Genomic DNA, 57671 nt, shown 5'->3' on the forward strand with positions numbered 1-57671 from the left:
GAGGGAGCCGAACAGGCCCTGCAGAACCGCCGATTGACCCTGGCCTTGCAAGCCGGCAAGGCCGACGATCTCGCCCTTGCGCGCCTCAAAGGAGATGCCGCGCACGCGTGCATTGGAAACCTCCAACAAGCGAAGGGCAACATCCCCCTCGACTTCCCCGGTGCGCGACGGCGGGGCATCATGGGCCAGTTGCCCGATCATGTGCCCGACCACTATATCGCGCGTCGTCTCTGCGGCATTGAGCGCTGCCACCGTGGCGCCGTTGCGCATGACGGTGATGCGGTCACATACGGCGAAGACCTCGTCGAGACGGTGTGAAATCATGATGGTGGAGACGCCCTGGGCGCGTTTCTCGCGCAGGATCCCGAACAGGCGCTCTGACTGGCGGCCATCAAGAGCTGCGGTCGCCTCGTCCATGATCATGATGCGCGGGTCCTGGGCAAAGACTTTAAGAATTTCGACGAGCTGTCGCTGATCCGGCGACAACGTTCCGACAATTGCCCGTGGGGTCAGTTCCTTGCCGCAGACGCCAGAAAAGAGTGAAATCAGTTCCTCCGCCTTCTGGTTCAGCGCCTGGCGATCAATGAAGATGCCGCGCTTCGGCTCGCGGCCGAGAAAGATGTTGGCGGCAACGGAGAGCTGGGGCACGAGGCTCAGCTCCTGATAGAAAAGCGCAATGCCCGCCCGTTCCGCATCTCGAGGCGAACGAAAGGCGCCCTGTGCGCCGGAAATCGTCAGCTTTCCCGAGGTGGGTGCGACGGCGCCGGCAATGATCTTGCACAGCGTGCTCTTGCCGCAACCATTCGCACCGAGCAGCGCGTGAATTTCGCCCGCCTCCAGTGTGAGATTGCCATCCGTCAGCGCTCGAACCGCGCCGAAATTCTTGGCGATTGCGCTTGCGTGAAGAGCCGGGGCCATAGGGTTTGTTCCACTCAACGCGACAATGCCGGACGCAAGACGGTCACTGGCATTGTTCAAAGATCAGGCGATTTGGCCTGCAAAGCGAAAGGACCTGCGCGACGAGCTTTCGCGCGCAGGTCGGGGCGAAGTTTACTTGAAGAACTCTTCAGCCTGTTCGGGCGTGACCGTTGCCGTCACCGACCAGTAGCCTGGCTTGTCCTTTGCCGCGTCGAGGTTCTGCGCCAGATTGTCATTATCGACGAAGGGGATCGGAATGTAGATGGCGTTGCCGTTCGGACCGCCGAACACATCATCCTTGAATTCCTTGCCCTGCAGCTTGAGAACCGCGACATTAAGCGCTGAGGCCATGACGCCGGGAGGATTGACCGATGCGCCGGAGTTCAGCTTCTTTTCCGCCCAGCGGGTCATGAAATCCTTGCGGATCTCGCCGGTAGCGGCGATCGAATCGGTCTTGCCTGCGGATTCGATGGCGCGCCAAGCACCGTCGGCCATGCCGTCCTGAACCCACACGCCATTGATATCGGGATAGGTGGCAAGAAGGTTCTGCATGGTCTGCTGGCCCTTGGCCTGGTCCCAATCGGCATTGGCTTCGTTGAGGATCTTGATATCCGGGTAATTTGCAAAGGCCGCCTTGTAGCCTTCGACGCGGGCCGTATTGGCGGGGTTGCCGGCAATGCCGTTAATGGTCACGACATTGCCCTTGCCCTCAAGGGCCTTGGCAAGCCATTCCGCCGATTGTTGTGCCCAGGCCTTCTGGTCGATGCCGACATAGATGGCATCCTTGGACTGAACTTCGGCATCGGTCGCGATGACGAGAATATTCTGCCGCGCGGCCTGCTGGAAAGCGGGCGAAAGCGCCGTCGGGCTGTTCGGGTTGATGATAATGGCATCAACGCCCTGATTGACGAAATTGCGAACGTGGGCGGCTTGGCCCTGCGCATCGACGTTAGCACTCTGGACAACGACTTCGACCTCGACGCCCTTCTCCTTCCAGGCTGCCGCCGCCGCCTGTGCCTCATCGATCATTTGCGTGCGCCATTCGGAGCCAACGAAGCCGTTTGACAAACCGATGGTGAATTTATTGTCCTGCGCATACGCGGCAGACGACAAGAAAACGGCCGCAGTGGCAGCCAAGATGAACTTTGACATGAATTCCTCCCTCGGGCCTCCTCAAGGCCCATGGACGTGAAATGTAACCGGTTACAAATCGGAGTCAACAGGCTTTTCTCGCCGCATATTTCAAGCTTTTGTGTCTGAGCATGACGCTTTCAGCAAAATGGTCTGGACTTTTGTTCGCGCGCCAAGCATCGAGGGCGCGCCGTACGATAAATTTTGGTTGAAGAAGCATGAGCAAAATCGTTCTCACCGTCGCCTGTCCCTCGCGCCGTGGCATTGTTGCCGCAATATCCGGTTACCTGGCGTCGAAGGGCTGCAACATTGTGGACAGTGCGCAGTTCGATGATTTCGACACGCATAATTTCTTCATGCGTGTGACCTTCGTCTCGGAGACCGGCGCAACCCTGCCGGAGCTGGAACAGGGTTTCTCACCGATTGCGCAGGAATTTGCGATGGAAGCGCAGTTTCATAGCCCTGACGTGCGCATGAAGGTGATCCTTATGGTCTCGCGCTTTGGCCATTGCCTCAACGATCTGCTCTACCGCTGGAAAATCGGCGCGCTGCCGATTGATATTGTGGGCGTCGTTTCCAATCATCTGGATTATCAGAAGCTCGTCGTGAACCACGATATCCCGTTCTTCTACGTGCCGGTCACCAAGACCAGCAAGGCACAGGCCGAAGCACAGCTCCTGAGCATCGTGGAGGAGACGAATGCGGAACTGATCGTGCTGGCGCGCTACATGCAAATCCTGTCGGAGACGCTGTGCGAAAAGATGTCTGGCCGCATCATCAATATTCATCACTCCTTCTTGCCGAGCTTCAAGGGAGCGAACCCCTACAAGCAGGCCTATGAGCGGGGCGTGAAGCTGATAGGCGCGACCGCGCATTACGTGACTGCCGATCTCGACGAGGGGCCAATCATCGAACAGGACATTGCCCGCATCACTCATGCGCAGAACGCGGAGGATTATATCTCGATCGGCCGCGATGTCGAAGCGCAGGTTCTTGCCCGCGCCATCCACGCGCATATCCACCACCGCGTGTTTCTCAACGGCCACCGGACGATCATATTTCCCGCAAGTGCTGGGGGGTATGCCTCGGAAAGGATGGGATAATTCTTCCAATATGGGAGCAGTTTACATGGCGACGCATGGTTAACGAAGCGTAGGAAGTTTCTGTAGATTAACGGGATTTCCGACGTGAACAGTTTCATCGAAAACTTTTTAGGTATTCAGGTTGCATTCGCACGGAGTGGGGGTTCACGCGGCGGTGGGTCTAAAGGTGGTGGGTCCAAAGGGGGAAACTCAAGGGGCGAGAGAGGACAAGAAGCACCAATAGAGCTTGATAGAATTACTATCGAGTCTTCGCCGCGAGGAGGCTATCACGATAGCTATTCGCAAGGTGACGGCAGATCATCTGGTGGATATGGGGGGAATGGCGCCGACCGCGGTGCTGTGAGAATAATCGGGCGGCCAAAGCCGGATGACTTTTATGAGAAGGAAACGAGAATAGGACGCCCCAGCCGGGACGACGGTCTTCCGTTTAAAGCTGATAAAACAAAGCCACTGTTGAAGGCTGCACCGGTTTCCCCAAGCTTGAAGCTTGCGAAGAAATCACCTGTTTCTATGCCTACCGTCAGCAATCCCCCGAAAGGCAGTTTGGTTGATCTGGCGACAAAAGCGCCTCAGAAAACGACCCCATCGAAGCCACCAGCCACAACGGTTACGAAAACTGCTCTTGAAAAAGCTGCCAGCGTTCCTGCAGCGAAAGGGGACAAGCCAGCTTCAGCTAAAACTACACCTACTTTCGAAAAGGTTGGTTCAGCAGTTGGCGTGGAGCTTGCGAAGACATCGCAGTGTCGGTGCCGAAAGTCGATAATCCGCCGAAGGGTAGCTTGGTCGATTTGGTTCAGCAGCGTGAAAAGGCACCTACTTCCGTTTCATTCACGCCGAATGCTGCAGGTCCGCAGAATAAGATTGCGGTTGAAGACGTCCAGACAAAAGTAAATTCGATGGTGAGTCATTCAACCACTGTGGGGGTTGCGATCGGCAATGCTGTGGATCAAAAGGTGGCGCTTGATATCCGTCAGCAATATGCGGATACGGTGACGAAAGGAAACGCAAAGAACTTTCCTGCAAATCAGGCAAAAGCCGATGCCATGATAGGGAAACAGACAGGTAGCCTTGCGAAGACGGCTGCAAGCCAGATTAAAGCTGCGCATGATTATGGCGATCTTGTAAAACTTGAGAAGGCAGCGAAAAAACGGTGATCTACCGACTGAACCCAAGAGCAAAGGTGCCATCGGCTTGGCTGATGCTCTAGAGGCTAACAAAACCGCTATAGGGATTGCGGAAACGGCCAAGGTGGTTGGGAATCTTGCGGGGCCTGCAGTTGGAGCCGTTGAAGGATATCAGGCTGTATTGGAAGATGCGTCGGCTGCGGCAAAGATGGCGGGAGCTGTGAACGGTGCATTGAAACAGATAGATAATACAATGATCAGTAGCGTAGTGTTTGGAGTGACAACACTAGGCGCTTCTCCCGCTGCAGGGCCGTCGTTAGGTGTTGTCCCTGTTGCCGTTGGGGTACTGGCGGCGAGTGCTGCTAATGCCACTTACTCAGCATCTCCCGCAGAGCGATATGTTGATGCAGTCATTGATGCGATTACACCGGGAATTGAAAAGGGGATCTCTTTAGCTATTCAGGTACATGATATTCATGGAGCTATGCTGAATAAGGGTTTATCGACATTGGGCGAAGTATTCGAATAATGATGAATTGTATTAAAAAGGTGGCTATATACTACATTTCTTATGGAAAATTCATGAGTAGGAAAGAAATTTCGAAATTTTTTTCGGGTTTTTGATCCTCGGATATTTTTGTTTTTGTGAATTTACTGGAAGTGGGGCAAATCAATCTTTTTTGTTTGTAGATGGTCTAATGAAATATGTATGGTTAGCTCTGTTCGTAATGACAGTATTAATCATATATGGATATTTTTTTGGGCACCACCATGAGATCGTTCCCTTAGATGCAAAGTATACTACTCCTTCCCCGCTCGCTCCTTATGCCTTCGCTGGCGTGATTATATATATAGCGTTATCAAACTATTATAATTGGTAGTATGCCGTTAGGAACGAATGGAAATTCTATCGTTCCTAAATTTTAAATTATCTGAATGATCATTCGAAATATCCAATGAGAGCTTTTCAAGAGCGATAGCAAGTAATTAAAAACTGCATTGGAGCCGTGATTTTTATGTGTCTTTCGGTTGCGGCATGTAACCATGAATTCGTAGAGAGTCTTTATTTCTCTTGGCGCGAATTGTTAAAATATTTCTTTATATTTGGAAGTGTTGCCATGCGTCTCATTGTCTATGGCAACTTCTTCGGTCATCGCCATCAGCTGACGAACGCCATCGCCGCTTGCGCCGTATGCTTTTGCGGGAACGATGATCATCATTGCTCTAGCGAAGTATTGCGACTGGTGAGTAAATAAAGGGCGAGGCGCTTTACGCCTCGCTTTTCCTCTGTAACCGTCCAAACCGCTTATCCATATTGCACAATCATCTGCATCGCGTCGTACGCCGAGATCACTGTTACCATCTGTGCTGTGTGGCCGGCGATGAAATCGTCGCCATAGATGGTTTCGTCCGGGTATTCAGTGATCAAGGTGAGCGGAGCCGTGTGGCGATCGTCCACCGACACGAGGCAGGGGAAGCCGTTGATGATGCGGAAGCCTGTTTCGCCTGCATGAATTTCGTAAAGTTCGATCTGGGCATCGTTGTAGGTGATTAGTCCTGGAATCTTGCCGAGCTGGCGCGTCACGTGATTAAGCATGGTATCGGCGCGACGGTCCCAGCCTTCGTGATGACGCATGACGAGGAAGAAGCCCTTGGGCAACGTCCACATGGCGAAATTACGTGGCACGTAGCCTGAGAGGGGGCGCGTCCATTCATGGCTCGGATAGCCGTGCAGATTAACGTGCAGCGGCGCATGCGTCAGGTCGGTCGCACCGTTGCGAATGTTCTTCTCGCCGAGGTTGCCGCCGGTGTTTTCGGCCGTGCGATATTCAAGGTCGTCACCGAAGGCGGTGTAGCGCGCGGCGTGATGCATGTGGCGCGGATTGACGAGACGTAGACGCTGATGCAGCGCATAGCCGTCCGGGTTCTCGAGCGGCGAGATGGTGAAATGCGCGCCCGGACGCTGGCGCAGCAGCTTGGCGGCGCGCAGCGCCCCCACGATGCCGGTGTTCTCGTTGGCATGCTGCCCGCCGCTGATCATGACGGGAGCATCTGTGCCTTTGACATAACGGGCGCGTACGATGCGGCCCGAACGAGTCGTTGCCTCGAAGGTTTCGCCGCCAATAGCGTCGAGCTCCGCTTCGATCTGCGTGACGTAAGGTGGCTCTGCGATTGTTTCGAGATCGAATGTCGCGCCTGTCTCGACGCTCCTGTCGAGTTTGCGCAGGCTGACGCAAACGGATGGCACTGCGCCGAGCACAATTTCAGGCACGATCTGTCCAGGGCGCAGGCCGCGATCGCCGAGCGGGCGCCCCGATTTTTTCTGGAAGAACTCAAGCAGTGAGAAGTAGAATTCCTCGTGAAGGGCTTCACGCAGGCTGACGGCCTCATCGCCATGGGAAAGCCGCTCGTCTTCTGCCGGATAGGTGGCGGAGATGTTCAGCTCCTCGAAATAAGGCTCGGTCCCGCCCCACTCATGCGCAGCGATGGCCTGCATGGCCTCTTCGAACAGGGCTTCATAATCGGTATCGAGGCGGATGCCTTCATGCGCCGGGTGGTTGCGCAGCCAACCCGTCGGCGAGAGATTGGTTTCGCCAGCGAGGTCGGTGTGGACGCGGTTGGGCGCCAGAACGTGGTGCAGGGCCTGCGCGCCATCAGTATAAGTCAGCTGCACGTCGTAGGCAGGAAGAACATCGGCGCCGATCGTTTGGGCGACGAATTCGAATTTTGCATCGCCCAACATGGCCGCCAGCGGATAGGCCTCCAGCGTGAAGCGGTTGGCCGGGGCGTTCGGGTGCACGGGAAAAACGATGCGCACGCTTTCCAGGCCAACGAGCTGCACTTCTTCCAGGAAGAAATGCAGGAGCGGCTTGTAGGCCGAGCGAATGTGCGCTTTCACGCCTTTGGCGGCGAGCGCGTCCTGGGCGGCCTTGCGGCTCTTGGCATCGTCGAAGGTCCAGGCTTCGAAGGGGCCAATGGCATCGGCCACCAGCGTATCGAGCGTGCGGGAAAAGCGTTTATCGAAGAGTATGGTCATCGGGATGTTCTACCAGTGGGATCGAGGCTGTCACGTAGCCAATCGCCAAGAAGGTTGAGGCCAAGCACGGTCAGCAGGATGGCCAGGCCCGGAAAGACGGAAACCCACCAGGCAAGCTGGAGATAGGTGCGGCCATCGGCCAGCATGCCGCCCCAGCTGGGAATGGTAGGATCGACGCCGAGGCCAAGAAAGGTGAGCGACGATTCGAGCAGAATGTTGGTTGCGATGTTGAGTGTCATCAGAACGATGACCGGGCCGATCAGGTTCGGTAGCAGGTGCTGAAAGATGATACGCCAGTCCCTCACGCCAATAGCCCGCGCCGAAAGAATGAATTCGCGCTCGCGCAACGAAAGCACGGAGCCGCGCACCAGACGCGCATATTGTACCCATTGGGAGACGATGAGCAGGATGATCGTGTTCGTCAGGCTGCCGCCCACGATGGCGATGAAGGTGATGGCGAGCAGAATGAAGGGCATGGCCAGCTGGACGTCGGCGAAACGCATGACCAGCATGTCCCAGAAGCCACGATAATAGCCCGCGATCAGCCCCATCAGAACACCGATGACCACCGAGCCGGCAACCGAGAGAATGCCGACGGTGAGTGAAATCTTGCCCCCTTGAACAACACGGGCGAGAACGTCGCGACCCAGCGGATCGGTGCCCAGCGGGTGCGCCGGATTGCTGAATGGAGCAGCGAGGCGTGCCATGAGATTGATCTTTGAGCCGCCGTCCGGAAACAGGACGTCGGCAAAGAGGACCGCAAGACAGATGGCGCCGGTGAGCAGCACGCCCAGAATGAATTCAAGGCTGAGGAAACGTGAGGAAAAGCTGGTCATGGCCGCTACTCCGTACGGATGCGTGGGTCGACGAGGCCATAGGCGATGTCGACGACGAGGTTGATCGCGACGATGAGCAGCGACAATACGGTGATGACGCCCTGCAGAACGGGATAGTCGCGAGCGCCGACGGCGTCGAAGGCCAATGTGCCAAGGCCCGGCCAGTTGAAGACGCGCTCGATAACGACAATCCCGCCGAGCAGACCGCCAAACTGGATGCCGAAATAGGTGATGAGCGGGATCGCGCAATTGCGCAGCGCATGTTTGTAGAGCACCTTTCGCTCGCTCAGCCCCTTGGCGCGAGCGACCATGACGTATTGCGAGGAAAGCGTTTCGAGCATGGTGGTACGTACCAGGCGTACATTGGTGGCGGTCAGGATGACGCCCATGGTGAAGGCCGGCATGATATAGCTCTTCCATGTCCCCATGCCACTTGGCGGCAGCCAGCCAAGCGTAATGGCAAAGAGCAGAACAAGCATCGTGGCAAGCCAGAAATTGGGGAAGGAGAGACCGATCAGCGAGAAGATGCGGATGGCCTGGTCGCTCCATTTGCCGCGCGATGTAGCTGCCTTGATGCCCAGGGGGATGGAAACGATGATCGATACAATGATGGAGAGGAAGGCAAGGATAAGCGTGGGGCCGAGCGCCTGGGAAATCAAACCGGAAACGGAGGCGCCGCCCGCAAAGCTGCGCCCGAAATCAAAGGTCAGCAATCCCTGCATGTAGAGGAAATATTGAGTGAGGAAGGGCTTGTCGACACCGAGGGCCTGGCGGATGCGATTGAGATCGTCTTCCGTCATCGAACCGCCGCCCTGGAACATGGTCATCGCCGGATCGCCGGTGAGACGGATCGCGAAGGAGACGAGAAGAGTGATGGCAATCACGACGAAAATCGCCTGAAGCACTCGTTTTATCAGAAAACCGGCCAAGTATTCATTCCCCAAGAGCGTGGTCTTTGCGAAGCGGCAACAGGTGCCGTTTGGAAAAGCTCACGGAAGAAGGGGGCTGCCCGGCAGGACAGCTCCCCGTGATTAATCTTATTCGACCGAAACCTTGTCGAACTTCGTGCGATTATCCGGTGCAGGAACGAAGTCCTTCACACGTTTGTTGACGCCGTAGATGGCGTTTGAGTTGTAGAGCGGCATTTCAAGGGCGCGATCAGCGGCATAGGCGGCTATCTCCTTGAGGATGCGCTCGCGCTCGGCGCGGTCGGTCAGCGGGCGTTGCGATTCCAGAAGCTTATCCAGTTCCGGGTCGCTGTCATATGGGTTCCACTTCTCGCCCGAGTGATACATCGAGTAAGCGGTGTTGTCGTAGTCGAACGTCCAGCCACCCCACTTCTGCTGGAACATTGCGCCGGTTTTACCTTGCGGAATGATGTCGTTGAGCAGGACGTTGGTTTCATAAGGCTTGATGGTGGCAGTGATGCCGACCATCTGGAGGTAGCTCGCAATGACCTGAGCGACTTCGTTCATCGTCTGGTCGTTGCCGCGCACGTCGATCTGCACGGTTGCGCCTTCCTCGATGCCAGCTTCGGCAAGCAGCTTCTTGGCACCTTCCGGATCGTAAGGCAGCGGCTTCAATTCAGGATCGTAGCCGAAGGAGAGTTCGCCCTGAAACGACGCGATCGGCGACGCCTGCCCAGCAAGAATCTGGTCGACGATCGCCTGACGATCGACCGCCATGGTCAGTGCCTGGCGAACCTTGGGATCCTTGGTGATCCCGTCACGCGTGTTGAAGCGCAGTGCATCAACCGTCGGGCCGGGAACTGAGACGAGCTCAAGCTTTGAATCATTCTTGATGACATCGATCATTCCGATCGGAATGGTGGGCGGCAGGACCAGATCGACGCGGCCGGCCTGAAGCTCGGCGACGGCGGTCGAAGGCTCGGCAATGAAGCGATATTCCAGTTCCGAAAGCTTCGGCGCACCATCCCAATAGTCGGCATTGGCCTCAAGCTTGATATTGACCTTCGGCGCATAGGAAATGAACTTGAACGGGCCGGTGCCGACCGGGTTCGTGTTGAAATGCTCCTCGCCATGTTCGGCAATATATTTCGGCGGCACGATCATGGCGCCATAGCCGGCTAGCTTGGTGAGCAGTACTGGATCGGGCGACTTGAGCTTCATGTCGACAGTATAGTCGTCGATGATCTCGATGCTGTCGATGGCGACGTAGTTGGAGCGCTGCGGACCCTTAGAACCTTCTTCGCCGAGCAGGCGCTCGAAGGTGAACTTGACGGCTTCTGCGTTGAAGTCTTCGCCATTGTGGAATTTCACGCCCTGACGCAGCTTGAAGCGGACGCGCTTGCCCTCGTCCAGCTCTTCCCAGGATTCGGCAAGGCCCGGGACGAGCTTCAGGTCCGGGCCGCGATAGGTCAGACCATCGAAGATATTGGTTGCGACTGCTGCCCACTGAACAAGGAAGGTGTCGACCGGGTCCCAACTGCCTGGATCCTGTGGCGATGAGACGGTCAATTTGCCTTCGGCCAGCGCCGGCGAAGCGATAAAGGCAACGCTGGCCATGGCAAGGCTCAGGAACGCTGCGCGAATTCCCTTTGTTGTTTTCATTGCATCTTCCTCTTCAGATGAAACTGTTTTCGTATCGTCAGGCGCTTCTTGCCACGAAATGCCCTGGATTGATTTCCTCACGCGGCAAAATGAGCGGCTCATTGCCGACCTCGCGGATGGGACTGGGGATCTCGCCTTCGATGAGGGCGGAGCCGCGATCGCGGGTTGGGTCGGCGACCGGAACGGCGGAGAGAAGTTTTTTCGTATAGGCATGGCTCGGATTTTCGAAGACCTGGCGGCGGCTGCCCAACTCCATGATCTGACCGAGATAAAGCACGGCGACGCGGTGGCTCATCTTTTCGACCACTGCCATGTCATGGCTGATAAACAGATAGGCGAGGCCACGCTCGGCCTGCAAATCCATGAAGAGATTGATGATCTGAGCCTGGATCGACACGTCGAGGGCGGACAGTGCTTCGTCAGCTATGATGAGCTTCGGGTCTGAGGCGAGTGCACGAGCAATGCAGACGCGCTGGCGCTGACCACCGGAAAATTCGTGCGGATAACGTTTGGCATGCTCCGACGTGAGACCGACGCGTTCGAGGAGACTGTGCACGCGTTTCTCGATTTCCTTGCCGGAATGCAGCAGATCATGTGTACGGATCGGTTCGGCGATCGAGAAGCCAATGGTCTTGCGCGGATCGAGCGAAGCGAAGGGATCCTGGAAAATATACTGTACGTCCTGGCGCAGGCGATGGCGTTCCGCAGCGCTCATTTGGTCAAGCGGTCTGCCGCCAAAGGAAATCTGTCCCGAAGTCGCAGCCTGCAACTGCTGGATGGCGCGACCGATGGTGGATTTACCCGAACCGGATTCGCCGACCAGCGCCAGTGTTTCGCCGGGATGGATGTCGAAGGAGACCTGCTCCACCGCATGAACGCGGTGCGTAACGCGGCCGAAGAGAGTTTTCTTCACGTCGAAACGGACGACGAGATCCTTTACGGAGAGAAGCGGAACGTCGTTATATTTTGCCGTGTCCTGCACACGTTCGGTGCCTACGAGCCTAGGTTCGCCATCCTCCAGGACGGTAAGCGGCATTCGCTTGGGCAGTTCCTCGCCTTTCATGGAGCCGAGCTTAGGTACGGCGGCAAGCAATGTACGGGTATAGGGGTGCTTCGGGTCTGCGAAAATCTCGCGTACCGGCCCTTCCTCGACCTTTCTGCCTTTCCACATGACAACGACGTCATCGGCCATTTCGGCCACGACGCCCATATCATGAGTGATGAAGATCATCGCCATGCCGAGCTCTTTCTGGAGATCGCGCATGATATTGAGGATCTGGGCCTGGATTGTAACATCGAGCGCGGTCGTAGGCTCGTCTGCAATGAGCAGGCGAGGGCGGCAGGCGAGCGCCATGGCTATCATGACGCGCTGGCGCATACCGCCGGATAGCTGATGGGGGAAACGCTTGAGAAGCTCGGAGGAGTCCGGCAGGCGGACCATGTCGAGCAGGCGCTTGCCTTCTGCCAGTGCGGCCTTCTTGCTCATCTTCTCGTGCAGGATCAGGACTTCGCTGATCTGGTCGCCGATCGTGTAGACAGGATTAAGCGAGGTCATGGGCTCCTGGAAGATCATGGCGATCTCCTTGCCCCGAATGCCACGCATGTCCTTCTGGCTTTGCTGGAGAATGTCGATCTCGCCCTTCGGGCTGGCGAACAGAATGCGCCCGCTGGGATATTTCGCGCCCATGATATCGGCAAGGCGCATGGCCGACAGCGAGGTCACGGACTTGCCTGAACCGGATTCACCGACGACTGCAACTGTCTTGCCGGCGGGAACCGTGAAGCTCAGATTTTCGATAACCTTGGCGGCACCGAACTGGACGCTGAGATCCTCGACCTTGAGGAGCGGTTGAAAATTGACGTCGCTCAAGTAAGGCTCCTTATAAAGTCGTTGCGGAACGCGCCGCCTGGTTGAATGCGCCGGACATAAAGCGAAGAACTGCGGCGATTTCCGACAGCGTTTCCTCGGAAGGACGGGCATTGGCAGTGGAGTCTACCAGCAGGCGCTCGCGGATTTGCGCATAACGAGCACAGGCATCGGCGCCCTTTTCGGTAATTTGCACAATCTTTTCCTTGGCCACCTTGCGGGAGGTCAAAAGGCCGGCTGTCTCCAGTTTTTTCACGGCGTAGGTCACAATATGCGTGTCTTCGATGTCCAGAACGAGACAAAGGTCGGCCAGTTTTTTCTCGCGACCGCGATGACGGATCGAATGCAGGATCAACACTTCCATTGCAGACAAACCAGGCAGACCGGCAGCGGTCATGCAGCGCACCATCCACCGCGAAAAGGCGTGACTGGCAAGGACGAGGCCATACTCGACTTCTGAAAGGCCGGGTGAACCCCCATCTGCCAGATGGGCGGAAGAAACGATTGGCCCAATGGAAGGGACGGGCTGCAGATGTCTCGGCAGAGCGGTTTCGAGCCGCTCCAAATCCACATGCGATTTTGCGTCCATCAATCCACCCCATACGTCTTGACGAAATTATGTCACCATTTTATCGATATTTTGTCAACGTTGATTGATGACTTTATGGACGTGCCTATTTTATGGGCAGTGGCTTGGGGAAAACCGTCATGACCGAACAGAACGCAGCCTGGGATTTCTGGATCGACCGCGGCGGCACGTTCACCGATGTCATCGGGCGCGACCCGCAAGGCCAATTGCACGCCCGCAAGGTCCTTTCGGAAAATCCGCAAGCCTATCGCGATGCGGCGGTGCATGGCATCCGGTTGCTTCTCGGCTTGAACGCCGGTGAACCAATCCCGACCGGCATGATCCACGAAGTGCGCATGGGCACGACCGTTGCCACCAATGCGCTGCTGGAGCGCAAGGGCGAACGCCTGGCACTGGTGACGACCAAAGGTTTCCGCGACGCGCTCAAGATCGGCTATCAGGAGCGCAAGAACATCTTCGCCACCGAGATCGTCAAACCTGAAGCGCTTTACGAAAGCGTGACGGAAATTGACGAACGTGTTCTGGCAGACGGTACCGTTGAAAAGTCACTGGACGAGGCAGCTGCGCGCAAGGCGCTCGAAGCGCTGAAGCAGCAAGGTTATGACTGCATCGCCATCGTGCTCATGCACGCTTACAAATTCCCCGCGCATGAGGCGATCCTGGCAAAGATCGCCCGGGACATCGGTTTTGCACAGATTTCTGTCAGCCATGAGGTCTCGCCGCTGGTGAAGTTTGTTGGACGCGGCGACACAACTGTCATCGACGCCTATCTCTCGCCAGTTCTGTCGCGTTACGTTGCGCAGGTTTCCTCTGAACTGGATGTCGAGCGCACCGGTGCGCGGCTCATGTTCATGATGTCGTCGGGCGGTCTGACCGCTGCCGATCTTTTTCAGGGCAAGGACGCCATTCTTTCCGGCCCGGCCGGTGGCGTGGTCGGTCTGGCGCGCACTGGCGAATCCGCAGGGTTCGACAAGGTTATCGGCTTCGACATGGGTGGCACCTCCACCGACGTGGCGCATTTCGACGGGGAATATGAACGCGCCTTCGAAACGCAAGTCGCGGGGGTGCGCGTGCGCGCTCCGATGATGCTGATCCATACAGTTGCGGCGGGCGGAGGCTCGATCCTTCACGCTGATGGCGGACGCTTCCGCGTTGGTCCCGACTCTGCCGGTGCAAATCCGGGTCCAGCCTGCTATCGCAATGGCGGTCCACTGGCGGTTACCGATGCCAATGTCATGCTGGGCAAGCTGATCCCGGATTACTTCCCGGCTTTGTTCGGTCCGGACCAGAACGAAAAACTCGATGTTGAAGCCGTGCGTGAGAAGTTCGCGGCGATTGCCGAGGAACTGGGCGACGGGCGCAAGCCAGAGGAGATCGCCGACGGCTTCATCAAGATCGCTGTTGCCAACATGGTTGAAGCAATCAAGAAGATTTCAGTGCAGCGCGGCTATGACGTGACGCGATATGCGCTCAATTGCTTCGGTGGCGCGGGCGGGCAGCATGCCTGTCTGGTGGCGGATGCTCTTGGCATGAAGCACATTCTACTGCATCCGATGTCGGGTCTTCTCTCTGCTTATGGCATGGGTTTGGCAGATATTCGCGCCACCCGCCAAAAGGCGCTGGGCGTTGAGCTGAACGCTGATGCGCCACAGGCGATGCTCGGTCTGGCGCGTGATCTGCAGGCCGAAACGTTGGCGGACCTGGCGGCGCAAGGCATTGAAGGCAAGGATGCAAAGACGCATCTGCGCGCCCATATCCGCTACGCCGGCACCGATACGGTCATCCCGGTGGAGGCAAGTTATCCCCAAGCCGACACGGCAGAGCGTCTGCGCACGGAATTCGAGACGTTGCACAAGCGCCGCTTCGGTTTCGTCGATACGACCAAGGCCCTGGTGATCGATGCCGTCGAGATTGAATCCGTTGGCGGCAGCGGCGCGGAAATCGATCATCCTGCCGGGGATAAGGGCGAGGGTGAGGTCATGCCTACGCGCCGTACTCGTTTCTTCTCGCAAGGTCGGTTCCATGATGCAGGTGTCATACTGCGTTCGGAGATGAAGGCCGGCAACCGTGTTTCGGGTCCTGCCATCATCATAGAGAAGAACCAGACCATCATTATCGAAGATGGCTGGCAGGCAGAACTGACTGCGAAGGACCATGTTGTCCTGGAGCGTGTGAAGGCATTGCCTACCCAGATGGCGATTGGCACCAAGGCCGACCCGGTAATGCTGGAAATCTTCAATAACCTCTTCATGTCGATCGCCGAGCAGATGGGCGTGACGCTGCAGAACACCGCCTATTCGGTGAATATTAAGGAGCGCCTCGACTTCTCGTGCGCGGTGTTCGACGCGGAAGGCAATCTTGTCGCCAACGCACCGCACATGCCGGTGCACCTGGGTTCGATGGATGCATCCGTTGCAACTGCCATCCGCGAAAACCCGATCATTCACCCGGGCGATGTGTTTCTGATCAACGCGCCATATAATGGCGGCACACATCTGCCTGACCTGACGGTTTGTACTCCGGTGTTCGACGAACAAGGAAAGAATATCCGTTTCTGGGTGGCAAGTCGTGGCCACCACGCAGATATTGGCGGCATTGCGCCGGGTTCAATGTCGCCGCTGGCTGTCAATATCGAGCAGGAAGGTGTCTATATCGACAATTTCAAACTCGTTGATAAGGGCGAGTTCGCGGAAAAGGCGCTGTCGGAACTGCTGACTGGCGGGAAATACCCGGTGCGCAATCTTGTGCAGAATATCAACGACCTGAAGGCACAGATTGCGGCCAATGAGAAAGGCGTTGCCGAGCTCGAGAAGATGATCGCGCAATTTGGCGAAGATGTCGTCGATGCGTATATGGGCCACGTGCAGGATAATGCGGCCGAGAACGTGCGCATGGTTCTCGACCGGTTACCGGATGGCGAGTTCACCTATGAAATGGATCAGGGCTGCTTCATTAAGGTGAAGATAAGCATCGACCGCGAGAAGCGCGAAGCAACTGTCGATTTCACGGGAACCTCGGAACAGCGGGACGACAATTTCAATGCTCCGGCACCGGTGACGCGAGCCGCAGTGCTTTATGTATTCCGCGTGCTGGTCGAGGGCGATATTCCAATGAACGCTGGCTGCCTGCGTCCGATCAAGCTGATCGTACCCGAAGGCACGATGCTTTCGCCGCGTTACCCCGCTGCGGTCGTGGCGGGCAATGTCGAGGTGAGCCAGGCAGTAACCAACTGCCTCTTTGGCGCGACCAAGGCGATGGCCGCCGCGCAGGGCACGATGAACAACCTGACCTTCGGCAATGATGCGTATCAATATTACGAAACGATCTGCTCCGGTGCTCCCGCCGGTCCCGGCTTCGACGGTGCTGACGCAGTGCATACGCACATGACGAACTCGCGGCTTACCGACCCGGAAATTCTGGAAACGCGTTTCCCCGTCGTGCTCGAGGATTTCCACATCCGCGAGAATTCGGGTGGCAAGGGCAAGTTCACTGCCGGAAACGGCACGCTGCGCACGATCCGCGCCATGGAGAAGCTTGACTTTGCCATTCTCTCCGGTCACCGCCGCGTCGCGCCCTTCGGACTGGAAGGTGGCGAGCCCGGACAATTGGGCAGGAACTCTGTGCGTCGTCTTGACGGCTCAATGGAGGTTCTTGGCAATTGCGACCAGACTGTCCTGGAGAAAGGTGAGGCGATCACCGTCCAGACGCCGACAGGTGGGGGCTACGGGAAAGCCTGATACAGAGACGGAAAATGCCGGGCGATAAACCCGGCATTTTTTTTCGTGGATGAAGCAACCTCTTACTGCGAGGAGCTTCCGCCGGTGGTTGGCGAAGGAGCGGTGCCGGTCGAAGGCGACTGCTCCGTGCCATTAGTGGCAGGCGGAGTTGTCGTCGTGCCCGTGTCCGAGTTGGTGCCCGTAGCAGGTGCTGTACCGGTTGCCGGAGCTGTACCCGTAGCCGGGGCGGTGCCGGTTGCCGGAGCTGTGCCATCGGCGTTTGCCATATCGCGTTCAAATGCCGGAGCTGCCTCGAGCTGTTCCTTGGTCTGGTCGACGATCACACGCCAATCGTCTTCATCATTGGCTTCAGGCATCACAGAGACGCTGGCGAGGTCTATCGCTACTTCTTTTTGTCCCATACCGAGGAAGCCGCCGACACTGACGACAATGCCTTTAAGCTGGCCGGAGCCGTCAAAGAGAAGATCTTCGACTTCGCCGATATCTTCCCCATCTTCACCTGCGGAGGTGTACACGTCCTGGTCCATCAACTGACTTGCCAGTACCTGACCTTCCGCAGCGGTGAAATAACCGTCCGCGCTTTCCATGGGGGTGGATTGACCGCCTTCGAAAAGCTTCATTGCCGTCCCTGTGTCGCCAGCTGGGGCCTCGGTGGGGGTCGTGGCAGTCTGAGCCATGGCCGCGCCGGAGAACATGACGAGAAGGGCGGTCGTCGTGAGCAGTTTCTTGGTCATAGCGTTTTCCATCCTGTTTTGTTTAAGTGAGAAGCGTTTGAATCTTATCGTCTTTTGCTTCTTGGGATGGAAACACGCTTCTTCACGCGAAGTTCCGAAAGATTTTTTATTAGATCGATTGAAACATAAAACGGCCTGCTTGCGCAGGCCGTTTCTGGGGAGAAAAGCGGTAAGTTTAATAAGCGCTTGCGTCGTTCAGTCTATGCAGAGCTTCCGACGGTAGGGTAAGGCGCGCTGCTCGAACCAGGCTCTCAAGTTGTGAAAGGCTGGTTGCGGACGAAATTGGCGCGGTGATGCCCTTTTGCGCAATGATCCAGGCAATGGCTGCTTCCGCCGGTTTCACGCCCAACTCGTTTGAAACTGCATCGAGCGCGTCGAGAATGCGCAGACCTCGCTCATCGAGATAGCGTTCCACACTGGAGCCACGCTTGCTCTTGCCGAGATCGACCTTGGAACGGTATTTGCCGGTGAGGAATCCTGCCGCAAGGCCATAATAGGAAATCACGCCGATATTCTCTTCCACGACGCGCTCCTGCAACGCACCTTCGAATATTTTGCGATTGTGCAGATTATATTCCGGCTGCACGCTTTCATAGCGTGGCAGGCTCTGCTCGGAAGATATCCTGAGTGCTTCTGAAAGCTGATCGGCGGTGAAATTGGAACAACCGATCTTACGGATCTTGCCTGCCTGGATCAGTTCGGCATAGGCAGACAAAGTCTCTTCATGCGGAGTGTCGGCATCGTATGCGTGGGACTGATAGAGGTCAATCGTTTCGATCTGAAGGCGCTTGAGAGAGTTATCAACCGCCTTCATGATCCATTGCCGGGACAGTCCCTTCTCCGGCAAGCCCACATCAAACCCCACCTTGGTGAAAATCAGCACATTGTCCCGTTTGGAAGGATTGGCCTTGAGCCAATTTCCGATGATGATTTCCGACTCGCCACCTGTGTTGCCGGGTGCCCAGGCCGAGTAGACATCCGCTGTGTCAATCGCGCTGAAGCCACTGTCCACAAAGGCGTCGAGGATTTGAAAGCTGGTCTTTTCGTCTATGGTCCAGCCGAACACGTTGGTGCCGAGAACCAGAGGTTCTATGGAAAGACCACTATTACCGAGTAAGCGTTTTGCCATGAATCAGTCTCCATTAAGCCGATACGCTCAGCCTTAATGCGCGAAGACGCTGTCGAAATCCTTGAAACCCTTGACCTCGATCGGATTGCCACTCGGATCGAAGAAAAACATGGTGCGCTGTTCGCCAGGCTCGCCTTCGAAGCGCACGACCGGGGGGATGTCAAAGGCGATACCTGCATCCTCGATGCGCTTGGCAAGCGCGAACCAGTCATCCAGTGCAAGCACTACGCCCAGATGCGGCATCATCACCATGTGGTCACCGACCTTGCCGGTTCGAGTGACTTCAAAGGGTTTGCCAAGATGCAGCGAAATCTGGTGGCCGAAGAAATCGAAGTCCACCCAGGTGTCGGTTGAGCGGCCCTCGGCACAGCCGAGCACATCGCCATAGAACTTGCGCGCCTCATCGAGATCGGTGACGTGATAGGCGAGATGGAACAAGGATTTCATTCGTATTCCCCAGTGGATTATTGAAAAGGGGATGCTGCGAGTCACACGCCGCATCCCCTTGGGGAATATTTGTCGCCATTAAGGTTGCCGGTCAATGCTCTGTTTTTTGGTCGAGCCTTCTGAGCAGCTCTTCGAACTGCTGGTCGTTCTCCGGAGCCTGGAAGCGTGTACCCACGGCGTCCCGATAGAGCGGCTTTCTTATCTCCGCACGGATCAGCCTCGCCAACTGACTCGGATCAACCCGGGGCGGATATTTGCCTGATTGCGCGTTCATGTTTCTACTCCTGATATGCAGAACCAACTTTTCAACGCAGACAGAGTTCCGATCATCAACCCGTATGATTTATAAAAGCTTACTAAAATTCGAGAATAGCGAAGTTGATGAAGAATATGTCTTTGCCCTGCCTATGCAGGGCGTCTGAATTTCCGATTTAAAGCTTAACGAAGAAAAATATTATGGTTAGCGATTAAGGTTAAGTGAGTGTTAACTGTTTTAGATGAAGGCTTCTTTCAGGTCCGCGACAAGCTCAGTCGGCCCAGGGGAGTTGTAATGAGTACGTCACTTCGTTCATTTGCATGCGCGGCGCTTATATCCACTGCGGGTGGTTCCGCTTTCGCTGCCGATATCGCTTACGAACCCACTCCGATCGAGGCTCAGCCGGTCGTCGAATATCGCGGCGTTTCCGCCGGAGGCTGGTATTTGCGCGGAGATGTGGGTCATAGTTTTTCGTCTTCGCGCAGCGGCTCTTATCGTTTCTATCAAGGCGGGGGAGTCTATCAGGAGCAGCGTTACGAGAAATATACGCTACGTTCGAACACGGAATTCAGCGCAGGCGTTGGCTATCGCTTCAACGATTACCTGCGCGTGGACGGGACTGTAGGTCACTGGCGGCGTGATCTTGTCGGTTCGTCCTCCTTCGGCGGCTTTTCCTATGATGACAGCTCGCGCGCCAAGGCATGGGAACTGATGGCGAACGCCTATGTCGACATCGCGAAGTGGGGTCGCTTTACGCCCTATATTGGCGGCGGTATTGGCGCGACGCATATCAAGTACGGTCAGATGAAGAACCGCGCCACCTGTGTGACGCCCGCTATCTGCGGTGGCGGTGGCTATACCGGATTCCACGAGGGCTATGGTTCCTGGCGTCTGACATGGGCTCTGATGGCCGGTGCTTCTGTCGATATTACCAGCCGCACCAAGCTCGATTTCGGGTACCGCTATACCCAGATCAAGGGGGGTGACGCTTATGGCTTCGACGCGATTGACCGGGCAGGCGGTGCAACAGGTGTTCAGGGCCGCGATCATGGCTATCACAGCCATGCCATTCGGGTGGGCCTACGCTATGAATTCGGCGGTGCCGATTACGCACCTGTCTACGAACCCATTCCCGATTACCGCCCGGTTCCAATTTACAAATAAACAAACGTAATCGGTGTCTTAGAAAACCTCGCGATCCGAAAGGGCCGCGGGGTTTTCTTGTTTCGAGGCCGCCAGAGAAGATGCTGCCAGAACGAGCCAGCCGAGAATTGTCAGGCTGCCGCCGATTGGCGAGGCCATCGGGAATAGGCGCTGACCCATATATTGCCGCATCATCAGGTCGATCGAGAAGAGCAGGAGCCCGAGGAGGATGGCTAGCCCGCCGAACGACAGGAGCCGTGTACGCGGCGCGATCGACAGGAAGAGGAACACAGGCGCGTGGGCCAGAAGCAATGCGGAAACGGTGCCGTCATAGCCGCCTCGTCCATGTGCGGCGGCAGCAGCCAGAACGACGCCCGCTGCGCCAGAAAGTCCACCCATGGCGAGAAATGCGCGATTATTGATCATTTTTTAGCCCCCGAACCAGTCTTTGCCGAAGTTATAGACCCGACAATCGCCATGCGCAGCCGTTGAATCGTCGCAGGCACCGTTTCCTGTGGAGCAGACAAGGGCCGGCAAAAGCCGATATTGGCCTGCCACATCGCGGCCTTTATGGTCGCGCATCCAGAAGCCTTATCCTTTTGAAATGGACGCGAATGAGCACCGACAAAACCAGCGAAGCCCGAATTTCCACGCTGATTGCTACCGAGATCGGGGCCAGACAGAACCAGGTGGAGGCTGCCGTCAGCCTGCTGGATCAGGGAGCCACGGTGCCTTTCGTTGCGCGCTACCGCAAGGAAGTGACGGGTGGCTTGGACGACACCCAGCTTCGCACATTGGCTGATAGACTGACCTATTTGCGCGAGCTGGAAGCGCGCCGCAAGACGATCTTCGAGACGATCACCGGGCAAGGCAAGATGGATGACGCGCTTGCGCTCAAGATCGCACAAGCCGCCACCAAGGCTGATCTCGAGGACATTTATCTGCCCTATAAGCCGAGGCGGCGCACAAAGGCAGAAATTGCCCGTGAGCGCGGCCTTGGTCCACTTGCTGAAATGCTGCTGGAAAATCGCGGGCTGAAACCGGAAGAGGCAGCAAAGCCTTTTGTTGCAGGTGACTTGGCAGATATAAAGGCTGCCCTTGAGGGCGCGCGCGATATCATTGCCGAGGGCATCGTTGAAAATGCCGACCTGTTGCAGTCGCTACGTGCCTATATGCGCGAAAAGGCGTTCATCCGCTCGACCGTGATCGACGGCAAGAAGACCGAGGGCGCGAAGTTCGCAGATTATTTCGACCATGTGGAGCGTTGGGAAACGGCGGCCGGGCACCGTGTGCTCGCCATGCTGCGGGGCCGTAACGAGGATATACTCTCCGTAGATATCGAAGTGGATGCAGATGATCAGAGCGCGATCAAGCCCGTGGAGCGCAAGATCGCGGCGAGCTTGCAGGTGGGCGCTACTCAGCCCGCCGATATCTGGTTAATGGGCGTGATTGGCTGGACGTGGCGCGTGAAGCTCAAAATGTCGCTATCGCTTGACTTGATCTCCGAAATTCGCGAGCGGGCGGAAGAGGAGGCGATCCGCGTCTTTGCCCGCAATCTCAAAGACCTGCTTTTGGCCGCGCCAGCTGGCGCGCGCGCTACGATCGGGCTTGATCCCGGCATCCGTACGGGCGTCAAGGTGGCGGTAGTCGACCAGACCGGCAAGCTCCTGGATACGACGACCGTCTATCCGTTTCCGCCAAAGAACGATCTGCGAGGCGCGCAGGCCGAGATTGCCGGGCTTGTTCGCAAGCATAAGATCGAGCTGATCGCGATTGGTAACGGCACGGGCAGTCGCGAGACGGAGAAACTGGTGGCCGACATGCTGAATGACCTGCCTGCGCCCAAGCCCACGAAAGTAATTGTTTCGGAAGCGGGCGCTTCGGTCTACTCCGCGTCATCAGCCGCTGCGGCCGAGTTTCCGGGCCTCGATGTCTCCTTGCGCGGGGCCGTTTCGATCGCCCGCCGTTTGCAGGACCCGCTGGCTGAGCTCGTGAAGATCGAACCGAAATCGATCGGCGTCGGACAGTATCAGCACGATGTGGACCAGCACCGTCTCGGGCGTTCGCTGGAAGCGGTGGTCGAAGATGCGGTGAACGCCGTGGGGGTCGATCTCAATACGGCTTCCGCCTCGCTTTTGGCGCGCGTTTCGGGCCTCAGTTCCGCGATTGCGGAGTCAATCGTCGCCTTTCGCGATGCCAACGGTCCATTCATGACGAGAAAGGCCCTGATGGAAGTGCCGCGTCTTGGGGCTCGCACCTTCGAGCAATGCGCGGGTTTCCTGCGCATTGCGAACGGCAAGGAGCCGCTTGACGCTTCCGCGGTCCACCCGGAAGCCTATGGGATTGCCAAGAAGATCGTCGCCGCCTGCGGTCGCGACGTGCGCACGCTGATGGGAGACACAACTGCCTTGAAAGCGCTTGATCCACGCGTTTTTGTGGACACGCGCTTTGGCCTGCCGACAGTGAAGGATATTCTGGCCGAACTGGAAAAGCCGGGCCGTGATCCGCGTCCGAGCTTCAAGACCGCGACATTTGCTGAGGGCATCGACGACATTAAGGATCTGAAGCCGGGCATGCAGCTTGAGGGCACGGTGACCAATGTCGCCGCATTCGGTGCTTTCGTGGATGTCGGCGTACACCAGGATGGTCTCGTACACGTGTCGCAACTCGCCGATCGTTTTATCAAGGACCCGCACGAGGTGGTGAAGGCAGGCGACGTGGTGAAGGTGCGTGTGACGGAAGTGGACGTGGCGCGCAAACGTATCGGTCTTTCGATGCGCAAGGAGGGCGGCGGTGAGGCGGTCGCATCGCGTTCGTCTGCGCCGCGTGAGCAGATGAACCGCAGCCAGCAAAGCCGCATGCAGGCCAAACCTCCCCATGCACCGGACGCCATTGGCGCGTTAGGCGACGCATTGGCGAAGGCGATGAAGAAACGATAATCGCGGCTGGCGCCATTCGTGCTAAGCTCCTCCGGCTCATTTCTTGGGAGGAAGCGATGCGTGTTATGGTTCTGGTCAAGGCAACACCTTCGAGCGAAGCGGGCCAAATGCCTTCGGCTGAATTGCTTGAGGCGATGGCGACTTTCAACGAAACGCTTGCTGAAGCAGGAATTCTGCTGGCGGGGGAAGGGCTGAAACCGTCCTCCCAAGGCAAACGCATCTTGTTTTCAGGCAGAGATCGGATGGTAAGAGACGGGCCCTTCGATCATGTGACCGAACTGGTGGCGGGTTTCTGGATCTGGGAAGTCAAGGACATTGACGAGGCTGTCGAATGGGTCCGGCGCTGTCCCAATCCCATGCCGGAAACCAGCGAGATCGAAATTCGTCCGGTTTATGAGCTGGAGGATTTCGGGGAAGCGGTGACCCCCGAGATAAAGGCTCAGGAAGAGTTTTTACGCAACCGAACGAAGCATTGAAGCATCACGCTGCACAGACCGTCGATCGTGTCAGGAACCGCTTCTCTCGGCCGTTGTCGAGCGAGAACATGCCGCCGCGGCCGGGCACGACGTCGATGATGAGCTGTGTGTGTTTCCAGGCCTCGTACTGCAAGCCGCTGATATAGAAGGGCGCACCGCCTATCTCGCCCAGGAGCACGTCGTTATCGCCGATGATGAAATCGTCTGTCGGATAGCACATCGGGGAAGAGCCGTCACAGCAACCGCCCGACTGGTGAAACAGGATCGTCGGGTGGTCCCGGCGTATCTCCGCAATCAGCTCGAGTGCTGCTGGGGTGGCAGATACCTGGGGTTCCATGCTCTTTACAGGATGATCGGGCATTGACAGACCTCCATGCGGACTTGCCGTCCATGATAGCATGGGCAGCGATAACGGTGGAGGGGGCAAGAGACCGCCATCGCTGCCCACTGCATGGCGCAACGCAAAAGGAAAACATTTCTGCTTCTGCTTGCGTTGCGCATCGGACCGCCCGGTGAACGGTCCCTGCTCCGGACAAAGGGGGAACTCCGGAGCATGTCTTGATAGAACCCGGCGAGGCTCAACCTCGCCGCCGGCCTGAGCGATCAGAAGAAGCCGAGCTTCTTGGGGCTATAACTGACCAGAAGGTTTTTGGTCTGTTGATAATGGTCGAGCATCATCTTGTGTGTCTCACGCCCTATGCCGGATTGCTTATAGCCGCCAAAGGCCGCATGGGCCGGGTAGGCATGGTAGCAATTGGTCCAGACGCGGCCTGCCTGAATAGCGCGCCCGAAGCGATAGGCACGGCTGCCATCGCGGCTCCACACCCCCGCGCCAAGGCCGTAGAGGGTGTCGTTTGCGATGGAAAGCGCTTCATCGTCATCTTTGAAGGTGGTGACAGAGACCACCGGCCCGAAAATCTCCTCCTGGAAGATGCGCATCTTGTTCGTGCCTTTGAATACCGTCGGCTTCACATAATAGCCGCCTTCAAGATCGCCGCCGAGATTGTTTCTTTCGCCGCCGGCCAACACTTCGGCCCCTTCCTGGCGTCCAATATCGAAATAGGAGAGGATCTTCTCTAGCTGTTCGCTGGAAGCTTGCGCACCGATCATCGTGTTTGGGTCGAGGGGGTTGCCCTGCACAATGGCCGCGACACGATTCAAGGCGCGCTCCATGAACCTGTCGTAGATCGATTCATGAATGAGCGCGCGGGATGGGCAGGTGCAGACTTCACCCTGATTGAGAGCGAACATGACGAAGCCTTCAATGGCCTTGTCGAGGAAATCATCGTCTTCCGCAGCAACATCCTTGAAAAAGATATTGGGTGATTTGCCGCCGAGTTCCAGCGTGACCGGGATCAGGTTCTGGCTGGCATATTGCATGATGAGGCGGCCCGTCGTGGTCTCACCAGTGAAGGCGATTTTTGCGATGCGGCTCGATGAGGCAAGGGGCTTGCCTGCTTCGAGACCGAAGCCGTTGACGATATTGAGCACGCCTTCCGGGATGAGATCAGCAACGAGAGCGGCCCAGACGAGAATAGAGGCCGGTGTCTGCTCGGCCGGCTTCAGCACAACGCAATTGCCGGCAGCAAGGGCAGGCGCCAGCTTCCAGCATGCCATCAGCAGCGGGAAGTTCCAGGGAATGATCTGGCCGACGACACCGAGCGGCTCGTGAAAATGATAAGCAACCGTGTCGTGATCGATCTCCGATAGCGAACCTTCCTGCGAACGAATGGCGCTGGCAAAATAGCGGAAGTGGTCGATCGCGAGTGGGACGTCGGCAGCGGTCGATTCCCGGATAGGCTTGCCATTGTCCCAGCTTTCGGCCCGTGCCAGCAGGTCGAGGTTCTCCTCCATACGATCGGCGATGCGATTGAGCATCAGCGCACGTTCAGCGGCGCTGGCCTTGCTCCATTTATCCTTCGCTTTGTGCGCTGCATCGAGCGCTGCATCGACGTCCGCGGCGTCCGAACGCGCCACTTCGCAAAGCAGCTGGCCATTCACAGGAGATGTGTTTTCGAAATATTTTCCAGACTTTGGCTCGACCCACTGGCCACCGATGAAGTTGCCGTATTTCTTGTCGAACGGCACACTTGCAGTTCGCGAAACATCTATCTTGTTCATGATTTTCCTCCGCTATTGTCGCCCTATGGGCGATCCTCCAGCGCGGATCATGCCATTCACTTGTGCGATGTCACCGTGCGCGAACGCATGTCCGCAGAAAACTGTCGCAGAACTGCGACAGTCTTCAGCTCAGGGCACGCGGTGGCGCAGTGCCAGCCGCTTCATCTTTCGGTGCAGCGTGGCGCGGCTGATGCCAAGTTGACTAGCAGCCGCCGAGACGTTTCCGCCGGCTCGCGCCAACGCGCGTTGCAGAGCTGACCGCTCTGCCTTTTCCAGGCCGGATTGCGCGAGATCGCGCCGGTCGGCCAGAAGATCGGAAGCGGGGAGGGGAATGCGCATTTGCTCGCTCGAAAGCGATAGGAACTGGCGTGCTGCGCGCGTAGCCCCGATAACGAGATCATCTTGATCGACGGCGATGAGCCGTGCAGGTCCCAGGCTGCTTTCCTCGCCGACAATGACGATGCGGGCCTTCGAGAAGGCGCGACGGAAATTCTCTGTTTCGATGCGCCGTGCGGCATCGGTTACAGCCATGGCGATCAGCCGCATCACGTCACGGGTCAGATCATTGCGACAGGACGAGACGTCGAGTGCAGCTATCAGCTGGCCATGTTCGTCATGGATAGGCGCGGTCGTGCAGGAAAGACCGATGTTGCGGGTGAAAAAGTGCTCATCGCGATAGACTGTAAGTGCACGACCTTCCGCCAGACAGGTGCCGATGCCGTTCGTCCCCTCGGAACGCTCGTCCCAGACTGTGCCTGTCCAAAGTCCCCAGCCTTCGAAGGTCTCATCGTCTGCAATCGCGCCGCGGCGCTCGATGAGTATGCCATCCTTGTCGGCCAGCAAAACGCAACACCCGCTATTGCCCACGGCGGCATAGAGGTGGTCGAGGTTGGGTTGGACAACAGAAAGCAGGTGGCTCGACCCCTCGCGGTGCCGCGACAATGTTCGGTCATCGACGCGATTGGGCGGACGGTGTTCCCCCGGCCGTAGATGGTGCAGGCTGGCTGATCGTTGCCATGAGGCAACCAGTGCCGAGCGAGCGGCCCCGCCCGCCGACAATGCCGCTTCTACGCGACCTGCGTGATGATGGTCCATGCACTCCTCCTGCAAAGACAATCCGGTCGTGGAAGCATCCTCCATGCTGCCGCGACTGCGCTACTTCCTGTCGATTCTTCCAGCTTGCACTCATCTCGTCAATCGGGAGAGCAGTAGATAAAATCCAACAGGCCGAGTGGAAATGCATAGGAGCTATGCGTATTTATTTTAATTGCCTATAGATGCCAATATACGAAATATTATAATAAAAATCCCCAATATTTTCTTGCACTCGTTACCGGAACAGAGTTTACACCACGTAATTTCGTCTCCGTAGCCGCTTGTCCGGCTTGAGCTTCACGAAATTTTTCTTGTAACGGACGGTTCGTCGCAATTCCCGGCGGGCCTTTTTGCGGATCGTATACGTGGTCCCAGGATAGCAGACTATGACAACCATGGACGCAACCGGCGTCGCAGCCGAGCCAAGGAACAAGTCCCGAACTGTTCTGATGGCGAGCATGATCGGCACGACCATCGAATTCTTTGACTTTTATATCTACGCTACAGCTGCGGTAATCGTATTCCCGCACCTGTTTTTCCCCGCCGCCGACCCAACTTCGGCACTTCTATCGTCGCTGGCGACCTTTGCTATCGCTTTCTTCGCCCGTCCGATCGGCGCCGCCGTGTTCGGTCATTATGGCGACAAGATCGGCCGCAAGACGACACTGATTGCTGCACTTCTTCTCATGGGCATCTCGACGGTGGCCATCGGCTTCCTGCCTACTTACAGTCAGATCGGCGTGATGGCACCGCTGCTTCTCGCGCTTTGTCGCCTCGGACAAGGGCTCGGCCTTGGTGGAGAATGGGGCGGTGCCGTTCTGCTGGCAACCGAGAACGCGCCTAAGGGCAAGCGTTCCTGGTACGGCATGTTCCCGCAGCTCGGTGCGCCGGTCGGCTTTATTCTGGCCACCGCGTCGTTCCTGATACTGGCGGAAACCATGTCGGAGGAGGCGTTTTTCGTCTGGGGCTGGCGCGTTCCGTTCATCGCGTCCGCACTTCTGGTTGCTCTTGGTCTCTTTATTCGCCTGAACATTACCGAAACCCCTGATTTCAAGAAGGCGATCGAGGACAAGACCCGTGTGCCTGTCCCGTTCTCGGTCGTTCTGCGAGAACACAAACTGCGCCTTCTTTTTGGCACCCTGGCCGCGCTCGGTACCTTCGTGCTGTTCTACCTGATGACGGTGTTTACCCTTGGCTACGGCACAGGCACACTCGGTTATCCGCGTGAACAATTCCTGTTGCTGCAGATGGTCGGCGTGGTGGCATTCGGCCTGTTCATTCCGCCGGCGGCACTGCTTGCCGACAAATATGGCATGAAAATCACCATGATGCTGATCACCGCTGCCATAGGTCTCTTCGGCTTCTGCATCCAGCCGCTGCTGGCCGGCGGTACAGTCGGGGTGATGGCCTATCTCGTCATCGGTTTCGCGCTGATGGGGATGACCTATGGCCCGCTCGGTGCGGCACTCGCTCAGCCGTTCCCAACGGCCGTGCGCTACACTGGTTCGTCGCTGACCTTCAATCTTGGCGGTGTCTTCGGTGCGTCGCTGGCGCCGATGGTCGCAACCTGGCTCGCCAAGAACTACGGCATTGCCTATGTCGGCTACTATTTGATTGCTGCTGCGATCATCACGCTGATCGGTTTTGCATTCATGCGCTCCGCCAAGGACGCTGAAGGCTGACCCTCTGCCGTTCATCTTTGAGCTAAAAAACCCGCCAGCTGATCCTGGCGGGTTTTTTATGAGCTACCGAAGAGCGTCAGTCCTTCTTTGGGGAATCTGTGCAGAGGTCCGGGACCTTCTTTTCCGATATTGCATCCATCGTGCTGTCAGGGCCCTTTTCAAGCGGAGCCATGATCTTCTGGGCTTCCATCTCTTCCTGCTCCTTCTCTTGCATCACTGCATCAAAGCTCGTGCGGCGCGCCGGATTAGGCGTGGTCACGTCCGGATAGGGGGTGATATGGATAGCATCGTCATTGTGACGCATCGGATGTGAGCCGAACGCCTGTTCGATCATGCCTATGGCTATTTCCTTGCGTCCCACGACGACGTGGTCCACGCCCTTTGCGATCAGGTGGTCGATTTCCGTTTCCTTTTCGGCGCGTGCGATGATCGTTACGTCGGGATTCTGTTTGCGCGCTTTTTCAATGACCTGACCTGCTTCGAAGACATTTGGAATGGCGACAAAAACACGGCTAGCCTCAGCAAGGTTTGCAGCCCTGAGCGCTGCACTGTCGGCGGCGTTACCGGTGATCGCCTCGATGCCATCGGCACGCAAGCGCTCGATGCTTTCCTGACGGTCATCGATGACGACGAATTTCTCACCGGTTTCGACGAGCGAGTTGGCGAGATACTGACCCACAAAGCCGTAACCTGCAATGACGGTATGCGCTTTCATCGTGCATACGGGACGCGCCTCTTCCTCGAGCGCCAGGTGAACTGTCGCAGGTTCGGTACTTACTCCATCGGGTTGATCGGCAGGTGTATCAGTGGCTCCTGCTGATGAGGAAGCTTCAGACGCTCCCATTTCGCTCTCCGACCTTGCTGCTTCTCGGACTGATCCAGATGTTTCGGCTTGCAGCTTCGCCTGATAGCGATCGATCAAGACGAAGATGACCGGATTGACCAGGATAGACAGGATCGCACCGGCGAGTATCAGGTCCTGGCCCGTCTCGGGTAGAAGCTGGAGCGACAGGCCGAGCGAAGCAAGAATGAAGGAAAACTCTCCAATTTGGGCAAGGCTGGCTGAAATTGTCAGGGCAGTGATGCGCGAGTATCCAAATGCCAGAACGATGAAATAGGCCGCAATGGACTTGCCGAACACAATGATCGCAAAGGTCGCGATGACAGCGAGCGGATGCTCGATAAGAACCATCGGGTCGAACAGCATGCCAACTGATACGAAAAACAGGACGGCGAAGGCATCGCGCAAAGGAAGCGAGTCTTCGGCAGCCCGATGGCTCAGTTCGGACTCGGCCAATACCATGCCGGCAAAAAAAGCACCTAGGGCGAACGAGATGCCAAACAGGACCGACGAGCCATAAGCAATGCCAAGCGCGACAGCCAGGACGGAAAGCGTGAAGAGTTCCCTTGATCCCGTGCCCGCCATGTAACTCAAAGCCCATGGAATGACACGACGGCCGATAACGAGCATGATGGCGACAAAGAGCGCTACCTTGGCCAGGGTCCACCCCACGGTGGAAAGGATGGCGCCGGTCTCCAGCGCAAGCCGTTGGCCGTTCTCATCAACGCCGCCGAGCAGGCCGGACAAAGCCGGCAGCAGGACCAGAGCCATGACCATGGCAAGATCCTCGACTATCAGCCAACCCACCGCGATGCGTCCACGCTCCGTTTCAAGGATATGGCGCTCCTGCAGGGCACGCAGAAGCACGACCGTACTGGCAACAGAAAGCGCGAGACCGTAGACGAGGCCAGCGCCGAGCGACCAGCCCATCGCCCATGAAAGCGTGACGCCAAGCAGGGTGGCTATGGCAATCTGCGCGAGCGCTCCAGGTATAGCGATTGCCTTCACCGAAAGCAGGTCGCGCATCGAGAAATGCAGGCCTACCCCGAACATGAGGAGGATGACGCCGATTTCGGCAAGCTCGGGCGCAAGATGAACGTCCGCGACATAGCCCGGAGTGGCAGGACCAACGACAACGCCCGCAACCAGATAACCCACCAACGGCGATAATCGCAGTCGATTGGCAATTGCGCCAAAAATGAAGGCAAGTACGAGGCCTACTGCGATAGTGGTAATCAGCGGAGTGTCGTGAGTCATGGGTCGTATCGATCACCTAATCTGCAATTTACGAATATCTTGACATTTCGGAATGCTGACCTCAAATGTCAACCATTATGGTTGAAAATAACCTTATTGGCCAAGATAAACTCTGCTGCTGGCGCCTCATTCCTGCGCAATGTCGCGCCGCTCGTGGATTGATTTGCTGGACGCAGGAAAATCTCGCCGAAGCGGCGGGCGTTTCGCGCAGCACGATCAAGGATTTTGAAGCTGGCCGCCATGATCTGCAACGTGCAACGGAAAGCCAGATACTCTCTGCGCTGCGCGATGCTGGAATCAATCTCATCTGGCGTGAAGATGGCACTGTCGGTGCGACGATACGCCTTTCCCCGGCAAGTTGCGGCGGTTCTTCCTAATCGAGTGTCCGTCGGAAGCGGGACAGAGCCATTGCGGCAAAGACGGCAATGAAGACGCAGAGCGCGCCAATCTGCCAGATCACTTCGTAGAAATCCGCCCCTTTGAGCATAACGGCACGCACCACGCGAATGAAATGCGTAAGGGGGAATATTTCACCGAGATATTGCGCCCAGATCGGCATACCGAGATAAGGGAACATGAAGCCTGACAGAAGGATCGAGGGCAGGAAGAAGAAAAAAGTGAGCTGCATCGCCTGCATCTGGGTTCGTGACACGGTCGAGATCGTGTAGCCGAGCAGGACCAGCGCCATGACGAAGATGAAGATTGCTAGAAGGAGCAGAGGCAGGCTGCCTAGGAACGGCACCGAGAAGAGAAACTTTGCGGCCAGAAGCACGATCACCACCTGCACGGCGCCGACGCAGGCGTAAGGCAGGACCTTGCCAAGCATGATTTCCGTTGGGTTGGCAGGCATGGCGAGAAGGTTTTCCATGGTACCGCGCTCGGTCTCGCGCGTGAGCGCCATCGAGGTCATCATTACCATGGTCATCTGCAATATGACGCCGAGCAGACCCGGCACGATATTGTACTGGGTGATGCTTTCGGGATTGTAGCGCCGGTGCACGATGACCTCAAGCTCCCGTTCCTTTTCTTCTTCCGCCTCGAACGTCCGTCCCTGTTCACGCAACAGCGCTTCGCGTGCAACGGTTGACAGGGTGGAGATCGCACCGCTTGCCGCAGCCGGATCGGTGGCATCCGCTTCAATCAGCATCTGCGGGCGGTCGCCACGCCGTACGCGCGTGCCGAAGTCTGACGGAATGGTGACGATGAAAACGACTTCTCCCCGCGCCATCAACAACTCGGCCTCTTCGGTCGAGGCCACGACATGATCGAAACGGTAGTAATCGGTGGTTTGCAGGCTCGCGACGATGGCGCGCGTGTAGTTGTCAGTGCTGGAGGTGACCAGCGCGGCGGGCAGATGTTTCGGATCATTGTTGATAGCAAAGCCAAAGAGCACGAGAAGCATCAGCGGCACGCCCATCATCATCGCAAAAGTGACGCGGTCGCGCCGCATCTGGATGAATTCCTTGGCGAGAAGTGCGCCCAGGCGGCTGAAGGAAAGGACGCGGTTCATGCCATATTGTCCTTCGAGCCAGCCATGAACTGGATGAACACGTCTTCGAGGCTGGTTTCGCCACGACGTATCTCTATGCCCGGTTTGCCTTCCAGTTCACCCATCGAGGCTTGTAAGGCCGCGCGATCCGCGCCGACGACATGCAGCGTATTGCCGAAGGGGGCGACCTGCTCGACCCCTGGGCGGGTCCGTAATTCCAGGGCAAGACCAGCCATATCCGGGCCGGTGATGATGAAAGTCGTAAGATCGGCCTGGGCGATGACCTCATCTACAGTGCCGGTTGCAAGCATCTTGCCGTAGGAAATATAATTGATGCGGTGGCAGCGCTCGGCTTCGTCCATATAATGGGTCGACACGAGAACGGTCAGGCCCTCGCGGGCCAGCGCGTGAATCTCATCCCAGAAATCGCGGCGGGCTTTCGGGTCGACGCCGGCTGTTGGTTCGTCGAGCAGAAGCAGTTTCGGTTGATGCATAATGCAGGCGGCAAGCGCCAGGCGCTGCTTCCAGCCGCCCGATAATGTTCCGGCGAGTTGGTTGCGACGCGAAGTCATGTCCAGATCGGCAAGCGTCTTGTGTACGAAGGCGTCGACGGGGTTCAGTTCGTAAAGACGCGCGACGAATTCGAGATTCTCCTTGATCGTCAAATCCTCGTAGAATGAGAATTTCTGCGTCATGTAGCCGACTTTGCGTTTGATCTTCAGCCCTTCCGACAGAAGATCGTAGCCAAGCACGTTACCTTTGCCGGCATCCGGTGTAAGCAGGCCGCAAACCATGCGGATGGTTGTCGTCTTGCCGGACCCATTCGGACCGAGGAAACCGACAATCTCCCCCTCGGCCACCTGCATTGACACATTGTCGACGACCGTCTTGTCGCCAAAGCGCTTGATCAGGCCTTCGACTTCGATGGCGTTGGTCATCCACCAGTCCTCAGGCGCGCATCAATGATCTGTCCCGGTTGCAGGCGGGTGGCCTCGCCCTCCGCGCGCGCTTCGATCAGATAGACGAGCTTCTGGCGCCGTTCGAGCGAATATATGACAGGTGGCGTGAATTCCGGATCGGAGGAGATGTAGCTTACCTTTGCTATCATCCCTTGCGCGCAACCATTGCAGCTGACGGCAAGCTCGGCGCCGAGCCGCAATGATGAGAATTCCGTTTCAGGAACGTAAAACCGTAGCTTTACCGCGCCATCCGGCAGCATGGAAAGCACAGGTGCGGAAGGCCCGGCAATGTCGCCTGGATTGCGGATGACATCGTCTACGCGCCCGTCAGCAGGCGCAGTGAGAGTACGCTGGGAGAGAAGCCACTTCGCCTGTTCGAGCTGTGCTTGCGCCTGTTCTGCCTGCTTTTCTGCGGCTTTGATCGCTTCGGGGCGAGCTGGGAGCCTCGCTACGTTCAGATTGGCTTGTGCTTCGCCGAGCGCAGCGTCGGCAATCTGTGCATTGGTCTGGGCGCGGTCGAATTCCGCCTGACTCGTAGTGCCGCGCGAAAGTAGATCGCGTGCGCGCTCCAGATTGCGGTCCGCGTCCTGCTTTTGGGCGCGAGCTGAGGCGAGTGTCGCTTCCAGCACTGCAATCTCTTCCGGACGTTTCCCGATCTTCAGGTCGGCGAGATTGGCTTGCGCTTGCGCAAGAGCTGCTTCTGCCTCCGCCAGTTTGTTGCGCGCATCGGTGTCCTCAAGCCGGCCGAGCACATCACCCTGTGCCACCCGATCGCCCCGCCTGACGGACAGCTCGCGCAACTGCGCTGCTTCGATCGGCGCGACCTGCACGAAATCTCCCTCGACATATCCAACCGCCAAAGGAGCAGGGGCGGCACAGGCACCGAAAAGACTGGCAGCAAGTGGGAGGGCGCAAAGGATGCTCATGACTTCAAAGCCTGTCTTGCAGCGATAATTGCGGAGAGGTTGGATTTAATGATCCGTGTCACTTGTCCCAATTCGTCTTCTGAAATCCTGTTCCAGGCCATACGCTTGGCTATCGCTTCGCGGGCAATGCGGAAATAGATGACTTGGCCAATCATCGAAAAGACAAGAAGCCGGGTCTCGTTCGCCTCCGCTTCCATGCCGGTGGCCGCTCCCCATAACATACAGCATTGCTTGTGAATGGGTTCGAAGAGGCCGTGATAGAGGGTATCAAGCGTAGGACCCGGAACGGCAATTGCTCGTAGAACAAACTGGATAATCGATCCTGCTTCCTCGCTTGCCGTAACAAAAGCGATCATACGTTCCAGGATTGCCTCGATCATCACATGCGCCTGATCAGGTGAAAGTCGCGTGTAATCGATGACCTCGCCAGCGAGCGCGCCGCCTGATGCCTCGCGAATGAGCAGCACTGCATGTTCGGCGCAGGCTGCGTGCAGGCCTTCCTTGTTGCCAAAATGATAGGCGATGGAGCCGATATTAGCTTTGGCCTGAGCCGCGATGTCGCGCGTCGAGGTAGCCTCGAAACCATTCTCACCGAAAAGCAGAAGGCCCGCCTGGATAAGCGCAAGTCGCGTTTGATGGGTAGGGGAAGATCTGGTTGTCATAGATTCAATTTAATCAATCGATTGATTAAATCAAGGTATATTGAAGCCGACAGGATAGACGAAGGCCGGGCATACGCCCGGCCTTCGTCCGATCAGAGATCAGAGGAATGCATGTTGAAATATGCCGGCGTCGGACCAGTATTGCTCCGGTTCGGGGCCAGCATCCTCGAATATTGCGACTGCTGCGCGTTCCCATTCAGCATCATTAGCATGTATTACCAGTTCGCTTGATGCAGTTGCGCCGGCTTTATCGGTCGCGAGCAAAACCAGACGCACTGATTTGCTGAGGCTTCCCTCGATCACGCCAGTCTCGGCGTTAATCGAAAGATTGGTCGGTGCCATTCCCGATTTAGGGTCGCGGAGACTATAGGTGAGCGCATCGTCGGACTGCTTATACTGAATGTCTTTGTCGGCAAAGATGCGCTTGATCTCCGGGTCGAAGGTGAATTCCTTCCCTTTGAATACTTCGTGATCCACCCGGCGGATCTTCGCCTCCGGCGTGTCATTGACGTTTTCCACTGTAATGGTCGCCGTTGCCGGCAGAGAATAGGCTGTTTCGCTTTCCAGCTTTCCCTTCTCGCGAACATTAAATTGAAAAGTCACGTCACCCGTATGGCCATAGGTGGGGGTAATCTCAATATAGTCCTGAAAAATCGCCGAGCGTTGGATATGTTTCGCACTACCATTTTCGACGTTCAGTATGTTGCCGAATGCCAGCTTGTCACCATCCACATCGTAGAAGTGCTTAAGAAGACCGGAGACAGGTATCTGGATGCTTCCATTGTGCTCCTTTACCGTTTTGGAGAACGTGCTGACCGCTACAGGTATATCATTGACAGGTAGTACCGAAACCGAAGCTTCTCCGTTAATTCTCTGTCCATTACCGTCGCTGAGAACATAATCGAATTTGACTGTCCCATTATAATTGGTTTTGCCGGCGACCCGCAGATCAGTGCCGATCTGTTCCACCTCAAGCTTAGGCGAAGCCGCGAACTTTTCGATTTTCACCGTGTATGGGTCGAAGCCGACGAGATCGCGGAAGAGCATTTCAGTGGAGACTTCCGAACTGCCGGATTTCGGAACGTTCATGAAATAGCTTCCTTCGGAGGATTTTCCGGAACCATCCATGAGAATGTAGCGAAGCTCCAGCTTATCTGATTGGCTTGCCTTTGCTTCATTCGGCAACTCTATTGCCCGGCTCAGCTGGACACGATCCGCAGTGTAGGCGATTTCCATATCGCGAAACGCATCCGCGGATACGACTTTGGCTCCCGCAATGCGAACAGTGTTGAGATCGAGCCCGGTGACTTGCTTTGCAAGTTGCTGGGGAGAGATGTTCATCGCCTCCTCTTCCTTCACGGTGAAAGAGGTGGAGAGTTTGATCTCGGGCTTGATCTCGGGCTTGATGGCCGCCTTGCTTTCATCAACGGAGAACAGTGCTAGCATCTGCGCCTCCTTCTTGTCATGAAAGGTCAAATGAATTCTCTGAACGTCCTTTAGACCTTTGCGATCAACCGTTTCATAGCGAAAGGTCGCGAGGCCGGAGAAATCTGCGGGCGGCGTCAGGATAGCAATGCCGTCCTTCCGGTGAATAGTGAATCCTTCTGCTTCCGACATGATAGAAACGATACGCGGTGCACCATCACTTTTATGCGCCAGATCGTTGCCAAGCAGCTTGCGTTCCTCGATCGCCGCTGTGCGGCCTTTGATGGCATGAAGAACGTCGTCGCCGGGGGTGAGGTACACAGGCGTTGTGTCCGTATCCGCAGCCACAAATTTTATGGTCGCCTTGGCGCGGGCTTTCGCACCTTTATTGTCGACTACGTCATAAAAGAAGCTGCCTGTGTCGGAGTCCGTCGCGTAGGAATCAGAGAACTTGCGCTGCACGACAATCCGGTCATCAACCAGTCGCACGGAGCAGTTTTCATTAGCTGAGACGCCGATGATTTTCAGCTGTCCGTGAGTGGTGGAATCATTTTGCAGAAGCTGGGAAGCACTGAGAGAAAACATTCTGTCGGAAGAGGCAAAGAAATCTTCCTCTACCGAGATCTTATGTGTGGGGGCCATCCAGCCCCATGCGCGAAATGTTTTCGGGAAAAAATCATACCAAGCCATAAAATATATCTCTCTGAAATAAGATAATTGCTTGGTGGGGATACGGATATTTTAAAATATCATCGAGTATTTTTAATTTCAGAGTGATTTTTTTAAGGTGTATTGGAGCGTGTCTGAAAGCAATAAGCGTTCGAACGGCAGCGGCCCGACTGTGTGCCGGACCGCGATTAGGAGCGTACTAACTGCACTGCCTTAAAACAGGGCGGTGACCTACATTGTTAAGGAAGGTGACGAGCATCTGGTTGCCCGTCGGTGTCAGCGTCACGCCTTCATTGTTGCCATTGCAATCCAACTGCAGCGCATAGGTGCCGGAATAATTGTTGACCCGGCGAACGCTGCACTGGCGCGAGTTGCTGTCAAAGCGGTTGCGATCAATCACGTAGCGGTCACCGTCGCTTGCGCACCAGGTTCCAGAAATCGGGGTCACGTCCACCGGCGGTGCAGGCGGACTTGCAGCAGCGCTAGTCGTACCCCCCGCATCGGGTTGTGATGGTGAGCAGGCGGACACGATAAGGGCGGCGGCTGCGACCAGGGCAGCGACGCTTATGGCTTTTCTCATTCCGGGAGAACTCCGTTTATGGCTCTGATTTTGTTGTGCGGGTCACTTATAGAGGCGTTCGGCGTGCCAACGCAAATGGTCGCCCATGAAGGTGGAGATGAAGAAATAGGAGTGGTCGTAACCTTCCTGCATGCGCAGTGTAAGTGCAATTTCCGGCTTGTCCTTCACCGCTTCTTGGAGGAGCCAGGGACGCAAGCCATTATCGAGGAAGCCATCCGCAGCACCCTGATCAACCAGGATTTCGCGGAATTGCGCACCATCGGCGATGAGATCGCACGTGTCATATTGTCTCCAGCTTGTCTTGTCGGCGCCAAGATATTTCTCGAAGGCCGGCGCCGACCAGTCGGCGGAAGAGGGGGCGACAATCGGTGCAAAAGCCGAACAGCTCTTGAACTTCTGCGGATTTTTTAACGCGATCGTGATGGCGCCGTGACCGCCCATCGAGTGACCGAAAATTCCCTGACGGTTCATGTCGACCGGGAAATTGTCCGCGATCAGCGCCGGCAGTTCCTCGGTTATATAGCTGTACATCTGATAATGCTTTGACCACGGCGCCTGCGTCGCGTCGAGATAAAAACCTGCACCCTTACCCATTTGCCAATTGTCCGGTTCGTCAGCAATGCCATCGCCGCGCGGGCTGGTATCCGGGCAGACGATAATGATGCCGAGTTCAGCCGCGAGGCGACGATATTCGCCCTTGTCCATGACATTGGCATGGGTGCAGGTAAGGCCGGACAGATACCAAAGGATCGGACATTTTTCCGTGGCTGCTTTGGGAGGAAGGTAAACAGCAAAGGTCATCGTACAATGGCAAGCTTCCGACTCGTGGCTGTAGACACCTTGTATGCCGCCGAAAGCTTTTGCCTGTGAAATGGTTTTCATGGGGGGAGTCCTTAAGATCAGGGTGCCAGCGACACAGCCATATTGACAGCCGCCGCAACGAGCACTGTGTTGAAAAAGAACGAAACAATGGAATGCGCCAGATTGAACTTGCGCATGTTGCTTGAGCGAATGGCGACGTCGGAGGTTTGGGCCGTCATGCCGACGACGAAGGAAAAATAGAGAAAATCCCACCCCTGGGGCTTCTCCGTACCAGGAAATTCCAGTCCGCCTTGACGCCGTGCTTCTCGATCGTGCACTGCGTCCGCCTCGCTACGGAACCAGTGCAAATGCGCATAATGCAGCGCAGCCATGGTGTGGATGGTCAGCCAGCCCAGAACAACGGAAGCGAGCATGATAATGATTTCGCCCGGCGCTGCGCCGTGTTCGCTGTTGAGCGCGAGGAAGAGTGAGGACACCGCCGTAACGACCGCGGCGAGCGTGATGGTAAAGATGATCGCGCTGGGGAGATCGGTTTCGGCCGCATTTCGCTTCAGATAGACGGCGTATAGTTTCGGCACGATGCTCCACGCGATCACCAGATAGGCGAGGAAGAAGCCGAGCACCCCGTAAAGCAGTGCCTTCTCTGGTTGAAGGAACATTGTGGCGATCAGGATGAGCAGTCCAGCTCCGAAAGCCAAATAAAAAGCGCTGTGCCTGCGGCGATGATGCTGCAATGCTTCACTCATGCCACACTCTTCAAGGCACGGCGGCACAATCGATCCAGTGTTTCGAGAAAGGCCGAGCGGTCACGTTGCGTGAATGCGGGATTGTAGCCCTTGCTTTCGCCGGTCTCTCGCAGGTGCTGACCAAGGTCCCGCATCGCGCTTGCCATGCCGATATTGCTTTCGTCGAAAATACGGCCCGCCGGTCCAGTGACAAGCGCGGCTTTCGCTACACATCGCACGGCCAGCGGAACATCGGCCGTAACGACGATGTCGCTCGCGGTGGCATTTTCCGCGATCCAATCATCTGCTGCATCGAAACTCGCTGAGACAATGACATTCCGGACCATCGGATCGCGAGATGGGCGCAAGCCTGAGTTAGCGACAAACGTGACGCGCAGCCCGTGTCGCTCGGCAACCTTGAGTATTTCGGGTTTCACCGGGCAGGCATCGGCGTCGACAAAAATTTCAGGCATTTTTTCAGTCATTGTTCTCATTGCGCACAATTAACGCATGCTGCGCTGCGCGATCAATGCCTTCAGGAGTGAGGAGGGGCTTTTCCGCCCCTCCTGGTTTTTCAATAAACCACGACGCCGCGCACACTCTCGCCCGAATGCATCAGCTCGAATCCCTTGTTTATGTCTTCAAGCGGCATGGTGTGGGTAATCATCGGATCGATCTCGATCTTTCCGTCCATATACCACTCGACGATCTTGGGAACGTCCGTACGACCGCGAGCGCCACCGAAAGCCGTCCCCATCCATTGACGGCCTGTGACAAGTTGGAAAGGCCGCGTGGAGATTTCCTGACCGGCACCGGCCACACCGATAATGACAGACTTGCCCCAGCCGCGATGCGCGCTTTCCAGTGCCTGACGCATGACATTGACGTTGCCGGTGCAGTCGAAGGTGTAGTCCGCCCCCCCGATCAGGTCGCCGTTACGTTTGGTGAGATTGACCAGGTACGGCACTATGTCTTCGCCGACTTCCTTCGGATTGACGAAGTGCGTCATGCCGAAGCGCTCGCCCCATTCCTTCTTGTCATTGTTGATATCGACGCCGATGATCATATCCGCCCCGGCCAGACGCAGGCCCTGGATGACGTTGAGACCGATGCCGCCAAGACCGAAGACGATGGCCGTCGAACCGATCTCCACCTTCGCTGTGTTGATGACGGCACCGATGCCCGTCGTCACGCCGCAGCCAATATAGCAAATCTTGTCGAATGGGGCGTCGGGGTTGACCTTGGCAAGCGCAATTTCTGGCAGAACCGTGAAATTTGCGAAGGTTGAGCAGCCCATATAGTGGAAGATCTTGTCCTTGCCAATCGAGAAGCGGCTCGTGCCATCCGGCATCAAACCCTGGCCCTGCGTGGCGCGGATCGAGGTGCAAAGATTGGTTTTCTGTGAGAGGCAAGAATAACACTCGCGGCATTCCGGCGTGTAGAGCGGAATGACATGATCGCCTTTCTTGAGTGTCGTTACGCCTGGTCCCACATCCACGACGACGCCAGCGCCCTCATGCCCCAGGATGGCAGGGAAAATTCCTTCCGGGTCGGCGCCCGACAGCGTGAAGTCGTCCGTATGACAGAGACCTGTCGCCTTCACCTCTACCAGTACTTCGCCAACCTTCGGGCCTTCGAGTTGAACTGTCATGATTTCAAGCGGTTTGCCGGCTTGAACGGCAACGGCGGCGCGTACGTCCATGGTGCTGATTCCTCTGCGTCTGATTTGAGGTCACAATCGCAGAGCGGCGGCGGCGGCTCAAGAGGGGATGGGTGTCCTGAACTTAATTTCACATTAGATATTACAAATATATATTTTGAAATATAAAACTATTGATAAAATAATGATGCAATGCTTTTGGGGTTAAGAATTTCTTACAATCCCAGGAATTGATTGAATAATGAAGAAATATATTGTTTTTTTATCTTTAACTACTGCAATTTTTGTATGTGAATCGGATAGTGTAGAAGCTAGTAGTTTATTAAAAGATTATGGTAATGTTTCTGATCTTCGTTCTGAGGTGCCTTCTGGCCCGCAGGAACTGAGGCCGGGTTTCCATTTTTCTGCGCATGGCGGCGAATACATAGAAACAGAAAAACGGCATCTTCTGGAGTTTCTCTCAAAAGGTGGCTCGGAATCCTTGAGTTTAAACGATTTCCATTTTGATCCAAATATTAGAGGCATGAAGATAGGGCAATCTAAGCAGTATTTCCTAGAAAATCTTTCGGAGGTCCCTTCAGGAAAGGAAATTAATATCTCCGCTGTGGATCCCGTTCATTTCTCGATGACGGATGATCGCCATTTTGTCCTTACCTATCAGGGAGATCGTGTAGAACTTAAACGTGAGGCGGATGTCTACGCTGGAAATTTCGTTTATCCCAGCGGACATTCCTTGCCGCGTTCGCTGGAAAACCGGTCAAATGTGCGCGACTACGTGACGATACATAGACTTCGGACATGCGGCCCAGATCAGTATCCGTTCGCCACGCCAGGATTGCCGCCTCAGTGTGGAGAGCGTGGGAATGCAAGCTCAGATGGCCGAGACGACACGAAACACACAAATGGCGCGCCGGGCGTGGCCGGTCCGAAAGGCGATACTGGCGAGCAGGGTGCCAAGGGCGAAAAAGATGACGCTGGCCGCGACGGCATAGACGGACGCGATGGCATAGACGGCGTGCCGGGTGTGGCCGGGCCGAAGGGCGATACTGGCGAGCAGGGTGCCAAGGGCGAAAAAGGTGATGCCGGCCGTGACGGCCTAGACGGCGCGCCCGGCCTTCCGGGCCGCGACGGCAAAGATGGTCGCGATGGTGTGGATGGTGGGCCGGGTGTGGCCGGGCCGAAGGGCGATACTGGCGAGCAGGGTGCCAAAGGCGAAAAGGGAGATGCTGGCCGCGACGGCAAAGATGGTCGCGACGGTGTGGATGGTGCGCCGGGTGTGGCCGGGCCGAAAGGCGATACTGGCGAGCAGGGTGCCAAGGGCGAAAAGGGAGATGCTGGTCGCGACGGCCTAGACGGACGCGACGGTGTGGATGGCGCGCCGGGTGTGGCCGGGCCGAAGGGCGATACTGGCGAGCAGGGTGCCAAAGGCGAAAAAGGTGATGCCGGCCGTGACGGCATAGACGGACGCGACGGTGTGGATGGTGCGCCGGGTGTGGCCGGGCCGAAGGGCGATACTGGCAAGCAGGGTGCCAAAGGCGAAAAGGGAGATGCTGGCCGCGACGGCATAGACGGCGCGCCCGGCCTTCCGGGCCGCGACGGCAAAGATGGTCGCGATGGTGTGGATGGTGCGCCGGGCGTGGCCGGGCCGAAAGGCGATACTGGCGAGCAGGGTGCCAAAGGCGAAAAGGGAGATGCTGGCCGCGATGGCATAGACGGCGCGCCCGGCCTTCCGGGCCGTGACGGCAAAGATGGTCGCGATGGTGTGGATGGTAATAATGTCGATCCCGCCGAGGTCGCTGCCATTCATAGACGCATTGACGAAATGGAGAAGCGCCTGGAGGCGGAGGCGGTTCTTCGCGATGATTTGCAGCGCCAGTTGGAAGTAGCCAAAAGAACCGATACCGAAAACGTAAAGACACTCGAAAAGAAACTTCAAACCCAGCAAAAACGGCTGGAAGAGCTCGAAGACGAAGTGAAGGCGCAGCAAGAAAAAGTAGCGGCGCTGGAAAAAAGTGCCGAGAAGACCAAACAGGAATTGGCAGAACAAAAGAAGAGCGATGCTGAGCAGAAGGCAGAAACTGCGGCGCCGGAAGCTCACCCGATTGTCCCTATTGTCCTTCTCGACCGAGCCCCTGTCGATCCGCGCCCACTCGATCCGCGCATGCGCGGGGCGATGCATGCCACGACATTGGCAGGTGCGGTGGATGACAGCCTCGCCATTCGCGATGTCGTTGCACGTCGACTCGATGGTGCCTTCAATAAAGATACGGATGATCGCAAGCATGTGATTGGCGAGACCGCCGAGAGCGGTCTCTGGATGGCAGCCATCGGTCAGGGCGGAATGATGAAGGCGCTTGGCGATGCGCTGGACACGAAGCGCAAAATGACAGGCACGGTTGGCGGCATCGACTTTGCTCTTGGCGAGAGCGCACGCCTCGGCGTCTTCGGCGGCCATACGCGAACCACGTTCACCGAAGGAGACAAGGTCGCCAATGCCCAGCTTTCCGGCGTCCATACAGGCATCTACCTGGTCATGCAAGATAGCGGGTTCGACTATAAGGCGGGCGCGATCCATGGCCGTTACGACGCCAAGATTAAGCGAAACGTGATAGCTGATGGCCGAATGAATGGCTACGGCACCGATTACGATCTCTCAACCACTCAGATGTTCGGGGAGGTTGCCTATACGGCGACGTTTTATGACACCGCGTTTCAGCCTTTCCTTGGCTATACCCATCTCTGGACGGAGCGCGACAGCTTTGCCGAAAGTATGGGCAAGGCCGCACTCAAGAGCGAAAAGAAGGCTTCTTCGGTTGGTGTAGTCGATCTTGGTCTGCGCGCGTCGAGGAAAGTCAAGGTACGGGAAACCGAAGTCGCTTTGCGTGCCAGCGCAAGTATCCGTCACAAGACGAAGGACATGGCTGTCGCGACGCCTGGTCTCGACGACGGCACGCCTTTCGAAACGCGCGGTACGCACAAGGGACGTAGTACGGCAAAACTAGGTGTTGCCGCCGACGTCAAGCTGACGAAGAAGGCGCGGCTGGCGTTGAGCTATGAGACGGAGATCGGACGCTCGATCGCTCATTCGGTTGATACGAGCTTTACCTTCAAATTCTGAGAAAAGAGCGCAAGGAAAAGGCCCGCCGATTAAAACCGGCGGGCCTTTCTATTCGGGATGAAGAAGATTAGGCCGCAGCGAACTTCTTCTTCGGGCGGCGCGGCTTGGCCGATGCCTTGTTCGGTGCGGCACCGAAGCCGCCACCATTGCGTTTGGCACCGAAGCCGCCTGGCTTGCCTTTGCCGCCGGCAGGACGAACGGAAGCGCGTGGACGATCCTCGCGGGTTTCGCCCAGGCCGTCATTGCGGAAGCTGCCTTCGGCGCGACGTTCACCGCCGCGGCCTTCACCACCACCACGACGCTCGCCGCGGAAACCGCCTTCACGGCGTTCACCAGAGCCTTCATGTCCGTTCGGACGACGACCACGATGACCGGCACCGCCACGGGGTTTGCGGCCAGCTGGGCGCTCGGCAACCGGCTCTTCGCCACCTGCCACTTCGATCTTGATGCTCATCAGCTTCTCGATGGCACGCAGGAGATGCATGTCGGTTGAGGAGCAGAACGCAACTGCCGCGCCGTCGGCACCTGCGCGGGCTGTACGACCGATGCGGTGTACATAGGCTTCCGCGACTTCCGGCAGATCGTAATTATATACGTGCGTGACCCCGGGAATGTCGATGCCGCGTGCGGCCACATCGGTCGCCACGAGAACGCGACACTCGCCGTTACGGAAGTTCTTGATGGCGCGCTCACGCTGGCCTTGGCTCTTGTTGCCGTGCACGGATTCTGCCTTGAAGCCAGCCTCGACAAGCTGCTTCATCAGCTTTTCGGCACCGTGCTTGGTGCGCGAGAAGACCATAGCGCGTGCAGCCGGATTGGCGCGTTCGGCGGCCGAAAGCAGATCGCGCAGCAGCGGCAACTTGTCGCGCGCGGCGACATAGAAGACGGACTGGGTAACCTTGTCAGCAGCCTTGCCGGGAGGGGTGACCTCGACGCGCTTCGGATCTTTCAGATATGTGCTGGAGAGATCTTCGATCTGCTTCGGCATGGTAGCCGAAAACAGCATGGTCTGGCGCTTGTCGCCCACCAGCTTGGCAATTTTGCGCAGTGGGACGATGAAGCCGAGATCGAGCATCTGGTCGGCTTCGTCGAGAACGAGGAAGGTCGCGTGGTCAAGGAAAACGGCGCGACGCTCTACGAGGTCGAGCAGTCGTCCCGGCGTTGCGACGAGAATGTCGGTACCGCGGGTAAGGTTCTTCACCTGCACGTTGATAGAAGCACCGCCGACGACGGAGCCGATCTTCAGCGGTGTGCCCTTTACATAGGCGCGCAGGTTGGTGGCGATCTGGTTGACCAGTTCGCGGGTCGGAGCAAGCACTAGCGCACGAATATTCTTCGGGGCGGGACGCTCCTGCTTGTGCATCAGATGGTCGACCATCGGCAGGCCGAAAGCGGCTGTTTTGCCGGTGCCGGTCTGGGCCAGGCCCAGCACGTCATGACCGTCGAGCACGGTTGGGATCGCCTGTGCCTGAATTGGCGTGGGCGTCTCATAGCCGAGGCCTTTCAACGTGTTGAGTAGGTGTTTGTTGAGACCGAGGTCTGAAAATTGTGTCAAAGTCGAGCCTTTCGCAGCGAGCAGGCCAATCCTGTCGCGAGCAAGCAAAGAAAACAGCCGCCGCGCCTAGGGAGAAAGCGAGCGGTCACATTGCGGTTGCCGTTCCGAACTCGCCAAGAAGCCGAATGCTTGCTGGGCCGTCAGAAACGTCAGAACCCCGCGTGATATGGGAACTGGAAAAAAGTCGACGCTGGCCCCGGAGCATTGCGCTCATTCGTCATGGGCGAGGAGGCTGCTCACGCGTCAGCTCGTCGATAGGGGGCTATATGGTTAAGTTTGCAAGCAAAGTCAAGCGATGCTTGTGGCGAGCTTGTTTGCAACCAATTTGGCAATCGCCAGCGATGATGTCAGCCCCGGGCTTTCGATGCCGTAGAGATGCACCTGCCCCAAGGCGCCGTGCATGTCCGATCCGTGTATGGCGAAATCGGCAGCAACCGTGCCTTCCGGAACAAGCTTGGGACGAATTCCGCTATAGCTGGGAAGAAGCGCATCATCCTTCAGATTCGGCCAGTAGCGGCGTATTTCTTCGTAGAAGATGTCCGCGCGCCCTGCATCGACCCTGTAATCAATTGTCTGGATCCACTCGACATCCGGACCGAAGCGCATATTGCCGTCCAGATCGAGCGTCAGGTGAACGCCCAGGCCACCTTCTTGCGGGACAGGATAGATCAGGTGTGAGAAGATATTACGTCCATTTGCGGAGAAGTAATTGCCCTTGGCCATATAGAAGGGTGGAATGCTTGTAGCGTTGAACCCTTCAATGGAATGGGCGATGCTCTGTGCGCCCAAGCCGGCGGCATTGACAAAATTTTCCGCCAGGATCTCGAATTCCTCACCCGTGTCACGATTCTTGGTAAGCAGGACTACGCCGTTTTCCACGATTTTGCCGGAAACAATGCACGTACTAAGCGCGACAATGCCGCCCGCATTTTCAAGATCCCCTTCCAACGTCTGCATCAGCACATGGCTGTCGATGATGCCGGTTGAGGGGGAGAGCAGGGCCGCTTCGCAAGAGAGCGAGGGTTCAAGCGCCTTTGCTTGGCCTTTAGTCAGAATTTTCAGATCCTCGACGCCGTTGGCGAGCGCCTTCTGCTGAATGGCGTCCAGGGTGCCGATCTGCTCCTGCTCGGTTGCAACGATAAGCTTGCCGCAACGTTTGTGCGGAATCCCCCGGTCCTTTGCGTAGGAATAAAGCATTTCCTTACCCTGAACGCAAAGCTGCGCTTTCAACGACCCTTTCGGATAATAGATGCCGGCATGAATGACTTCCGAATTGCGCGAACTGGTTTCGCTGCCGATCATGTTCGCAGCTTCGAAGATCATGACTTCTTTGCCCCGAAGCGCCATCTCGCGCGCAATCGCCAACCCCACCACGCCTGCACCGGCCACCACGCATTCGATTTTATCCATGGGTTCCCCTGAACATGCCGCATCGTCCTTCCAAAACGGGTTTGGATGCAGAAGCCGCAGAGAGATGCCGCGAAGAAGAGAGGACAGCAAGCGGAAAAGGATCAGTCCAGGCTAATTTCTCTGGTCAGAGGCGGGTTCGCACCCTTGCGCGAAACGGTGACCGACGCTGCGGCAACACCGAGTTTCAACGCATATGCAATGGCATCGCGACCAGCCCTCTGGACACACCGCTTGGTCAGCAAGTCGTGTTCCTTCAGGCCGGCGAGAAAGCCTGCGTTGAAGGTATCGCCGGCGCCCACCGTGTCGATGACGTCAACCTTTCGGCCCGCGACGTTGATCTTGTCATGAGCGGTATAGGCGCAAGCGCCGTCGGCGCCGCGTGTGATGACCACGATCTTCGGACCCTGCGTCAGGAGACTTGCCGCCATTGCGTCAATCTGGCCATCTCCCTCCAGCCAGTGCAGGTCCTCGTCAGATAATTTGAGAATGTCGCTCATGGCGCACATGCGGCGGATACGACCCCGATAGAGCGCTTCTTCGCGAATGAAGCCGGGCCGCACATTTGGGTCGAGCATGATTAGGCGTTCACCGTGCTCGCGATTGAGCAGCGCCTCATAGGTGCTGCCGCACGGTTCGCCGATCAAGCTGATTCCGCCAAAGAACATGGCTTCGACGTCTCTTCCGATTTCCGGGAGATCGGCGGCCAGAATCATACGCCCGGCGGTGTTTTCGTCGTAGAAGCTATACCGGGCCTGGCCGTTGTCCAACTTGACGAAGGCAAGCGTGGTCGGGCGGTCGCTTTCCAGTAGATATTTCGTCGAAACATTGGATTTTCGCAGCTGGGTGCCAAGAATTTCCCCCAGCAGATCAGTTGAAATGCCGGAGAGGAAGCCAACAGGCTGACCAAGTCTCCCCAGCGCGATGGCGGTATTGAATACGGCACCGCCCGCAAGGGGCGCGAAGGCAGTGGCACCCTCAGCCTCGACCGGGATCATGTCGATGAGCGCCTCGCCGCAGCACAGGATCATGGTCGTTAGCCCAGATGCTTGTCGTAATCGGCGACGAGAAGATGAACCGGCTCGACATCTTCCTCGATATCGGAGAAACGGCCGATGGGATCACGGAAGATATTATCGGTGAGATCGTCATTGACGGTGGAGACTTCGCCGATCAGCACATCCTTGCCTTCTCCCCAGAAGGCATGCCAGACATTTGGCAAAAGTGTGACGCTTTCACCGGGTTCCAGCTTGAGCAATCCGCCCGCCGGCAGTTTCTTCATCACGCTGTCAACAGGTACTTCCACATTCGCCTGGTCATCAATCGAGCCGTCTTCGCGCGCGGCGAACAATTCGAGCACAAGTTTGCCGCCGCCACGATTGATGATGTCCTCGGCCTTGAGATTATGCCGGTGCATGGGTGAGATCTGATCCTTGCGTGAGATCATGATCTTTTCGGCGTAGAGCATACCCTTGCCCTTCGCCAGGTCGGCTACCTTGCCGTTGCGCACGGTGAAGAGGAAGAGCCCCAGTTCGTCGAACTTGCCCTGCCCGTAGTCGGTAATATCCCAGCCCAGGCGGGCGTTGATGATGCCGTCCATATCCGATCGCCTGGCCTTCATCTCGGCAGGTGTCCAATAGGCGAAAGGGGGGAGAACATAGCCAAAGGAGCGGATGAAGCGGTCGCCTTCGGCGAGAATTTCATTAACGCGGGAACGCTTCATTCTTTTGTCTCCAAAATGCTTGCGGATATTCTGTAAGAGGTGGACCAGGGGCATCCTGCCACGAAATGATGCACAGCTTCATCGTCCGAGTTCCGCGGAATGCCGTTTGCACCGAAACGCAGTTTCATGGGTTCCACGCCGAGGCCACGGAACCGTCCGCCCCATGGTGGCTTGGTGCGTCCTTGGGCCGAGACCCAAAGAAGCACCTCTGGCAAGGCCGAGGCATCCCATTCCAGCGTGGCCTGCATCCGACGATCCGGATAACGCACCGAAAGAACACCGCCGGCGCCGACGAGCTGAATCGCTTCCTCGGTGAGGCTGGTGGCGAGCGTCGCAAAGTCGGTCGTGGTGCCGTCCGCCAACGGTAGCGTCTCCAGCGAACGCGTTGCGCGGCCGGGGAGGAGTTTCGATACACCTTCCTCGAAGGTGACCGGAAACGTCAGAGCCTCTTCGAACGTCCCATGAAGCTGAATTCGTTCCGGGGCTTCCGGCAAGACGAAGACCGGATGCAGCCCTATGCCGAAGGCGCAATCCCTGCGCGGGAAAACCTTTAGCGACAATGAAATCGCCGCTTCGCCGTCTCGCACGGAGAGCGTGCGCTCAAGTTTTTCTATCGGATGTGTTTTCGGATAGCTGATCGCAAGCTTTACGTGTTTTTCGTCTGCCGCGATGATCTGCCAAAAATTGTCGGTGCCGAAGCCATGCACGACAGGGTCTACCGTGCTCTTGCCGAACGGCACGCATGCCCACTCCCCGCCAAGCTGACGCAGATGCGCGGGTATGGTAGCATCGGCCTGCACCTCGGCATCATCCTTCCATGGTGCCTCAGCCAGCGGAGTGACGCTACGCCCATCCTCTAATACGAACCGCGCATGATGCAGCATGGCACCGAGCGAGAACACGCTTGCCTCGCCACGATCCCAGAGCAGCCGATGCACTGTCCCGCTGACGGTCATGGCTCAGCCGATCCGCTGTTCAGTCTTCGGATCGAAGAACACGGCCTTGTCGAGATTGACGGCCAGTTCGGCTGTTGTTCCGGGCGTGATGCCGGTGTCAGCGCCAAGGCGAGCAACGACGGCCTTGCCACCGAGATGCGTCACGGCAAACGTATCCGCGCCCGCAGGTTCCACCACTTCGATTGGAGCGATGAAACGTGCCGTCTGCCCCTTGTGCGCTTCCGCTTCGCCAATCTCGAACAGCGCCTCGGGACGCACGCCGAAAATAACCTCCTGCCCGGCATGGGAGTTGAGCGCTCCGTTTTCGCCGGAAAGCGGCAGCGTAACCGATGCATCTCCGGTAGCGATCTCGATGGCCAGCGCGGTGCCATTCTTCTTGAGCTTGGCAGGGATGAGATTCATTGACGGCGAACCCATGAAATCGGCGACGAAAATGTTTGCAGGGCGATTGTAGATTTCCGTCGGCGTGCCGAATTGCTGCAACAGGCCGTCGCGCAGCACTGCAATGCGGGTCGCCAGCGTCATGGCTTCAATCTGGTCGTGCGTCACGTAGACGATGGTGGTGCCCATCTTCTGGTGAAGTCGTTTGATTTCGGTGCGCATGTCGACACGCAGCTTCGCATCAAGGTTCGATAGCGGCTCATCGAACAGGAACACCTGCGGATCACGCACCAGGGCGCGGCCCATGGCAACGCGCTGACGCTGGCCGCCTGAAAGCTGGCTCGGTTTGCGATCCAGCAGATGCGCGATCTGCAAGGTTTCAGCTACGGACTGAATGGCCCGCTCACGTTCAGGCTTTGGCACTTTGCGGATTTCCATGCCGAAGGCGACGTTCTGGCGTACGGTCATGTTCGGGTAGAGCGCGTAAGACTGAAATACCATGGCGATGTCGCGCTCGGAAGGATGCAGGTCGTTCACCACGCGACCACCGATGCTGATCTTGCCGCTGGTAATATTTTCCAGACCGGCAATCGTGTTCAGCAAAGTGGATTTGCCGCAGCCGGAAGGGCCGACCAGAACCAGGAAACCGCCTTCTTCGATTTCGAGGTCAATGCCTTTCAGGACCTGCGTGTCACCGAAGGACTTGTTGAGATTTTCGATCTTCAAGAATGACATGGATCAGCCTTTCACCGCGCCGGCCATCAGTCCGCGCACGAAGTAGCGGCCCGAAACGATATAGACGATAAGGGTAGGGAGGGCGGCAAGCACTGCGCCCGCGAAATGGACGTTATATTCCTTCACGCCGGAAGATGAGCTGACAAGATTATTCAGCGCCACCGTCATCGGCTGTGCGTTCAACCCACCGAAGGAAACGCCGAAAAGAAAGTCATTCCAGATTTGCGTGAACTGCCAGATGACGGTCACGACTATGATCGGGCCGGATGAGGGCAGAAGAATGCGCCAGAATATCTGGAAGAAGCTCGCCCCGTCGATCTGCGCTGCGCGCACCAGTTCCGTCGGAAATGCCGCGTAGTAGTTGCGGAAGAACAAGGTCGTGAAGCCTACGCCGTAGACAACATGGATCAGAACGAGACCCGATGTGGTGCCTGCAATGCCGAGCATCCCGAGGATGCGGGCGGCCGGAATGAGCACGATCTGGAACGGGATGAAGCAGGCAAGCAGCATGAGCGCAAACAGGATGTTGTCTCCGCGGAAGCGCCACTTTGTCAGCACATAGCCGTTGAGCGCGCCCAGGATCGTGGAAATGGCAACGGCCGGAACCACCATGAGGATGGAATTGACGAAATAGGGCTTCAGACCGTTGGCGGAGACACCGATCTGCGCCTGCGACCATGCATTCAGCCATGGCTCGAAAGTCGGGGCTGTCGGCGGGGCAAGCAAATTGCCTCCGCGGATTTCTTCCAAGGTTTTGAAAGAGTTCGCCAACATTATGTAAAGCGGCAGCAGATAGTAGATCGCAAACAGGATGAGTGCGATGTAGATGAGGCCGCGAACCAGCTTGTTGCCTGGAACTGTCGTGTCGAGGGTGCTTTGGCTCATTGTTGATCCCTCGGTTTCAGTTCCGAATAGAGGTAAGGAATGATGATCGAGAAGATCATCACCAGCATGATGATGGCCGAGGATGCACCGGTGCCCATCTGGTTACGGGTGAATGTATATGAATACATGAAGGTTGCGGGTACTTCGGTGGCGCCGCCGGGTCCGCCGCCGGTGAGGGCCACGACGAGGTCATAGGCCTTGATGGCGAGATGAGCGAGAACCACGAAAGCGGACAGAAACACCGGGCGCATCAGCGGAATGATGATGCGCCGATAAATCGTCCAGTTCGACGCGCCATCGATTTGTGCCGCCTTGATGATCTCGCTGTCGACACCACGCAAACCCGCAAGAAACATCGCCATCACGAAGCCGGAGGATTGCCACACGGCAGCGAGGACGACCGTATAGATCGCCATGTTCCGGTCGACGATCCAGTTGAACACGAAATTTTCGAAGCCCCAGTCACCCATCACGCTCTGAAAGCCGATAGATGGGTCGAGAAACCATTTCCATGCGGTTCCCGTGACGATGAAGGACAACGCCATCGGATAGAGGTAGATCGGACGCAGGAACCCTTCACCCCTGATCTTCTGGTCAAGCAAGATGGCCAGAAACAGGCCCAGCGCCGAGCAGATGACGATGTAGAGCGTGCCGAAGATCGCAAGGTTCTTCAGCGCCGTCCACCATAGGGGCGTGTTCCACAGGCGCACGTAATTGGCGAAGCCGACGAAGTCGTAGCTGGGCAACATGCGCGAATTGGTGAAGGAGAGGAACAATGTGTAGAGAATGAAACCATACACAAAGACGAAGATCATCGCGAGGCTGGGGCTGAGCACCAGCTTGGGAACGATGTCTTGCAGGCGGTTGCGGGTCATCGGACCGTCCTTGCATCACGTGTCGAGCATCAGACGGGAGGCATGCGACACGGAAACTGGAATTCGAAACAAAGGCGCTAAGCGCAAAATGCTGGAAGGTGACGACGGCCGGGGTGCGGTTGTCGCATCTCCCGGCCGTCTCCCCCGATTGCCTTTTACTTCGCGGCAGCGATCGCATCGGCAAGAGCTGCCGGGGCGTCATCGGTCGAAATCTGACCGTTGAAATGCTGGTTGACGATTTCAAGCACGGCGGCCTTCACAGCCGGAGGGCCACCGTAACCGTGAGCCATGGAACCGAGCAGTGTTCCGCCGCTATTGGCTTCCTTCAGGTCGGCCATGCCCTTCTTGCCACAGTCGTCGAACTCCGTGTCTTCAACGTCGGTGCGGGCCGGAACGGAGCCTTTGACCTTGTTGAAGGCGATCTGGAACGACGGATCCATCACGGCTGCGGCCATTTTCTTCTGGGCGGCCTTCTGCTCTTCGCCAGACACTTCGAACATGACGAACTGGTCGGCATTGAAGGTCACGGAGCCTTCCGTGCCGGGGAAGCGAATGCAAACGAAGTCTTCGCCTGGCTTCTGGTTTGCGCGCAGGAATTCGCCCTTCGCCCAATCACCCATGAATTGCAGGCCAGCGCGGCCTTCGATCACGTCAGCGGAGGCCAGGTTCCATTCCCGTGCGGCGGCTGCGTCGCCAATATATTCATGCAGCTTTTCCATGCGTGCAAATGCTTCCTTCATCTGATCCGAGCGCAGAGCCTCGTCATCGAAGGGTTCATTGAGCGTCTTCTTGTAGAGTTCCTTGTCGATGCCGAGAACGACGGCTTCGAACAGGGTGGCATCCTGCCATGGCTCGCCGCCATTGGCGATCGGCGTGATGCCGTTTTCCTTCATTTTGTCGAGAAGGGCGATCAGCTCTTCCCAAGTTTCAGGAGCTTTGCCGCCGGCGTCATCAAGCGCCTTCTTGTTGATCCATACCCAGTTGGTCGAGTGGACATTTACGGGAGCGGCAATCCAATGATCTTCGTACTTGCCGAAGTTCTGCAGTGCAGTCGGGATCACGTCACCCCATTTACCGGCTTTGGCAACGTCATCGACATTGGCGACAACGCCAGCCTGCGCCCATTCAGTAATGTCGTAGCCCAGCATCTGAACGGCGGTCGGCACATTGCCAGCCGTCACGTTGGCGCGCAGTGTGGTCATGGCCTGAACGCCTGAGCCGCCAGCAACCGGATAATCTTTCCAGGCTACGCCTTCCTTCCCGAGATTTTCCTTAAGAACGTTGAGGGCAGCTGCTTCGCCGCCCGCTGTCCACCAGTGCAGTACGGTGACTTCCTCGGCAGCCTTGGCAGCGCCAAGAGAAAGGGCGATAGCAGCCGCGCCTGCCGCGAGCACGGCGCGTGAACGGTTTTTCATGATGATCCTCCCAGATACTTCTTTGAACCTTGCGTATTTATAACGTTGTAAATGACGTTAACGTCAATAGTCAATCGCTCCAAGTTCGAGATTTTGCGCGGAAAATGGGTAGAACTTTTGCATTTCAATGGATTCAATTGTGTGGATGCTTGATGGATAGCGTCTTTCAAAATGAATTTATAACGTTATAAATAAACTTGCGGAGGAAGATATCATTGGAAAGAGGCGCCAAAAAGCCGACATTGAGGACCATTGCCGAGATCACCGGCCTTGCCGTGACCACAGTTTCGCGGGCTCTTGCCGATGCACCTCAGATTGCTCTGGATACGCGCACACGTGTTCGCCGTGTCGCAGATGAGATCGGTTATCTGCCCGATCGCGCTGCACAAAGGCTGCGCACCGGGCGCACCAATGTCATTAGCCTGATACTTGATCCGCACGACGAGATTCTGGGTTTTTCCACGTCGATAATACGCGGGCTGACAAAGATACTACGTGAGACCCGGTACAATCTCGTCATCACACCGCATTTCGCCGAGGTGCCGACGCTGGAGCCAGTGCAGCATATTCTTAAGAATCGTATGGCGGACGGGATGATCTTCTCGCGCACCGAGCCGTTTGATCCGCGCGTCAAGCTTCTGCTCGAAAACGATTTTCCCTTCGTCTCGCACGGGCGCACCGATTTCGTTTCGGCTCATCCTTATGTCGATTATGACAATGAGAGGTTTGCAATTACTGCTGCGAAAAGATTGATAGAGAAGGGGAGGAAAAAACTTGCGATCATCCTGCCGCCGGAGCGTTTCACCTTCTGTCAGCACCTGCGTTATGGCTTTATGTCGGTGGTGCGATCGGAGGGCGTGTCCTTCGAGATTGCCGAAGGGGTAACGCTCGATAGTCCCGCTTCAGACGTTTTCGCCTGGGCGCAAGCGCGTTTCGTAAAGGGAGATGCGCCGGACGGTTTCGTCTGTGCTGGCGAGGTGTCGGCGCTGGCCATCCTCGCTACTGCTGCGGATAACGGCCTGGAAATTGGACGCGACATCGACATCGTGTCGAAGTCCACTTCCGATATTTCGCAACTCTTCCGGCCGCGTATCGACCAGATCAACGAACCACTCGATGAGGCGGGCGAATTGATGGGGCGTTTTCTCTTGCGGCGAATTGCAGGGGAGTCTGTTGAAAAGCTCCAGCATACTCAACTGCCGGAGCCCCGTTTCATGACGTTTCACTCCTGAGAATACAGATCTAAGCCTCGCAGAACCTCCGCAAGCCGTTCGCAGTCGGCTTGCTTACGTCCGTTTCGCGCATAGGCGAGGCAGATGGAGCGGCTGGGTTGCGGCTCTGCGAAAGGCACAACGCGCACATTCGTCATCGCGGTGGCGCCGTTGCGGGCCATTTCGGGTACGAGCGTCACGCCCAGGCCATGCGAGACCATCTGCAAAAGTGTCGTCAGGCTAGTCGCGCCGAAATGGGCCATTGTTACCGGTTTTACGTTGCGGCAGACGGCAAGCGCCTGCTCGCGCATGCAATGACCTTCCTCCAGCAGCATCAGCTCTTCCAGTGCGGGATGATCGGGCTTGACCGGTGGGTTGACGAGCCGGTTGTCCCCCGCGTGGATTGCCAGAAAGAATCTGTCCTCAAATAGCGGCGCTTCAACCAGCCCTTTTTGCTCAAGGGGTAGGGCAGCGACCAGCGCATCCAGCCGCGCCGACAGGGTTTCTGCAATCAGCGAATGCGTTACGGCCTCTACGATTTCAAGTTTCAGCTTTGGGAAATCCGTCTTTAGCCGCGGGAGGAGCGACGGTAGCAGGTAGGGCGCGATTGTTGGAATGACGCCGAGGCGAAATCGTCCTTCGAGCGGTTGTCTTCTCGTGCTTGCCCCTTCTTCGAGTTCCTGCATCCCCTGGAGGATATGCTCCACTTTCGGCCAAAGCTCTGCACCGTCGGTGGTCAGGCGCACGCCTTTGCCACTGCGGTCGAACAATTGCTTGCCGAGGTGGGCTTCCATGTCCGCGATCTGCGCGGAAAGGGCTGGCTGGGAGACGCCTGCAAGCGCTGCGGCCTGCCCGAAGTGAAGCGTGCGAGCCAAGGAATCGAAATAAGAAAGATGTCTAATAGTTAGTCTAGCCATAAGTTTTTCTTATCGATCATAAAAGCAAAGTCAATTGGATTCTGAGTGGGAGTCACCCTAACTTGGAATTGTTCAAAAGATTGGCCGGCAAGAAGCTGGTCTCAATGTTCACCCAAAATGGGAGGCACTTCCAATGGCGGACAAGCCCACCTTGACGACCACAGCCGGTGCACCGGTACCGGATAACCAGAATTCTCTTACGGCTGGCGAACGCGGGCCGGTGCTGCTCCAGGATTACCAGCTTATCGAGAAGCTCGCGCACCAGAACCGTGAGCGCCTCCCTGAACGCGTCGTCCACGCCAAAGGCTGGGGTGCCTATGGCACGCTGAAGATTACCGGCGACATTTCGAAATATACCAAGGCAAAGGTCCTGCAACCGGGCAGTGAAACGCCGCTTCTACTGCGTTTCTCCACGGTGGCCGGAGAGATGGGGGCTGCTGATGCCGAGCGCGATGTGCGCGGCTTCGCCATCAAGTTCTACACGGAGGAGGGCAACTGGGACCTCGTAGGCAACAACACGCCGGTCTTCTTCGTCCGCGATCCGGTCAAATTCCCTGACTTCATTCATACGCAGAAGCGTCATCCGAAGACCAATCTTCGCTCTCCCACCGCGATGTGGGACTTCTGGTCGCTTTCTCCTGAAAGCCTGCACCAGGTGACGATCCTCATGTCGGATCGCGGCCTGCCCACCGACGTGCGCCATATCAATGGCTACGGCTCGCACACCTATTCCTTCTGGAACGATGCCGGCGAACGCTACTGGGTCAAGTTCCATTTCAAGACCATGCAGGGTCACAAACACTGGACAAACGAAGAGGCCGAGCAGGTTATCGGCAAGACGCGCGAATCCACGCAGGAAGATCTGTTCAACGCGCTTGAGAATGGCGACTTCCCGAAGTGGAAGGTTCAAGTGCAGATCATGCCTGAGCTTGATGCTGAAAAGACGCCCTACAACCCGTTCGATCTGACGAAAGTGTGGCCGCACGGCGATTACCCGCCCATCGACATCGGCATCCTTGAGCTCAATCGCAATGCTGAAAATTACTTCACCGAGATTGAAAACGCGGCCTTTTCACCGTCCAACATCGTTCCCGGCATTTCCTATTCACCCGACAAGATGTTGCAGGCGCGTGTCTTCTCCTATGCGGACGCGCACCGTCATCGCCTTGGCACTCATTATGAGAACATTCCGGTCAACCAGCCGAAGTGCCCGGTTCACCACTACCACCGCGATGGCCAGATGAATACATATGGCGGTATCAAGACCGGCAACGCAGACGCCTATTATGAGCCGAATTCCTTCTCCGGCCCCGTCGAAAGGCCGTCCGCCAAGGAGCCCCCATTGCGCATCTCAGGGGATGCCGCTCGTTATGATCATCGCGTTGGCAATGATGATTATTCGCAGCCGCGCGCTCTCTTCAACCTCTTCGACGAGGGGCAGAAGCAGCGTCTGTTCAAGAATATCGCAGCGGCCATGACCGGTATCCCCAAGCACATCGAAGATCGCCAGTTGGCACATTTCGATAAGGTTCATCCGGACTATG

At 56.9% G+C, this 57671-nt stretch carries 50 protein-coding genes (2 of these 50 cut by a window edge); 12 read left to right on the forward strand and 38 right to left on the reverse strand.

Annotated features, from left to right (window positions below; all coding sequences use genetic code 11):
- Nucleotides 1-918 carry the 5' portion of a sugar ABC transporter ATP-binding protein gene (locus tag IE151_RS08285; protein WP_189489541.1) on the reverse strand. Its footprint begins 579 nt before the window's first position, so the window shows 918 of its 1497 coding nt (coding positions 1-918); it begins with the start codon at nucleotides 916-918; its stop codon lies off the left edge, out of view.
- Nucleotides 919-1050: 132 nt separating this feature from the next.
- Complete coding sequence (locus IE151_RS08290) at nucleotides 1051-2070, reverse strand: substrate-binding domain-containing protein (RefSeq protein ID WP_189489542.1); 1020 nt, start codon at nucleotides 2068-2070, stop codon at nucleotides 1051-1053.
- Between the two features lie 197 nt (nucleotides 2071-2267).
- Here IE151_RS08290 and purU point away from each other — a divergent pair, with 197 nt between their 5' ends.
- The 3 genes from purU (at nucleotide 2268) to IE151_RS08305 (ending at nucleotide 4805) form a co-directional block, all read left to right on the forward strand.
- A complete protein-coding gene (gene purU, locus IE151_RS08295; RefSeq protein WP_189489543.1) occupies nucleotides 2268-3152 on the forward strand; it encodes a formyltetrahydrofolate deformylase in 885 nt (294 codons plus the stop codon).
- 740 nt (nucleotides 3153-3892) lie between these two features.
- On the forward strand, nucleotides 3893-4306 hold the full coding sequence (locus IE151_RS08300) for a hypothetical protein (protein WP_189489544.1): 414 nt from the start codon (nucleotides 3893-3895) through the stop codon (nucleotides 4304-4306).
- A 37-nt stretch (nucleotides 4307-4343) separates the two neighbouring features.
- A complete protein-coding gene (locus IE151_RS08305; protein ID WP_189489545.1) occupies nucleotides 4344-4805 on the forward strand; it encodes a hypothetical protein in 462 nt (153 codons plus the stop codon).
- A 556-nt stretch (nucleotides 4806-5361) separates the two neighbouring features.
- On the opposite strand, the gene IE151_RS17825 is transcribed toward IE151_RS08305, so the two are convergent.
- The 7 genes from IE151_RS17825 to IE151_RS08335 all read right to left on the reverse strand — a co-directional run bounded on the left by IE151_RS17825 (nucleotide 5362) and on the right by IE151_RS08335 (nucleotide 13175).
- Complete coding sequence (locus IE151_RS17825) at nucleotides 5362-5496, reverse strand: hypothetical protein (RefSeq protein WP_280517243.1); 135 nt, start codon at nucleotides 5494-5496, stop codon at nucleotides 5362-5364.
- A gap of 86 nt (nucleotides 5497-5582) precedes the next feature.
- Nucleotides 5583-7313: a M14 family metallopeptidase gene (locus IE151_RS08310; RefSeq protein WP_189489546.1), complete on the reverse strand. Its 1731-nt coding sequence runs from the start codon at nucleotides 7311-7313 to the stop codon at nucleotides 5583-5585.
- On the reverse strand, nucleotides 7310-8149 hold the full coding sequence (locus IE151_RS08315) for an ABC transporter permease (protein ID WP_189489547.1): 840 nt from the start codon (nucleotides 8147-8149) through the stop codon (nucleotides 7310-7312). Before IE151_RS08315 ends, IE151_RS08310 begins: the two co-directional genes overlap by 4 nt.
- 5 nt (nucleotides 8150-8154) lie before the next feature.
- Nucleotides 8155-9078 carry an ABC transporter permease gene (locus IE151_RS08320; RefSeq protein WP_189489548.1) on the reverse strand — a complete coding sequence of 308 codons (924 nt, stop codon included), beginning with the start codon at nucleotides 9076-9078 and terminating at the stop codon, nucleotides 8155-8157.
- Nucleotides 9079-9186: 108 nt separating this feature from the next.
- Nucleotides 9187-10719 carry an ABC transporter substrate-binding protein gene (locus IE151_RS08325; protein WP_189489549.1) on the reverse strand — a complete coding sequence of 511 codons (1533 nt, stop codon included), beginning with the start codon at nucleotides 10717-10719 and terminating at the stop codon, nucleotides 9187-9189.
- 37 nt (nucleotides 10720-10756) lie between these two features.
- Nucleotides 10757-12589, reverse strand: coding sequence for an ABC transporter ATP-binding protein (locus IE151_RS08330; RefSeq protein ID WP_244636664.1), 1833 nt, complete (start codon nucleotides 12587-12589; stop codon nucleotides 10757-10759).
- A 10-nt stretch (nucleotides 12590-12599) separates the two neighbouring features.
- Entirely contained in the window at nucleotides 12600-13175 is a 576-nt protein-coding gene (locus IE151_RS08335) for a winged helix DNA-binding protein (RefSeq protein WP_189489551.1), read from the reverse strand.
- Nucleotides 13176-13294: 119 nt separating this feature from the next.
- On the opposite strand from IE151_RS08335, the gene IE151_RS08340 reads away from it, so the two are divergent.
- Complete coding sequence (locus IE151_RS08340; protein WP_189489552.1) at nucleotides 13295-16912, forward strand: hydantoinase B/oxoprolinase family protein; 3618 nt, start codon at nucleotides 13295-13297, stop codon at nucleotides 16910-16912.
- Between the two features lie 62 nt (nucleotides 16913-16974).
- Here IE151_RS08340 and IE151_RS08345 read toward each other — a convergent pair whose 3' ends face one another.
- The 4 genes from IE151_RS08345 to IE151_RS08360 all read right to left on the reverse strand — a co-directional run bounded on the left by IE151_RS08345 (nucleotide 16975) and on the right by IE151_RS08360 (nucleotide 19496).
- Complete coding sequence (locus IE151_RS08345; RefSeq protein WP_189489553.1) at nucleotides 16975-17646, reverse strand: PRC-barrel domain-containing protein; 672 nt, start codon at nucleotides 17644-17646, stop codon at nucleotides 16975-16977.
- 175 nt (nucleotides 17647-17821) lie between these two features.
- Nucleotides 17822-18775, reverse strand: a complete 954-nt coding sequence (locus tag IE151_RS08350) for an aldo/keto reductase (protein ID WP_189489554.1) — start codon at nucleotides 18773-18775, stop codon at nucleotides 17822-17824.
- A 33-nt stretch (nucleotides 18776-18808) separates the two neighbouring features.
- On the reverse strand, nucleotides 18809-19222 hold the full coding sequence (locus tag IE151_RS08355; RefSeq protein WP_189489555.1) for a VOC family protein: 414 nt from the start codon (nucleotides 19220-19222) through the stop codon (nucleotides 18809-18811).
- A gap of 91 nt (nucleotides 19223-19313) precedes the next feature.
- Entirely contained in the window at nucleotides 19314-19496 is a 183-nt protein-coding gene (locus IE151_RS08360; protein ID WP_189489556.1) for a hypothetical protein, read from the reverse strand.
- 276 nt (nucleotides 19497-19772) lie between these two features.
- Here IE151_RS08360 and IE151_RS08365 point away from each other — a divergent pair, with 276 nt between their 5' ends.
- Entirely contained in the window at nucleotides 19773-20642 is an 870-nt protein-coding gene (locus IE151_RS08365; RefSeq protein ID WP_189489557.1) for an outer membrane protein, read from the forward strand.
- A gap of 18 nt (nucleotides 20643-20660) precedes the next feature.
- Here IE151_RS08365 and IE151_RS08370 read toward each other — a convergent pair whose 3' ends face one another.
- On the reverse strand, nucleotides 20661-21047 hold the full coding sequence (locus IE151_RS08370; protein WP_189489558.1) for a DUF423 domain-containing protein: 387 nt from the start codon (nucleotides 21045-21047) through the stop codon (nucleotides 20661-20663).
- A gap of 188 nt (nucleotides 21048-21235) precedes the next feature.
- On the opposite strand from IE151_RS08370, the gene IE151_RS08375 reads away from it, so the two are divergent.
- Complete coding sequence (locus IE151_RS08375) at nucleotides 21236-23560, forward strand: Tex family protein (RefSeq protein ID WP_189489559.1); 2325 nt, start codon at nucleotides 21236-21238, stop codon at nucleotides 23558-23560.
- Nucleotides 23561-23616: 56 nt separating this feature from the next.
- Entirely contained in the window at nucleotides 23617-24036 is a 420-nt protein-coding gene (locus IE151_RS08380; RefSeq protein WP_189489560.1) for a YciI family protein, read from the forward strand.
- Nucleotides 24037-24040: 4 nt separating this feature from the next.
- Here IE151_RS08380 and IE151_RS08385 read toward each other — a convergent pair whose 3' ends face one another.
- From IE151_RS08385 to IE151_RS08395, 3 genes are all read right to left on the reverse strand, one after another.
- The gene (locus IE151_RS08385; RefSeq protein WP_189489754.1) at nucleotides 24041-24373 is read right to left on the reverse strand and encodes a DUF779 domain-containing protein; all 333 of its coding nucleotides are present in this window, start codon (nucleotides 24371-24373) and stop codon (nucleotides 24041-24043) included.
- A 266-nt stretch (nucleotides 24374-24639) separates the two neighbouring features.
- On the reverse strand, nucleotides 24640-26157 hold the full coding sequence (gene adh / locus IE151_RS08390; protein WP_189489561.1) for an aldehyde dehydrogenase: 1518 nt from the start codon (nucleotides 26155-26157) through the stop codon (nucleotides 24640-24642).
- A 129-nt stretch (nucleotides 26158-26286) separates the two neighbouring features.
- A complete protein-coding gene (locus IE151_RS08395) occupies nucleotides 26287-27252 on the reverse strand; it encodes a helix-turn-helix domain-containing protein (RefSeq protein ID WP_189489562.1) in 966 nt (321 codons plus the stop codon).
- Nucleotides 27253-27647: 395 nt separating this feature from the next.
- Between IE151_RS08395 and IE151_RS08400 the strand changes: the two genes are divergently transcribed.
- Nucleotides 27648-28934, forward strand: coding sequence for an MFS transporter (locus IE151_RS08400; RefSeq protein WP_189489755.1), 1287 nt, complete (start codon nucleotides 27648-27650; stop codon nucleotides 28932-28934).
- Between the two features lie 76 nt (nucleotides 28935-29010).
- On the opposite strand, the gene IE151_RS08405 is transcribed toward IE151_RS08400, so the two are convergent.
- Nucleotides 29011-31032 carry a cation:proton antiporter domain-containing protein gene (locus IE151_RS08405; RefSeq protein ID WP_189489563.1) on the reverse strand — a complete coding sequence of 674 codons (2022 nt, stop codon included), beginning with the start codon at nucleotides 31030-31032 and terminating at the stop codon, nucleotides 29011-29013.
- A gap of 65 nt (nucleotides 31033-31097) precedes the next feature.
- Here IE151_RS08405 and IE151_RS08410 point away from each other — a divergent pair, with 65 nt between their 5' ends.
- Nucleotides 31098-31409: a helix-turn-helix transcriptional regulator gene (locus IE151_RS08410; protein WP_210310875.1), complete on the forward strand. Its 312-nt coding sequence runs from the start codon at nucleotides 31098-31100 to the stop codon at nucleotides 31407-31409.
- Here the strand turns inward: IE151_RS08410 and IE151_RS08415 are convergent.
- From IE151_RS08415 to IE151_RS08460, 10 genes are all read right to left on the reverse strand, one after another.
- Entirely contained in the window at nucleotides 31406-32542 is a 1137-nt protein-coding gene (locus IE151_RS08415) for an ABC transporter permease (RefSeq protein ID WP_189489564.1), read from the reverse strand. The two genes, IE151_RS08410 and IE151_RS08415, sit on opposite strands and share 4 nt — an antisense overlap.
- Nucleotides 32539-33459, reverse strand: coding sequence for an ABC transporter ATP-binding protein (locus IE151_RS08420; RefSeq protein WP_189489565.1), 921 nt, complete (start codon nucleotides 33457-33459; stop codon nucleotides 32539-32541). Before IE151_RS08420 ends, IE151_RS08415 begins: the two co-directional genes overlap by 4 nt.
- The gene (locus IE151_RS08425) at nucleotides 33456-34406 is read right to left on the reverse strand and encodes an HlyD family secretion protein (protein WP_189489566.1); all 951 of its coding nucleotides are present in this window, start codon (nucleotides 34404-34406) and stop codon (nucleotides 33456-33458) included. Before IE151_RS08425 ends, IE151_RS08420 begins: the two co-directional genes overlap by 4 nt.
- Nucleotides 34403-35068, reverse strand: a complete 666-nt coding sequence (locus tag IE151_RS08430; RefSeq protein ID WP_189489567.1) for a CerR family C-terminal domain-containing protein — start codon at nucleotides 35066-35068, stop codon at nucleotides 34403-34405. Before IE151_RS08430 ends, IE151_RS08425 begins: the two co-directional genes overlap by 4 nt.
- A gap of 99 nt (nucleotides 35069-35167) precedes the next feature.
- Nucleotides 35168-37135 (reverse strand): tandem-95 repeat protein, encoded by a 1968-nt coding sequence (locus IE151_RS08435; RefSeq protein ID WP_189489568.1) that lies wholly within the window; start codon nucleotides 37133-37135, stop codon nucleotides 35168-35170.
- Between the two features lie 226 nt (nucleotides 37136-37361).
- Complete coding sequence (locus IE151_RS08440; RefSeq protein WP_189489569.1) at nucleotides 37362-37742, reverse strand: hypothetical protein; 381 nt, start codon at nucleotides 37740-37742, stop codon at nucleotides 37362-37364.
- A gap of 42 nt (nucleotides 37743-37784) precedes the next feature.
- On the reverse strand, nucleotides 37785-38624 hold the full coding sequence (gene fghA, locus IE151_RS08445; RefSeq protein ID WP_189489570.1) for an S-formylglutathione hydrolase: 840 nt from the start codon (nucleotides 38622-38624) through the stop codon (nucleotides 37785-37787).
- Nucleotides 38625-38641: 17 nt separating this feature from the next.
- Nucleotides 38642-39310 carry a DUF1345 domain-containing protein gene (locus IE151_RS08450; protein WP_189489571.1) on the reverse strand — a complete coding sequence of 223 codons (669 nt, stop codon included), beginning with the start codon at nucleotides 39308-39310 and terminating at the stop codon, nucleotides 38642-38644.
- A complete protein-coding gene (locus tag IE151_RS08455; protein WP_244636665.1) occupies nucleotides 39307-39774 on the reverse strand; it encodes a YaiI/YqxD family protein in 468 nt (155 codons plus the stop codon). The genes IE151_RS08450 and IE151_RS08455 overlap by 4 nt, the downstream gene beginning before the upstream one ends.
- A gap of 89 nt (nucleotides 39775-39863) precedes the next feature.
- Nucleotides 39864-40991, reverse strand: a complete 1128-nt coding sequence (locus tag IE151_RS08460) for an S-(hydroxymethyl)glutathione dehydrogenase/class III alcohol dehydrogenase (protein ID WP_189489572.1) — start codon at nucleotides 40989-40991, stop codon at nucleotides 39864-39866.
- A gap of 874 nt (nucleotides 40992-41865) precedes the next feature.
- On the opposite strand from IE151_RS08460, the gene IE151_RS08465 reads away from it, so the two are divergent.
- A complete protein-coding gene (locus IE151_RS08465; protein ID WP_189489573.1) occupies nucleotides 41866-44067 on the forward strand; it encodes an autotransporter domain-containing protein in 2202 nt (733 codons plus the stop codon).
- 67 nt (nucleotides 44068-44134) lie between these two features.
- Here the strand turns inward: IE151_RS08465 and IE151_RS08470 are convergent, their stop codons facing one another.
- From IE151_RS08470 to IE151_RS08510, 9 genes are all read right to left on the reverse strand, one after another.
- Nucleotides 44135-45622 (reverse strand): DEAD/DEAH box helicase, encoded by a 1488-nt coding sequence (locus tag IE151_RS08470; protein ID WP_189489574.1) that lies wholly within the window; start codon nucleotides 45620-45622, stop codon nucleotides 44135-44137.
- 288 nt (nucleotides 45623-45910) lie between these two features.
- On the reverse strand, nucleotides 45911-47032 hold the full coding sequence (locus IE151_RS08475; RefSeq protein WP_189489575.1) for an NAD(P)/FAD-dependent oxidoreductase: 1122 nt from the start codon (nucleotides 47030-47032) through the stop codon (nucleotides 45911-45913).
- A gap of 101 nt (nucleotides 47033-47133) precedes the next feature.
- A complete protein-coding gene (locus IE151_RS08480) occupies nucleotides 47134-48060 on the reverse strand; it encodes a carbohydrate kinase family protein (RefSeq protein WP_189489576.1) in 927 nt (308 codons plus the stop codon).
- A 5-nt stretch (nucleotides 48061-48065) separates the two neighbouring features.
- The gene (locus tag IE151_RS08485) at nucleotides 48066-48752 is read right to left on the reverse strand and encodes a D-lyxose/D-mannose family sugar isomerase (RefSeq protein WP_189489577.1); all 687 of its coding nucleotides are present in this window, start codon (nucleotides 48750-48752) and stop codon (nucleotides 48066-48068) included.
- Entirely contained in the window at nucleotides 48749-49708 is a 960-nt protein-coding gene (locus tag IE151_RS08490; protein ID WP_189489578.1) for a hypothetical protein, read from the reverse strand. Before IE151_RS08490 ends, IE151_RS08485 begins: the two co-directional genes overlap by 4 nt.
- A gap of 3 nt (nucleotides 49709-49711) precedes the next feature.
- A complete protein-coding gene (locus IE151_RS08495; protein WP_189489579.1) occupies nucleotides 49712-50824 on the reverse strand; it encodes an ABC transporter ATP-binding protein in 1113 nt (370 codons plus the stop codon).
- Between the two features lie 3 nt (nucleotides 50825-50827).
- Nucleotides 50828-51709, reverse strand: coding sequence for a carbohydrate ABC transporter permease (locus IE151_RS08500; protein WP_189489580.1), 882 nt, complete (start codon nucleotides 51707-51709; stop codon nucleotides 50828-50830).
- Nucleotides 51706-52584 carry a carbohydrate ABC transporter permease gene (locus IE151_RS08505; RefSeq protein ID WP_189489581.1) on the reverse strand — a complete coding sequence of 293 codons (879 nt, stop codon included), beginning with the start codon at nucleotides 52582-52584 and terminating at the stop codon, nucleotides 51706-51708. The genes IE151_RS08500 and IE151_RS08505 overlap by 4 nt, the downstream gene beginning before the upstream one ends.
- A gap of 155 nt (nucleotides 52585-52739) precedes the next feature.
- A complete protein-coding gene (locus IE151_RS08510; RefSeq protein ID WP_189489582.1) occupies nucleotides 52740-53999 on the reverse strand; it encodes an ABC transporter substrate-binding protein in 1260 nt (419 codons plus the stop codon).
- A gap of 215 nt (nucleotides 54000-54214) precedes the next feature.
- Here IE151_RS08510 and IE151_RS08515 point away from each other — a divergent pair, with 215 nt between their 5' ends.
- Nucleotides 54215-55231 (forward strand): LacI family transcriptional regulator, encoded by a 1017-nt coding sequence (locus IE151_RS08515; RefSeq protein WP_189489583.1) that lies wholly within the window; start codon nucleotides 54215-54217, stop codon nucleotides 55229-55231.
- Here the strand turns inward: IE151_RS08515 and IE151_RS08520 are convergent.
- Nucleotides 55222-56127 (reverse strand): hydrogen peroxide-inducible genes activator, encoded by a 906-nt coding sequence (locus tag IE151_RS08520; protein WP_189489584.1) that lies wholly within the window; start codon nucleotides 56125-56127, stop codon nucleotides 55222-55224. The genes IE151_RS08515 and IE151_RS08520 overlap by 10 nt on opposite strands.
- 133 nt (nucleotides 56128-56260) lie before the next feature.
- On the opposite strand from IE151_RS08520, the gene katA reads away from it, so the two are divergent.
- Nucleotides 56261-57671, forward strand: partial view of a catalase KatA gene (katA, locus tag IE151_RS08525; protein ID WP_189489585.1) — the 5' portion only. It continues 95 nt past the right edge of the window; 1411 of the gene's 1506 nt are visible here — the first part of the coding sequence; it begins with the start codon at nucleotides 56261-56263; the stop codon falls past the right edge of the window.

Origin of the sequence: Limoniibacter endophyticus (genome assembly GCF_014652835.1) — a bacterium.
GTDB classification, from domain to species: Bacteria; Pseudomonadota; Alphaproteobacteria; order Rhizobiales; family Rhizobiaceae; genus Limoniibacter; species Limoniibacter endophyticus.

Bases quoted from the DNA above. Each gene is read 5' to 3' on its own strand.
- IE151_RS08310 (WP_189489546.1), bottom strand. From the start codon at position 7,313: ATGACCATACTCTTCGATAAACGCTTTTCCCGCACGCTCGATACGCTG.
- fghA (WP_189489570.1), bottom strand. From the start codon at position 38,624: ATGAAAACCATTTCACAGGCAAAAGCTTTCGGCGGCATACAAGGTGTC.
- IE151_RS08425 (WP_189489566.1), bottom strand. From the start codon at position 34,406: ATGAGCATCCTTTGCGCCCTCCCACTTGCTGCCAGTCTTTTCGGTGCC.
- IE151_RS08385 (WP_189489754.1), bottom strand. From the start codon at position 24,373: ATGGAACCCCAGGTATCTGCCACCCCAGCAGCACTCGAGCTGATTGCG.
- IE151_RS08495 (WP_189489579.1), bottom strand. From the start codon at position 50,824: ATGTCATTCTTGAAGATCGAAAATCTCAACAAGTCCTTCGGTGACACG.
- IE151_RS08460 (WP_189489572.1), bottom strand. From the start codon at position 40,991: ATGGACGTACGCGCCGCCGTTGCCGTTCAAGCCGGCAAACCGCTTGAA.
- IE151_RS08365 (WP_189489557.1), top strand. From the start codon at position 19,773: ATGAGTACGTCACTTCGTTCATTTGCATGCGCGGCGCTTATATCCACT.
- IE151_RS08450 (WP_189489571.1), bottom strand. From the start codon at position 39,310: ATGAGTGAAGCATTGCAGCATCATCGCCGCAGGCACAGCGCTTTTTAT.
- IE151_RS08430 (WP_189489567.1), bottom strand. From the start codon at position 35,068: ATGACAACCAGATCTTCCCCTACCCATCAAACGCGACTTGCGCTTATC.
- adh (WP_189489561.1), bottom strand. From the start codon at position 26,157: ATGAACAAGATAGATGTTTCGCGAACTGCAAGTGTGCCGTTCGACAAG.
- purU (WP_189489543.1), top strand. From the start codon at position 2,268: ATGAGCAAAATCGTTCTCACCGTCGCCTGTCCCTCGCGCCGTGGCATT.
- IE151_RS08505 (WP_189489581.1), bottom strand. From the start codon at position 52,584: ATGACCCGCAACCGCCTGCAAGACATCGTTCCCAAGCTGGTGCTCAGC.
- IE151_RS08340 (WP_189489552.1), top strand. From the start codon at position 13,295: ATGACCGAACAGAACGCAGCCTGGGATTTCTGGATCGACCGCGGCGGC.
- IE151_RS08415 (WP_189489564.1), bottom strand. From the start codon at position 32,542: ATGAACCGCGTCCTTTCCTTCAGCCGCCTGGGCGCACTTCTCGCCAAG.
- IE151_RS08455 (WP_244636665.1), bottom strand. From the start codon at position 39,774: ATGACTGAAAAAATGCCTGAAATTTTTGTCGACGCCGATGCCTGCCCG.
- IE151_RS08290 (WP_189489542.1), bottom strand. From the start codon at position 2,070: ATGTCAAAGTTCATCTTGGCTGCCACTGCGGCCGTTTTCTTGTCGTCT.
- IE151_RS08375 (WP_189489559.1), top strand. From the start codon at position 21,236: ATGAGCACCGACAAAACCAGCGAAGCCCGAATTTCCACGCTGATTGCT.
- IE151_RS08355 (WP_189489555.1), bottom strand. From the start codon at position 19,222: ATGAAATCCTTGTTCCATCTCGCCTATCACGTCACCGATCTCGATGAG.
- IE151_RS08500 (WP_189489580.1), bottom strand. From the start codon at position 51,709: ATGAGCCAAAGCACCCTCGACACGACAGTTCCAGGCAACAAGCTGGTT.
- IE151_RS08370 (WP_189489558.1), bottom strand. From the start codon at position 21,047: ATGATCAATAATCGCGCATTTCTCGCCATGGGTGGACTTTCTGGCGCA.
- IE151_RS08360 (WP_189489556.1), bottom strand. From the start codon at position 19,496: ATGAACGCGCAATCAGGCAAATATCCGCCCCGGGTTGATCCGAGTCAG.
- IE151_RS08395 (WP_189489562.1), bottom strand. From the start codon at position 27,252: ATGGACCATCATCACGCAGGTCGCGTAGAAGCGGCATTGTCGGCGGGC.
- IE151_RS08520 (WP_189489584.1), bottom strand. From the start codon at position 56,127: ATGGCTAGACTAACTATTAGACATCTTTCTTATTTCGATTCCTTGGCT.
- IE151_RS08380 (WP_189489560.1), top strand. From the start codon at position 23,617: ATGCGTGTTATGGTTCTGGTCAAGGCAACACCTTCGAGCGAAGCGGGC.
- IE151_RS08350 (WP_189489554.1), bottom strand. From the start codon at position 18,775: ATGGCAAAACGCTTACTCGGTAATAGTGGTCTTTCCATAGAACCTCTG.
- IE151_RS08475 (WP_189489575.1), bottom strand. From the start codon at position 47,032: ATGGATAAAATCGAATGCGTGGTGGCCGGTGCAGGCGTGGTGGGGTTG.
- IE151_RS08485 (WP_189489577.1), bottom strand. From the start codon at position 48,752: ATGAAGCGTTCCCGCGTTAATGAAATTCTCGCCGAAGGCGACCGCTTC.
- IE151_RS08440 (WP_189489569.1), bottom strand. From the start codon at position 37,742: ATGAGAAAAGCCATAAGCGTCGCTGCCCTGGTCGCAGCCGCCGCCCTT.
- IE151_RS08335 (WP_189489551.1), bottom strand. From the start codon at position 13,175: ATGGACGCAAAATCGCATGTGGATTTGGAGCGGCTCGAAACCGCTCTG.
- IE151_RS08315 (WP_189489547.1), bottom strand. From the start codon at position 8,149: ATGACCAGCTTTTCCTCACGTTTCCTCAGCCTTGAATTCATTCTGGGC.
- IE151_RS08345 (WP_189489553.1), bottom strand. From the start codon at position 17,646: ATGACCAAGAAACTGCTCACGACGACCGCCCTTCTCGTCATGTTCTCC.
- IE151_RS08490 (WP_189489578.1), bottom strand. From the start codon at position 49,708: ATGACCGTCAGCGGGACAGTGCATCGGCTGCTCTGGGATCGTGGCGAG.
- IE151_RS08420 (WP_189489565.1), bottom strand. From the start codon at position 33,459: ATGACCAACGCCATCGAAGTCGAAGGCCTGATCAAGCGCTTTGGCGAC.
- IE151_RS08435 (WP_189489568.1), bottom strand. From the start codon at position 37,135: ATGGCCCCCACACATAAGATCTCGGTAGAGGAAGATTTCTTTGCCTCT.
- IE151_RS08325 (WP_189489549.1), bottom strand. From the start codon at position 10,719: ATGAAAACAACAAAGGGAATTCGCGCAGCGTTCCTGAGCCTTGCCATG.
- IE151_RS17825 (WP_280517243.1), bottom strand. From the start codon at position 5,496: ATGATGATCATCGTTCCCGCAAAAGCATACGGCGCAAGCGGCGATGGC.
- IE151_RS08405 (WP_189489563.1), bottom strand. From the start codon at position 31,032: ATGACTCACGACACTCCGCTGATTACCACTATCGCAGTAGGCCTCGTA.
- IE151_RS08510 (WP_189489582.1), bottom strand. From the start codon at position 53,999: ATGAAAAACCGTTCACGCGCCGTGCTCGCGGCAGGCGCGGCTGCTATC.
- IE151_RS08400 (WP_189489755.1), top strand. From the start codon at position 27,648: ATGGACGCAACCGGCGTCGCAGCCGAGCCAAGGAACAAGTCCCGAACT.
- IE151_RS08480 (WP_189489576.1), bottom strand. From the start codon at position 48,060: ATGATCCTGTGCTGCGGCGAGGCGCTCATCGACATGATCCCGGTCGAG.
- IE151_RS08410 (WP_210310875.1), top strand. From the start codon at position 31,098: ATGTCAACCATTATGGTTGAAAATAACCTTATTGGCCAAGATAAACTC.